The following is a 55,864-nucleotide window of genomic DNA, read 5'->3' as shown; positions in this document are numbered from 1 at the left end:
TGCCCGGACGCCCTTCGGAATGGAACAGCAGCGCCTCGCGCTCGGAAAATTGGTCGGTGGTTTCGGACACTGGCGCTCTCCCGTTTCCATGGGCTTTACGCAGGGGAAGGCGGATCGGGCAAGGGTGAAGGTCCGGCCGACGGCGGTTTGATATGCTTGCGTGCGGGCACCCCGCGACAGTATCGCCCGGCGATGGCAACCAAGGCTCAGGGGTCCGATTCCCCCGCCCCCACCCCGATGATGCAGCAATATCTGGCGTTGAAGGCGGAGGCCGACGACTGCCTGCTGTTCTACCGCATGGGCGATTTCTTCGAGCTGTTCCATGACGATGCGAAGATCGCCGCGGCGTGCCTCGACATCGCGCTGACCGCGCGGGGGGAACATGAGGGGGCGAAGATCCCGATGTGCGGCGTGCCGGTGCATTCGGCCGAGGGCTATCTGGCACGGCTGATCAAGGCGGGGCACCGCGTCGCCATCGCCGAACAGGTCGAAAGCCCCGAGGAGGCGAAGCGCGCGCGGGGGTCGAAGGCGCTGGTGGCGCGCGCCATCGTCCGGGTCGTGACGGCGGGCACGCTGACCGAGGAGGCGTTGCTCGACGCGCGGGCGGCGAACTGGTGCGCGTGCATCGGCGAGGCGGCGGGCGGGGTCGCCATCGCCGCCGCCGACGTGTCCACGGGCAGGTTCGAAGTGATCGAGACCGATGCCGCCGGGCTGACCGCCGCGCTCGCCCGGTTGCAGGCGGTCGAGGTGGTCGCAGCGGAGACGTCGGCCTTCGCGGAGGTCGCAACCTTGCTGCGCGCCAAGGCAGATTTCGACAGCGCGGGCGGCGAGGCGCGGCTGAAGACGCTGCACGGGGTCGCCACGCTCGACGGCTTCGGGCAGTTTTCGCGTGCGGCGCTGGCGGCGGCGGGGGGCCTCATCGCCTATCTCGACCATACCGCGCGGGGGCAGTTGCCGTTCCTGCGCCCGCCGGTCTGCGCCGCCGATGGCCAGTGCATGGCGATCGACGCGGCGACGCGCGAAAGCCTGGAGCTGACCCGCACCGCCGCCGGTGCGCGCGCCGGCAGCCTGTTGGCCGAGGTCGACCGGACGGTGACGGGTGCCGGTGCGCGGTTGCTGGCGAGCGACATTGCCGCGCCGCTGATGGACCGTAGCGGTATCGAGGGTCGGCTGGCGGCGGTCGCCTGGGCGCATGACGATCCCGGGCTGCGCGACGAACTGCGCACCACGCTGCGCGCCCTGCCCGACATCGGCCGCGCGCTGGGGCGGATCGCGGCGGGGCGTGGCTCCCCGCGCGATCTGGGACAGTTGCGCGACGGCTTGAGCGCGGCTTGGACGCTGGGGCAACGGCTGGACAAATTACCCGCCGTGCCGCCGCTGATCGCCGAACTCGCGCCGCGGCTGCGCGGGCATGGCGAGCTGATCGACCTGTTGACGCGGGGCCTCGTCCCGATGCCGCCGATCGATGCGGCGGCGGGCGGGTTCGTGACGGAAGGGTTCGATGCGGCCCTCGACGCGCTGCGCGATACGGGGGCCGGCGGGCGGCGGGCGATCGCCGCGCTGGAGGCCCAGTATCGTGAGCGCACGGGCATTTCGGCGCTGAAGATCCGCCATAACGGCGTGCTGGGCTATCATGTCGAAGTCCCGGCCCGCGCGGCGGACAAGCTGATGGCGGCCGACAGCGGCTTTACCCACCGCCAGACGCTGGCCGGGGTGGTCCGCTTCAACGCGCCCGACCTGCACGAGGCGGCGCTGAAGGTTACGCAGGCAGGCGCCCACGCACTGGCAGCGGAGGCGGCGCATCTGGAGGCGTTTACCGAAGCCGCGCTGGCCAAGCGGGAGAGCGTCGCCGCCACGGCGGACGCGCTGGCGCGGATCGACGTGACGGCGGCGCTGGCCGAACGCGCGGCGGAGGGCGGCTGGGCACGGCCGGCGCTGGTCGATCACGCCTGTCTGGAGATCGTCGGCGGGCGACATCCAGTGGTCGAAAGCGCGGTGGCGAAGTCGGGCGGGCGGTTCGTCGCCAATGACTGTCGCCTGTCGGAAAGCTCGCGGCTGTGGCTGGTGACGGGTCCGAACATGGGCGGCAAGTCGACCTTCCTGCGGCAGAATGCGCTGATCGTCGTGCTGGCGCAGGCGGGCAGTTTCGTGCCGGCGACCTCCGCCACGCTGGGACTGGTCGACCGGCTGTTCAGCAGGGTCGGCGCGTCGGACAACCTCGCACGCGGGCGGTCGACCTTCATGGTCGAGATGGTCGAGACCGCCGCCATTCTGGCGCAGGCGACGGCGCGGTCGTTCGTGATCCTCGACGAAGTGGGCCGCGGCACGTCGACCTATGACGGGCTGGCGATCGCGTGGGCGGTGGTCGAGGCGATCCATGAGGATAATCGCTGCCGCTGCCTGTTCGCGACCCATTATCACGAGCTGACCCGGCTGGCGGAACGCTGCGACGCGCTGTCGCTGCACCATGTCCGCGCGCGCGAATGGAAGGGCGATCTGGTCCTGCTGCACGAACTGGCGGAGGGGCCAGCGGATCGCAGCTATGGTATTGCCGTCGCGCGACTGGCCGGCCTGCCGCCGGCGACGCTGCAACGCGCCAAGGCGGTGCTGGCGAAGCTGGAGGCGGGTAAGGCGAAGACCGGCGGCATCGCGGCGGGGCTGGACGACCTGCCGCTTTTCGCGGCGATGGCCCCGGTCGAGGAAGCGCCGGTCGACGGCTTGCGCGACGCCCTCGCCGCGCTGGACGTCGATGCGATGTCGCCGCGCGAGGCGATGGACGCGCTGTACCGGTTGAAGGGGCTGGCCTGAGCGGATCAGCGCGCCGCCAGCAGCGCCTCGATCCGGAGCAGCGCGTCGCGCATGTCGACCATGACCTGCCGGTCGCTGTCGACCGGTACGGCAGCGGGCACGGCAAGCGCGTCGCGTTGATCGAGGATGCGGTCGCGCAACGCGCGGGCGTCGAGCAGGCCGACGAGGTCCGCGTCCGATTTGCTGCCGGTCGAACTCGATTGGCCGGCGGTTTCGATACGCAGCTGGAGCAGTCCGAACGCCGACAGCAACGGCCCTTCGCGGATCGAGATGTCCTGAATCTTGTCGAGCGGGATGGTGAGTTCGCGGCGGAACAACAGCCCCTTGCCGATCACCACGTTGCGATCGGTCACCTCGCAGCGCAGCGCCGCATGATAGCGCTTCACCCAATACGGCCCGATCACCAGCCAGATCGGCAGGACGAGGATACCGACCACCGTCGCGGCGATGACGGCCGTGCAATAGCAGAACAGGTAGATGCGCAGCTTCTGGCTGAAGGTGCCGCGCAACAGCAATGTCGGCGGCGTCCGCTGGCTGATCGGTTCCTGCATCTGTTCCCCCGGCCCGTTGTCCCGAACCCGTCGTGCCATGTCCACGCCGCGATGGAAACCGCGCGCCGGATTTCGGACGCGTCGTCGTGACGACGGCTTTGCAAAGCGGTCCGCGCACGATAGCGACGATGCGAACGAACGGGAGAGGCGCGATGCACGGATTGACGCGGCGGAACTTGCTGGCAGCCGCCGGTGCGACGATCGGCGCGGCCGCCCTGCCCGCCCTTGCCGCGCCGCGCGGGGACGATGTGTTCCTGCTGAGCTACTTCACCGACAAGGACGAGGGGCGCGCGGGGCTGAAGCTGGCGCGGAGCGACGACGGGTTCGTCTTCACGCCATTGGGCGGCGGGCGCGGGTTCCTGACGCCCGAGGTCGGCCGGGACAAGCTGATGCGTGACCCGCATCTGTGCCGCGCGCCCGATGGCCTGTGGCATCTGGTGTGGACCAGCGACTGGTTCGGGCCGGTCATCGGCCATGCGACGTCACGCGACCTGATGAAGTGGTCGCCGCAGCAGACGATCCCGGTGATGACCGCGTTCAAGGGCGTCCGCAACAGCTGGGCGCCCGAGACCGTCTATGATCCACAGCGCCGTGATTTCATCATCTTCTGGTCGAGCAGCATCGACGGCAGGTACGGCGCGACGCCGGGCGAGCGGTTCGACGGACTGAAGCTGCGCCCCTATTACACCCGCACCCGTGATTTCCGTACCTTCACGCCGACGAAGTTGCTGTTCGATCCAGGGTTCGATTCGATCGACTTCACGCTGCTGAAGCTGCCGCAAGGCGGGTATCGCATGATCTACAAGGATGAGACGCACGACGTCGAACAGCGGCGCTGGGTGGTGAGCAGTTCGGCGGCGTCGCCGACCGGCCCGTTCGGCCCGGCGAGCAAGCCGTTCAGCCCGACTATGACCGAGGGGCCGAGCGCGGTGTGGATCGATGGCCGGGCGGTCGTCTATTACGACGTGTACGAACAGGGCCATTTCGGTGCGGCGTCGACGACCGACTTCGTGACGTGGCGGGACGAGACGGCGCGTGTGAAGTTCCCCAAGGAAGCCCGCCACGGCACGGTGCTGCGTGTGCCGCGCGCGTTTGTCGACGCGATCGCCTGACCCCCATGGACCTGTCCGCGATCGTTGCCGACATCGCCGCGGAGATGGCCGATGCGCCCGATCGGGGCACGCCGGCCGACTATATCCCGCCCTTGGCCGCCGTCGATCCGAACCGGTTCGGGATGGCGGTGATCGAGGCGGACGGGACCTGCCATCTGGCGGGGGATGCCGAGGAAAGCTTTTCGATCCAGTCGGTGTCGAAAGTGTTCGCGCTGACGCTGGCGCTGGGCGCGGTGGGCGATCAATTGTGGAAGCGGGTCGGGCGCGAGCCGTCGGGCAGCGCGTTCAATTCGATCGTGCAACTGGAGAGCGAACACGGCATCCCGCGCAATCCGTTCATCAATGCCGGTGCGATCGTGGTCGCCGACATCCTGCTCGGCCGCTACGAACCGCGCGAGGCACTGGGCGAGCTGTTGCGCTTCGTGCGCGCCGCGGCGGGCGAGGATGGCATCTTCATCGACGAGGCGGTAGCGAAGGCGGAGCAGGATACGGGGTTCCGCAACCTCGCGCTGGCCAGCTACATGCGTGCGTTCGGCAATCTCCACCATGATCCGCACGTCACGCTGGGCGTCTATTTCCATCAATGCGCGCTGGCGATGAGCTGTCGGCAGCTGGCGCTGGCCGGGCGGTATCTGGCGGCGGGCGGGGTCAATCCGACGACCGGGCGCAACGTCGTGTCGGCGCAACGGGCGCGCCGGATCAACGCGCTGATGCTGACCTGCGGCCATTATGACGGGTCGGGCGAGTTCGCCTTCCGGGTCGGCCTGCCGGGCAAGAGCGGGGTCGGCGGCGGAATCCTGGCGATCGCGCCGGGCATCGCGTCGATCGCGGTATGGTCGCCGGGATTGAACGAGCGGGGAAATTCGCAGCTGGGAACGGTCGCGCTGGAGCGGCTGGTGCAGCGGACCGGATGGTCGGTGTTCGAGCCGCGTTAGGGGCGGCCCCCTCTTTGCCACGAACGTCATCCCAGCGCAGGCTGGGATCTCCCTGTTATCGAGCGCGCGCCTCGCCGCGGGAGACCCCAGCCTGCGCTGGGGCGACGTTCATTGGGAAGTGATCGCTATTACCGCTGCGCCGGCGGCTGCGGCGTAAAGCTGGTCACGTTCGCCATCCCGTTCGCGCCGAAGGTGATGATGTGGCGCGACCCTTCCTGGCAGGTGGCGACCCAGCTGCCGGGCTTCTCCCCCTTTTCCGACTTGGTGACGCCCTGGCAGGGCAAGCCGGCATCGCGGATCGCGCGGATGAACACACCGTCGCGCTGGCCGGGCGACAGGGCGTCGACCTTGGTCGCGGTTTCCTGCGCTTCCTGCGCATTGGCGGCGGCGGCCTGATTGGCGGCGGCCTGCTGTTCCGCACTCGGCCCACAGGCCGCCAGCATCAGCGATCCGCCCAGCATCACCAGCAACGCACGCATGTTGTTCTCCCCATCGAAGCCGCAGGCGCGGCGAATGTCCGTATCGGACAAAGCGCGATCGCACCTGCGGGTTCCATCATCCTTATCGCTGATACGCCTTGGGCAGCCCCTGTTCGGCGGGGTTGAGGTAGCGGTCGCGGAGGCGGGTCTGACGGTTGGTCAGCGGCTGTTCGACGCCATCGATGAACAGCTGCGTCGGGGCCGAGCCGATCTCCAGCGGATCGCCGTCCCAGATCACCACGTCGCCGCGCCGGCCGGGGGCGAGCGAGCCGATTTCCCCCTCCATGCCGATCGTGCGCGCGGGCAGCGAGCTGATCGTGGCGAAGGCGGCGTTCCAGTCGAGGCCGGAGGCGCCCGGCACCTTCGACAAGGCGACGAGGTTGCCGGCATATTGCCGCACCAGCCGCGCTTGGCGTGCTTCATCGTCGCCGATCATCCCGATGCCGACGACGACCCCGGCGGCCTTCATCCGGCCGATATTCGACTGGGTGGCGGCCAGTTGTTCGAAGCTGGCGGGCAGGTCGGACAAGGCGCTGGCGAGGACGGGCACGTTCGCCGCCGCGATCTGCGCGGCGATGGTCCAGCCTTCGCTGGCGCCGACCAGCACCAGCTTCAGCCCCGTGAACTCGCGCTTCAGGGCAAGGACGCCGAGGATGTCGGAGGCGCGCTCGACATGGATCAGCAGCGGCACCTGTCCGGTCAGCACCTTCTGCAGCGCCTGTGCGTCGGTCCGAGTCAGCAGCGCTTCCTTGCCGCGATCGGCGAAGCTGGCCGGATTGCGGCCATAGGCCTGCGCCTCGAACAACGCGTTGCGGAACATGGCCATCGCCGCCGGGCGGCTGCCTCCCGCCGCGCGCGCACCGGCTTCGCCCCATTCCATGAACTGGAACGCCTGACCCTTAGTTACCGCGTCCATGTCGTTGCCGAGGTCGATCACCGCGCCCTGGCCGGCGAAGATCGATCCGCCATTGTCGGGTGCGACGATCGCGCGGGTGATGCCGTCGGTGCGGTTGATCGCGATCGGCGTGGCGCGCGGATTGACCGCCGGGGCGATGTCGAGACCGGCGTTGAACACGCTCTCGCGCGCCGAGGCATCATTGGTCGGCGACACGCCGTCGACCTCGACAATGCCCAGCCGGGTGAAGCCCGCGACGAGGCCCGGCGTGACATAGCGCCCGCCGGCGTCGATGGTGCGACCGCCCGCCGAAGCGCCACCACGCCCGGCGCTGACGACGCGTCCGCCGCGCACGACGACGGTGCCGCCCTCGATCGGGGCCGATCCGTCGCCCAGCACCAGCCGGGCATTGGTGATGGTCACGTCCTGCGCGGTGGCGGGCGTGACGGCGATGGCGCTGCCGAGCAGGGCGGCGAGGAACAGGCGCTTCACTTCACATCCCCTTCGCCGGGCTGGCCGAGTTCGAAATCGGACACCGGTCGCAGTTTCGGATTGTTCGCGTCGTAGAGCAGCGCGCCGTCGACCCACACCATCTGCGGGCGGGTATAGACGCTGAACGGATCGCCGTTCCACAGCACGACATCGGCCATCTTGCCGGCCTTCAGCGAGCCGGTAACCTTGTCGATGCCGAGCGCGCGCGCCGGATTGATCGCCAGCCACGTCCACGCATGTTCGGGCGTCACGGTGATGCCCGCGCGGCGCGCGGAGGCGATGACCTTCGCCACTTCCTGGTTCAGCCGCTGGATGCCGTTCTCGCTGTCCGAATGGATCATCGCGCAGGCGCCCTGCTGGTCGAGGATCGCAAGATTCTCGCCGATCGCATCGTAGCTTTCCATCTTGAAGCCGTACCAGTCGGCCCACACCGCCGAACAGACGCCGCGCGCCTTCAACAGGTCGGCGATCTTGTAGCTTTCGACGGCGTGGTGGAAGGCGGTGACCTTGTACCCCATCTCCTGCGCCATATCCATGACGATGGCCATTTCGTCGGCGCGGTAGCAATGGTTGTGGACGAGGATCTCGCCGTCCAGCACGCCGCGCAGCGTGTCCATCGCCAGGTCGCGGGCCGGTGCTTCGCCGCCTTCCGTTTCGTACTTGTCCCACTTGCGGTCATATTCGCGCGCCTTGAGCCAGGTCGCGCGGTCGACGGCGATGTTGCCCATGCGGGTCGAGGGCATCCGCCCCTTCGACCCATAGACACGCTTCGGGTTCTCACCGCACGCCATCTTCAGGCCGTACGGCGCTTGCGGGAACTTCATCGCCTGCATCGTGCGGCCATAGACGTTTTTGAGCGTGACCGAGCGGCCGCCCATCAGGTTCGCCGAGCCGGGCAGGATCTGGAGCGTGGTGACGCCGCCATTGGTCAGCGCGCGGGCGAAGCCGGGGTCCTGCGGCCAGACGCTGTGTTCGGCCCAGACCTCGGCGGTGACCGGGCCGGTCATCTCGTTGCCGTCGCTGTTCGCCTCCACGCCGGGGCTGGGATAGTCGCCCAGATGGCTGTGGACGTCGATGACGCCAGGCGTCACCCATTTCCCCTGTCCGTCGATCACCGTCACGCCGTCCGTCGCCGCGATCGACTGCCCCACGTCGACGATCTTGCCGTCCCGGAACAGCACCGATCCGCGATCGATCCGCCCGCCCTCACCGTCGAGGATGGTGACGTTGGTGACCAGCGTCGGCCGTCCCGGATAGGCGCGATAGGTCGAGGGGAACGGGTCGTGGTCATAGCCCTCGCCCGCGCCGGGCGCCTTGTCCTTACCCGCGTCGGCAGAGGCCGAGCGCACCGGCTTTCCATCGCCGGTACAGGCGACCAGCCCGGCGGCCAGCGCCGCAAGCGTCAATGTTCGGAACACGCGGAAACTCCCCTTTGATATGTCTGATTCAGGCGAAGACGGCTTCGAGGTCGTGGTTGCCCGACCCTTCCTTCGCCGTCCGCGCCTCGTGATAGATCGCGGCGGTGCCGGTCGCCCCCAGCACGCCCACTATTGTCGAAACCAGCGCCTGCAGAATCGACAGCCCCCACAGATTGCCGCTGTTCCCGAACAGCGCCAGCCCGACACCCTGGACGACGCCGCTCGCTATCATCCACAGGACGCCGACGATGATGAGCAGCAGCAACAGCCGCCACCGCATCCCGCGCAGCAATTGGGCACTACGCCCGAAGCATCCGAAGACCCTCTGCCCCTCTGCAGCCATTACCGGGATGACGATGAACCAGGTGAGCATCAGGAAGATGCCCGGCACGATCAGGAACAGGAATCCGACGATCAAACCGATCCCGAGCAGGATCACCACCGCCAGCGCAGGCAGCATCCGCCGCAATGCCATGCGCAGCGCTCCGCCCATGTCGACCGGTTGCCCGGCCAGCGTGTCGAGCGCGACGCGGGCCATGAACAGGGTGACGAACGGATAGACCAGCAGCCACAACAGCCCGAACGGCGCCATCGATGCCGCTACCGATTCCACCCGCGTGACATCGGTCCCGTTGCGGAGCAGCATGGGCAGCAACAACTGGATCGGCGCGTTCAGCAGCGCGCTGGCCGCCAGCAGCGCCAGCGGCGCTCCGCCGATCGCGGAAAAGGCGTTGGAGAGCACCCGCCCCATGCCGAAGGAATAGGGCGATCGCCGCCCTTCCAGCCACGCGCCGAAGATTGCGATCGCCAGCAGCAACAACGGCAACGTCAGAAACAGGATCGCGAACGCCGCCATATACCACCTTCCCCCTTGCGGCCGCCCCCGGCCTTCCTCCGGAAGCTAGGGTGGAAAAGCGTTGCATGTAAATCGGCGATTTGCTCCAAGCATGGCCACGTCACGCAAGGCGACAGGGGAACGGACAGGTGGCGGTGGCGCAAGGGGCGGGCAAGATCGGTCAGGCCGCGCTGTCGGTGCCGCCGGTCGATTCCGCCAAGGTCGACGCGGCGTGGAAGGCGATCCGCGCCGATCCGTCGATCCAGTTCGACCTGCCCGAAAAGATGCCGGAGCCGCGCGATCCGCCGCCCGAATGGCTGGAACCGGTGCTGCGCGGCATCGGCAATTTCGTGCAGTGGGTCGGTGGCGGCTGGCGCGTGATCCTGTGGGGGATCGGCATCGTCATCGTCGCGGCGCTGCTGTTCGCGCTGATCCCATCGCTGCGGCAGTGGATCGCGGAAAAGCTGGGCCGGAACCGCGCGGTGGAGGAAGCACCGTCATGGGTCCCGACCGAGCGGCGCGCCCGCGCGCTGCTGGAAGATGCCGACGCGCTCGCCATGCAGGGGCGGTATGACGAAGCGGTCCACCTGCTGCTGTTCCGCAGCATCGACGACATCATGGCGTGGCGCGGCGACGTGGTCCGCCCGGCCGATACCAGCCGCGACATCGCCCGCGCCGATGCCCTGCCCGAAAGCGCGCGCGGCGTGTTTTCGGGAATCGTCGCGGCGGTCGAGCGCAGCCTGTTCGGCGGGCGGGCGCTGGTGCAGGACGACTGGCAGCGGGCGCGGGCTGACTATGCCGGCTTTGCGCTGAAGGGTGCGCGGTGAAACAGTCCTCGCCCTTTGCCGTGCGGACGGTCGTCATCCTGGTCGTCGGCGGGGCACTGCTGCTGCTCGCGTCGATCCTGATGTCGGGGTTCGGCGACGAGATCGCGCGCGCGACGGGCGATGCACCGGCGGCGGATCGGAAGGACGGCGCGGGCTATCACGCGTTCCAGCGGCTGGTGACGGCGATGCAACCGCCCGAGTTCACCGATGTCGATCCACGCGAAAACGCCGCGATCCTGATCCTGACCCCGACCGAGGCGACCCGGCCGGAGGATATCAAGGCGATCGTCGACAAACGCGTCGCGATGGCATCGGCGCTGTCCGGCGGCGACGATTTCGTTGCGGAGGAAGGGCATCCGCTGCTGCGTTATCCGACGCTTATCATCCTGCCCAAATGGCAGGTCGAAAAGCTGCCGTTGCAGGGCGGCCGGGTGCAGCGCACCGGTGAGGCCGACAGCGGCAAGCTGGCCAAGCTGGTTCCGGCAGACGTCGACTGGCATCGCGAGGATCGGTCCGATGTCGGTGTCGTCACCGACGATTATCCGGCGCTGCGGTCCTTTGCCCTGCCGGACCGCGCGCTGAATGCGGTGGCGGGCGACAGCATCACCGTGATGATCGGCGCGCGCGATGGGGCGGCGGTGCTGGGACAGGTGGGCACCAGCGATACGTTCGTGCTGGTCGATCCCGATCTGGTCAACAACCGCGCATTGGCCGACGAACGCAATGCGAAGGCGGCGCTGGCGATGCTGCGCGCGATCGACCCCGAACATGACGGTCGCGCGCTGTTCGACCGGTCGCTGCATTATACGCGCGGCGAGCGCAACCTGGTGAAGCTGCTGTTCCTGCCGCCGTTCCTGGGCGTCACGCTGGCGTTGATCGCCGCCGCCGTGCTGGCCGGCATCGCCGCCGCCGGCCGCTTCGGCCCGCCGATGCGCGAGAAACGCGCGGTGGCGGCGGGCAAGCGTGCGCTGATCGACAATATCGTCGCGCTGACCCGGCTGGCCGGACGCACCCCGCTGGTGGGTCCACGCTATGCCGACATGATGCTGGAGCTGCTGTCGCGGCGATTGCTGGCGGGCGAAGCGCCCTCGGCCGACCGGCTCGACCGGGTGCATCCGGGCTATGCCGACATCGACCGTCGCCTGCGCGATGCCCGTACCGAGGGTGCGGCATTGGCGGCGGCAAAGGACCTTACCGCATGGAAGAAGGAAACAGGCGCATGACGCTCGACGAGGTACGGTCGCTGGGATCGGCGATCGACCGGGAGATCAGCAAGGCGGTGGTGGGACAGGCGGATGCCGTCCGCCTGCTGACCATCGCGCTGCTCTCGGCCGGTCACGTCCTGCTCGAAGGACCGCCGGGCACCGCGAAGACGCTGCTGGCGCAGAGTTTCGCGCGGACGCTCGGCCTCGATTTCGGGCGCATCCAGTTCACGCCGGACCTGATGCCAGGTGACATCATCGGGTCCAACCTGTTCAATTTCCAGACGTCGGAGTTCGCGCTGACGCGGGGGCCGGTGTTCTGCGAACTGCTGCTGGCCGACGAAATCAATCGCACCCCGCCCAAGACGCAGGCGGCGTTGCTGGAGGCGATGCAGGAACGCCGCATCACCATCGACGGTCGGACCGAGCATCTGTCCGACCGCTTCACCGTGGTCGCGACACAGAACCCGATCGAACAGCAGGGCGTGTATCCGCTACCCGAGGCGCAGCTCGACCGGTTCCTGTTCAAGATCGCGATCGGCTGGCCCGACCTCGACGCCGAACGCGCGATCGTCGCGCAATATGGCACGCGTACCGGCACCCCGGCCCCGCAGGATTCGGGCGTTGCGCAGGTCGCCGATGCGGACGCCATCGCCGCCGCGCTCGATGCGGTCGGGCAGGTGCGGCTGGTCGACGAAGTGATCGACTATATCGTCCGCCTGATCCGCGCGACGCGCGAGCATGGCGACCTGTCGTCGGGCGCTAGCCCGCGCGCGGCATCGGCACTGGCGGCAGCATCGCGGGCCGGCGCCGCGCTCGACGGGCGCGACTATGTGATCCCCGACGATGTGAAGGCGCTGGCCCCCGCCCTCCTTCGGCACCGGCTGATCCTGTCGCCCAGCGCAGAGATTGACGGGCGGCGGGTCGATGATGTCGTCGCCAGCCTGATCGCATCGGTCGAAGCGCCGCGATGATCGTCCCCAGCCCCCGTGCGATCCAGCTGACCGCGCTTGCCGCGCCGGTCGGGCTGGCGCTGGGCGTGCTGGCACCGGCGGCGTGGATCGCGGCGCCGGTGTGGATCATGGGCGTGCTGGTGCTGATCGTCGCCGATGCGCTCTTGGCGAAGAAGCCGGTGCTGGCAATGCCAGAGGGGTTGCCCGCAACGCTGAACATCGGGGAGACGTTTTCGATCGGCAGTCCGGACGTGGCCGCTGCGTTCGACGGCCCTGTCGGACGCACCGCACCCGGCCGCTTTCGCGCGGAGCGGCGCGGCAAGGCGCGGCTGCGGCGGCTCTGGGCACGACGGTCGGGGCCGATGGGGCTGGCATGGCGACAGGCGACCGCCCGCGCCGAGCGCGACATTCCCGTGCTGCCCGACATTCGCCCGGTCCGCGACCAGGGGATGCGGCAATATCTGAACAGCGTGGCCGTCGGGAACCGGCTGCGCCGCGATCATGGTGACGGCCAGGATTTTCAGGTGCTGACCGATTTCCAGCCGGGCATGGAACGCCGGGCGATCGACTGGAAGGCATCGGCTCGCCACGCATCGTTGCTGGCGCGTGAGTTTCATGTCGAACGCGACAATATGATCGTGTTCGCGGTCGATGCCGGCCGGGCGATGACCGATCCGGTCGGCGACATTCCGCGCATCGACCGCGCGGTGTCGTCCGCATTGCTGGCGGCGTTCGTCGCGCTGAAATCCGGCGACCGGGTGCGGCTCTATTCGTTCGGCGCGCGGCCGCAGGTCGACAGCGGCAGTATCGGCGGCGGCACGCGCGGCTTCGCCCGGCTGCACCATGCCGCCGCCGACATCGATTATGGCGCGGAGGAGAGCAATTACACGCTCGGCCTCGTCACCCTCGACCAGAAGCTCGACCGGCGCGCGCTGGTGGTGCTGTTTACCGAATTCACCGACACGACCAGTGCGGAACTGCTGCTGGCCGCCGCGCAGCGGATGCTGAAGCGCCACCGCGTGCTGTTCGTGCTGTTCCGCGATGTCGAGCTGGAGGGGTTGCGCGATACGGAGCCTGCCCATGCCGACGATCTGGTCCGCGCGAACGTCGCGCACCTGCTGCTGCGCGACCGGGCGATCGTGGTCGAACGGCTGCGACGGATGGGGATCGATGTGATCGAAACGACCGCCGACGCCATGCCGCTGGCGCTGGTCGAACGCTATCTCAACCACCGGGAGCGCGGCCGTTGACCGTCACCTTCGCCACCCATCATTTCCGGGCCGAGCGCGAAGCCGACTGGGCGCGGCTGGAGGCACTGCTCGACCGGCTGGAAAAAAAGTCGCCGCGCCGCCTGTCGGACGAGGACCTGATCGACCTGCCGCGGCTGTACCGGGCCACGCTGTCGGCGCTGTCGATTGCGCGGGCGACCTCACTCGACGCGTCGCTGGTCGGGTATCTGGAGGCGCTGTCGACCCGTGCCTATTTCGCGCTGTATTCGGCGCGCGAACCGTGGTGGCGGCAAGTGAAGACGTTCTTCACCACCGGTTGGCCGCGTACGGTGCGGGCGATCGCCCCCGAATTGCTGCTGTCGACCGCGCTGCTGATCCTGAGCGCGGTTGCCGCCTATCACCTCGTCCGCAGCGATCCGGCCTGGTATTCGGCGATGATCTCCCCCGAACTGGCCAGTGGTCGCGACATGAACGCCAGTGCGGCGACGCTGCGCGCCTCGCTATACTCCCCGCCGGACCAGGGCGGGCTGCACGTGTTCGCGACGTCGCTGTTCACCCATAATTCGCAGGTCGCGATCATGGCGTTCGCGCTGGGGTTCCTGTTCGGCATCCCGACGATCATCCTGTCGGTGCAGAATGGCGCGATGGCGGGCGCGATGTTCGCCGCGTTCGTTCCGCACGGCCTTGGCTGGGGCCTGTTCGCGTGGTTGATGATCCACGGCACGACCGAGATCGGCGCGATCGCCATCGCGGCGGCAGCGGGAATGCATATCGGCCGCGCCGTCGCCTTTCCCGGCGAACGCACCCGCATGGCCGCCGCAGCCGATGCCGGCCGGCGCGGCGCGGTGGTGATGATCGGCGTCATCCTGATGCTGCTGGTCGCCGGGCTGCTGGAAGGGTTTGCCCGCCAGCTGGTCAACGACGACCGTGCGCGGCTGGCGGTCGGGGCCATGATGCTGGCGTTGTGGACGCTCTATTTCACCTTCGGAGGGCGCCGTGGCGCGGCGTGAACGCAAGGCACGCAGGCCCCGGACACAGCGGACGCTGGACCGGCAGCTGGTCACACCCGAAGGGGTGCCGCTGAACCTCAGGCTGGGATCGGCAGGCGCGCGCGCGGGGGCGTTCCTGATCGATGCGATCATCATGCTGGGCGTGCTGATCGGCGCGTCGCTGCTGATCCTGGCGCTTGCCATCGGCGGGCCGCGCGGTGCCGCGTCGCTATACGCGGTCGTGTGGCTCCTCGGCTTCTTCCTGTTGCGCAACTTCTATTTCGTGCTGTTCGAGGCGGGCAAGCGCGCGGCGACGCCGGGCAAGCGGTTGATGAAGCTGCGGGTCGTGTCGCGCGACGGGGCGCGGCTGACCGGATCGGCGGTGCTGGCGCGCAACCTGCTGCGCGAGATCGAAGTGTTCCTGCCGATGTTCTTCCTCGCCTTTTCCTTTGCCGAGGGGATGGCGACCGCATGGACCGCGACGCTGGCGCTGGGGTGGGCGTCGATCCTGTTGTTCCTGCCACTGTTCAACCTCGACCGGCTGCGCGCCGGGGACCTGATTGCGGGCACCTGGGTCGTCGAACGCGAGGTGCGCAAACTCGGCGAGGACCTGCTGATCCAGACCGCCCATGCGCAGGATCAGGCGCGGATCGCGCCGTTCAGTGCCGCCGAACTGGATGCCTATGGTGCGTTCGAGTTGCAGCGGCTGGAAGAGGTGCTGCGCCGGAACGACCGTGCCGACCTGTACGCCGTAGCTACGGCGATCCGCCGGAAACTGGGTCGGCACGAGGAGGGATATGACCTCGCCTTCCTCGAGGCATATTACGCGGCGCTGCGGCATCACCTTGAACGAAAATTGCTGTTCGGACAGCGTAAGCGCGACAAATTCGATCAGTTTGGAGCTAGTTAGCGTACGGTTATACCCGGCGTTAACCGGTGTTGCCCCATGCAGCCGCCATGGCGACAGGCATCACCAGGCAGCGGATCGGATGGGTAACCGCGCTGCTGTATTTCCTGCTGTCGTCGGCCACGATCCTGTCGAATCACCAGGGCGGCCTGTCGAGCATCGCGCCCGCCACGCCGTTCGTCCTGGCGGTGCTGATCGCCCGGCCCCGCCGCGACTGGCGGTCGATCCTGATCGGTGCCGCGATCGGCAGCATGGCGGCGACGTCGCTGTTCGGCTTTGGTTGGGCGTCGGCCGTACCGATGGCGATCGCCAAGGTGGGCGAGGTCGGGATGGCGGCGTGGCTGTTCCGCAAGCTGCGGGTGCGGCGGGGCTATTTCGGGTCGCTCGACCGGATCGCGCGGTTCGTCGCTGCGGTCGGTATCGTCGCCCCTGCCCTGGGCGCGACGGCGGCCGCCAGTGTCGTCGCGGTCCGGTTCGGCCTGCCGTTCGAACGGCAATGGCGCATCTGGTTCGTCGGCCACAGCCTGAGCATGATTACCATGACGCCCGTGCTGTCGCTGATGCTGACCGGCGCGGTCGGGCGGATGTGGCGCAGCGCCAGCAGGCAACAACGGATCGAGGGTGCGGTGTTGCTGACCGCGACGGCGGCGGTAACGGCGGCGGTGTTCGCACAGAATGACCGGCCGCTGCTGTTCCTGCCCGTGCTGCCGGTGATGCTGACCACGTTCCGCCTGGGACTGCCGGGAGCGGCGGCGGCGGCGATCGTGCTGGCGCTGGTCGGCGGCTATGCCACCGCGCAGGGCATGGGACCGACGACCTTCATCGGCGGCGACCTGCAGTCGCGGATGGAATTCCTGCAATTCTACCTGGCGTGTACCGTCCTCACGACCTTTCCGGTGGCGGCCGACCTCAGCCGGCGCCAGGCGCTGTACCGGCGGTTGCGGGAAAGCGAGGCGCGCTATCGCCTGCTCGCCGATCATTCGACCGACATCGTGCTGGGCATCGATACCGGCGGACGGATCACCTATCTCTCCCCCTCGATCGAGCAGATCGTCGGGCGCAGCCCGGCGCAGTTGCAGGGCCGCCGCGCGCTGGAAATGGTGCATCCGGTGGACCGCGACCTGGTGCTGGTCGCGCACCGCGACGCCGTGACCGATGTGCAGGGTACGCAGATCGTCGAATATCGCGCGCGGGTGACCAGCGGTGCGCTGCGCTGGTTCGAATCGCATACCCGTGCGGTGCAGGACGATGTGGGCCGGGTGACCGGCACGGTATCGATGATCCGCGACGTGTCGCATCGAAAGACGCTGGAGGCCGAATTGTCACGCGCGGCGTCGACCGACCCGTTGACCGGCCTCGCCAATCGCCGGGTGTTCGACGCGGCGCTGGCGCAGCGGATCGACGTCGCGGCGCTGGGCGGCATCGCAGGTTGCGTGGCGGTGTTCGACATCGACCATTTCAAGGCGGTCAACGACCGGCACGGCCATGATGCGGGCGACCATGTGTTGCAGGCATTCGCCCGGATCGCGCGCGGCGTGATGCGCGACGGCGATGTCGTCGCCCGGCTGGGCGGCGAGGAGTTCGGCGTCCTGTTCCCCGGTACCGGCATAGAACAGGCACAGGCACTGTGCGAACGGCTGCGCACGACGCTCTCCGCGACCAAGCTGCGCCGCGGCAGCTCGATCGTGGAGCTGACCGTCAGCGCCGGCATCGCGACCATCGACGGCATGGCAAGCGCGGTGGCGGTGTTGCGCGCGGCCGATCAGGCGCTGTACGGTGCGAAGGCCGAGGGGCGCGACCGGTTGCAACTGGCCGCCTGAAGCTTTCCCATCGCGGCACGCCCGCCGCGCATTGCCGGTGTCGCCCCCCGGCCGATCGGTGCTACGATCACCGGCTATCGGTGGAATGGGAGAGGCTGCTTTGCGCGAGACATGGTATCGCGACCCGCGACTGGGGCTGGCGGCGGCAGCGCTGGCCGGCGTCGTGGTCGGCATCGCCGCAGAGGCGGCCGGACAGCCCGGCTGGCATACCCTGCTGCTGGCGCTGGCGGGGTTCGCGCTGGTCGCGTGGGGGTGGTTCGCGGTACAGGGGATCGCGTGGATCTGGCGCCAGCCCGACCGCGCCGACGTGCTGCGCGCATTGTCGATGCAGCGCAGCCAGCACGCGTTCAACCACGCCGCATGGGGCCGGTTCGACCGGGACGCCGCGATGCTCCGGATGCTGCTGGCCGAACGCGCGCTGATCCCGATCGAGGCGGAGCTGGTGCGCCACGCCATGGCGGTCGAACAGTTCGACGCGGTGGCCGAAACCCTGCCCGGCTTTTCACAGGCTGCCGCACATTGGTACGACATCGCGTCGCAGGGCCATGCCGGTCTGCCGCCCGCCACCCCGGTCCCGACGCCCGCCGCGCTGGAGGAAGCCGCGCAGCAGCTGCCCGCATCGCTAACGGGGGAAGAGGATCGCCGGGCGGCGTTGCATTACCTGGCGGTGCGCAAGCGGCTGGCCACCGATCGGGCCGCGGTCGAGCGCGAACGAACGGCGGCGCTGCGCAAGCTGGCCGCGCCACCGCCCGGCGTGCCGGTGGAGTGACGTGATCCTCCCCGGCACGGGGTGGATCAGATTGCCAGTATCCGCCGTGCCTGTTTCAGATGCGGGGCGTCGACCATTCGCCCATCGACCTGCAGCGCGCCGGCTTGCGGGTTCGCGGCAAAGGCGTCGACGATCGCCTGCGCCCGCGCCACCGCTTCCACCGAGGGGGTGAAGGCGGCGTTGATCGGCGCGACCTGCGCCGGGTGCAGCGCCATCATGCCGGTGAAGCCGTCGCGCGCGGCGCGGGCGGCATAGGCGGTAAGGCCCGCTTCATCGCGGATCGCCGGATACACGGTATCGATCGCGGCGACCCCGGCGGCGTGCGCGCCGAACAGGGTGAGCGACCGGGCCATTTCATAGGGCGCGGTGTAGCGGCCATCCGGCTCGCGCGAGGTTGCCGCACCGATCGCGGCGGGCAAATCCTCGGCACCCCATGTGATGCCGGCGAGGCGATGGGCGACCGTCCCATAGCTGCCGAGCTGGAAGATCGCCGCCGGGGTTTCGGTCGCGATCGGCAGCAGCGGCACGTCGGCCAGCCCCCGCCCGACCAGCAGCGGATCGAGCGCCGCGATCGTCGCCGCGCCCTCTGCCTTGGGCACCATGATTCCGTCGGGCCGGGTGCCGGCCAGCGCATCGAGATCGCCTAGCACCAGCGGGGTGTCGACCGGATTGATCCGCACGAATCGCGGCAGCGACGCCCCCTGCCCCAGCCATTCACGGACCGCCATGCGGGCGGTGTCCTTGGCCGAGGTGGCGACGGCATCCTCGAGATCGAGGATCAGCGCATCGGCGCCGCTCGTCGCCGCCTTGGCGAAGCGGTCCGCCCGGTCGCCGGGGACGAAGAGGAGCGAGCGCAGCTTCATGGCCGGCGCTGCAGCAGCGCGGTGCGCAGGCAGCGGCAAACGACCTCGCCCCGCTGGTTGTGGAGTTCGTGGGCGAAGGTGACGATGCCGGCGTCGGGGCGCGAGCGGCTGTCCTTCAGCGCGGTGACCTCGGTCGTGGCGCGCAGCGTGTCGCCGAGGAACACGGGCTTCGGCATCACCAGCTGGTCGTAGCCGAGGTTCGCGACCAGCGTGCCGAGCGTCGTCTCCCCGACCGACAGCCCGACCATCAGCGCGAAGGTGAAGGTGCCGTTGACGAGGATCTGTCCGAACTCCGACGCCTTGGCCGCCTCCGCATCGATGTGCAGTGGCTGCGGATTGTGGGTCATCGCCGAGAACAGCAGATTGTCGGTCTCGGTCACCGTTCGGCGGATGGGATGCTCGATCCGGTCGCCGATCTGCCAGTCGTCGTAATAGCGTCCGGTCATGCGGCGTCCTTTTCGATGCGGGCGAGGACGACGCCCTCGGCCACCTGTCCGCCGGGCGTGGCAGCGAGGTCGGCGACGATGCCGTCGAACGGGCTGAGGAGCGCCTGCTCCATCTTCATCGCCTCCAGCACGACCAGCCGCTGTCCGGCAGTCACGCGATCGCCCGCCGCGACTTCGACCGCGACGATGCGGCCGGGCATGGGCGACAGGATCGCGCCGTCGCCCGCCGAGGCGCCGCCGCCCTGCCCCGCGACCGGTGCGGCGAAGGGAAAGGCTTCGCCATCGGCGAACAGGACGCGCTCAATGCCGACCTGCGCGACAGTACCGCCGGGTGCGGGCGTGGCGAGGCGGGTAGCCCCACCGATCGCCACCGCCACCCGTTCGTCGGGTGCAGCATTCAGGCGGAAGCCGGAAAGTGCGCGCCAGGGGTCGGCCGGGTCGCTTTGGACCAGCGCAGCCGCGGCGGCCCCCGTGACCAACTCCGACGCCTGACCATCGGGCACCAGCCGATCGGCATGGCGCTCGATGAAGCCGGTGTCGATCGCCTCGGCCACGAAATCCGGATCGCCGGCGCAACGGGCGAGGAAGGCGGCGTTGGTGCGTACCGGCCAGACCTGTACCGACGCGGCGGCCTTGGCCAGCTTTGCGGCGGCGGCGGTGCGGGTGGGGGCGTGGACGATCAGCTTGGCGATCATCGGATCGTAATGCGGGGTGACCGCATCGCCTTGGCGAACCCCGGCATCGACGCGGATGTCGCCCGGCAGGTGGAGGTGGGTCAGCGGACCGGTCGAGGGCAGGAAGCCGGTCGCCGGGTTTTCGGCATAGAGACGCGCCTCCATCGCCCATCCGGTGATCGACAGGTCGTCCTGACGGCTCGGCAACGGTTCGCCCGATGCTACGCGAAGCTGCCATTCGACCAGATCGGTGCCGGTAATCGCCTCGGTCACCGGATGTTCGACCTGCAACCGGGTGTTCATTTCCATGAACCAGATGCGGTCGGCGCGCAGGCCTTCGGACGCATCGGCGATGAACTCGATCGTCCCCGCCCCGACATAATCGACCGCGCGGGCGGCGCGGACGGCGGCGTCGCAAACCGAGGCGCGGGTGGCGGCGTCCATGCCGGGGGCGGGGGCTTCCTCGATCACCTTCTGGTGGCGGCGTTGCAGCGAGCAGTCGCGTTCGAACAGGTGGACCGCGTTGCCGTGCGTGTCGCCGAAGACCTGCACCTCGATATGGCGGGGTGACAGGATATATTTCTCGATCAGCACGCGGTCGTCGCCGAACGATGCGGCGGCTTCGCGGCGGCAGCTGTCGAGCGCGTCGGCAAAGGCGGCTGGGTCATCAACGCGGCGCATCCCCTTGCCCCCGCCGCCGGCCACCGCCTTGATGAGGACCGGATAGCCGATCGCGTCGGCCTCGGCACGGAGGCGATCGGGGGACTGGTCCTCGCCAAGATAGCCGGGCGTGACGGGCACGCCGGCGGCGATCATCCGCGCCTTGGCCGCGTCCTTCAGGCCCATCGCGCGGATCGCGGCAGCGGGCGCGCCGACCCAGACCAGCCCGGCGGCGACCACCGCTTCGGCGAACTCGGCATTTTCGGACAGGAAGCCATAGCCGGGGTGGATCGCCGACGCCTTGGTCGCGCGGGCGGCGGCAAGAATCTTCGCCTGGTCGAGATAGCTTTCGCGCGCCGGGGCCGGGCCGATGCAGACGGCTTCGTCGGCTTCGGCGACGAAGGGCAGGCCGGCATCGACGTCGCTATGGACGGCGATGGTGCGTACGCCCAGCGCCCGCGCGGTGCGGATGATGCGGCGGGCGATCTCTCCGCGATTGGCGATCAGCAGCGATTCGATCATCGCGCCGCCCCAAAGTTCACTAAGTTCACACTCGTGCGCACTTCGTGGCGCGCGTGGTTCCGTGCTGCGGAGGCGTGGCCGACGTCAGGGTCTGGCATGGACCGGGCGCTGTAGGAAAGGGTCATGGATGCGCCTCCGGGAAGCCGTGACGGACGTGCAGCGCATGAAGCAAGGCTTTCAAATCGCTGGCGAAATATGTGCCGTCGCGGCGCCCATCGGCGAGAGCCGGATCGGCGCCGGGCGCGAGGACCAGCAGCGGCAGGTTCTGGTGCGCCTCCCCCACCACCGCGATCACATCGGCACGCGGGCGGGGATAGGGGATGCGGATGACCTCCAGCATCGTCGCCTTGTCCGGGAAACGTGCGAGCAGCCCGTCGAGCGTAATGCAGTCGCGGCAATAGAAGGTCCGGTCAGGCCAGGCCGGGTCGGCAAAGCTCGGGTCGAGCAGGTAGAGGCGGTCGCGCATGGGCTGTTCCGTGAGGGTCGGATCGCGGTCGGGATCGGTCGCGAGGGGGTGGGTCGTCGGAAGCGGACGGTCGGGATCGACCCGCCCGCCCAGCATCGCAGCGGCGGCGAGCGCCAGGTCACGGGCGCTGACCTCTGCCGGCGTCATCGGCGGCGGTTGCAGCGGGTCGGCGATCGCGGCACGGGCTGCGATGGGGTCGGCGGCGAAGGCGGCGGCAAGGCGCTGGGCGACGGCTTCGGGAAGAGGCGTCGTATGACCTCGCGCGTGGGCAGCGGCGGCCGGTGCGGCCCCCTCCCCCGTTGCCGGCGGACGCGCGGCGAGTTGCGCCTCGACCTCCGCCGTCACGCGGGCGACGGTCGCGATGAAGCTGGACAGCGCCATGCCCGGCGGCAGACTGGCGATGGCGCGGGTGACCATCGCCACGATCGCGTCATAGGCGACGGTGTCGATGCCGAGCGCGGTCGTCGGGGGAGCAGGCGTAGCCGGGGGCTGCGGCTTGCCGGGGGTCACGCCGACGTCCTGCGGGCCGGGCGGGCGGATGGGGGGGAGGCCGGAGATGGTGGTCACCTGCCCTGCCCCCGATCGCTGGCGTACCCCGGCGCAGGCCGGGCTCCAGTTACGGACCGGGTGCGGCCATGCGGCAGCGTCGCCCAACTGGGCCCCGGCCTTCGCCGGGGCACGTCCAGAGTTTGGGGCGAGGTGCTGCCTTGCACTACCGCGTACCCCCGCGCAGGCGGGGGTCCAGGGTTACTAACCACCACGGTCGGCGTTCGTGGCGCTGGATCCCCGCCTGCGCGGGGATACGGCAGAAAGGCGCGGAGGGCCGCCATCACATCCGGAAGATGCCGAACTGCGCCCGGTCGGCGATCGGCGCGTTGAGCGTCGCCGACAGCGCGAGGCCCAGCACGTCGCGGGTCTGTTCGGGCAGGATCACGCCGTCGTCCCACAGCCGCGCGGTGGCGTAGTACGGGCTGCCCTCCGCCTCGTACCGGTCGCGCACCGGCGCCTTGAACGCCTCGGCCTGTTCGGGCGTCCAGCTGTCGGCATCGCGGTGGACGGTCGCCAGCACGCTCGCCGCCTGTTCGCCGCCCATCACCGAGATGCGGCTGTTGGGCCAGGTGAACAGGAAGCGCGGGGAATAGGCGCGGCCGCACATGCCATAATTGCCGGCACCAAAGCTGCCCCCGATCAGCACGGTGAGCTTGGGCACCTGTGCCGTCGCGACCGCCGTCACCAGCTTCGCGCCGTGCTTGGCGATCCCCTCGGCTTCATATTTTCCGCCGACCATGAAGCCGGAGATGTTCTGGAGGAACAGCAGCGGCGTGCGGCGCTGGCAGGCGAGTTCGATGAAATGCGCGCCCTTCTGCGCGCTCTCCGAAAACAGCACGCCGTTGTTCGCGAGGATCGCGACCGGCATCCCCCAGATGCGCGCGAAACCACAGACGAGGGTCGTGCCGTAGAGCGGCTTGAATTCGTGCAGTTCCGACCCGTCTACCAGCCGGGCAATGACCTCGCGCACGTCATAGGGGGCACGGACGTCGGTGGGGATGATGCCGGCGAGGTCGGCCGGATCATGGAGGGGCGCGCGCGGGTCGGTGAGCGCCAGTTCGGCGCGGCGTGGCGGCGGCAGGGTCGCGACGATGTCGCGGACGATCAGCAGTGCCTGTTCGTCGTCCTCCGCGACATGATCGACCACACCCGACTTGCGGCCATGGGTGTCGGCCCCGCCCAGTTCCTCGGCAGTGATGACCTCGCCGGTCGCGGCCTTCACCAGCGGCGGGCCGGCGAGGAAGATCGTGCCCTGGTTGCGGACGATCACCGTCTCGTCGGACATGGCAGGGACATAGGCCCCGCCGGCGGTACAACTGCCCAGCACGCAGGCGATCTGCGGAATGCCCTTGGCCGACATCTGCGCCTGATTGAAGAAGATGCGGCCGAAATGGTCGCGGTCGGGGAAGACCTCCGCCTGATGCGGCAGGTTCGCGCCGCCGCTGTCGACCAGATAGATGCACGGCAGATGGTTTTCGGTCGCAATCTCCTGCGCGCGGAGATGCTTTTTCACCGTCATCGGGAAATAGGCGCCGCCCTTTACCGTGGGATCGTTGGCGACGATCATCACCTGCCGGCCATGGACCTGTCCCATGCCGGCGATGACGCCCGCCGCCGGGGCCTCGTCACCATACATGCCGTTTGCCGCCAACGCACCGATTTCGAGGAACGGCGATCCGGCGTCGAGGACGCGGTGGATACGGTCGCGGGGCAGCAGCTTGCCGCGCGCGACATGGCGTTCGCGGCTGCGCTCCGGGCCACCGAGCGCGGTGGTCGCGATACGATCGCGCAGGTCGTCGGCCAGCGCCGCATTGTGCGCGGCATTGGCGGCGAAGGCGTCCGCGTTCCGATCGATCAGCGTCGGCAGCACCGTCATTGCGCGCGCGTTCCCTCGCCCAGCAATTCGCGACCGATCAGCATCCGGCGAACTTCGTTGGTCCCCGCACCGATGTCGAGCAGCTTCGCATCGCGGAAATAGCGTTCGACCGGCCAGTCGCGGGTATAGCCCGCCCCGCCCAGCGCCTGGATCGCGTCGTTCGCCACCTTCACCGCGTTTTCCGACGCCAGCAGGATCGCGCCCGCCGCGTCATGGCGCGTGGTGCGGCCGGCGTCGCACGCCTTAGCCACCGCATAGACATAGGCGCGGGCGGAGTTGAGCGCGACCGACATGTCGGCGATCTTGCCCTGCATCAGCTGGAACGCGCCGATCGGTTTGCCGAACTGCTTGCGCTCGGCGACATAGGGCAGCACGGTGTCGAGGCAGGCCTGCATGATGCCGAGCTGAATGCCCGACAGCACGACGCGTTCGTAATCGAGGCCCGACATCAGCACGCCGACCCCGCCGTTCAGCGGCCCCATAACGTTTTCATCCGGCACGAAACAGTCGTTGAAGACCAGTTCGGCGGTCGGTGAACCGCGCATCCCCATCTTGTCGATCTTCTGCCCGATCGAGAAACCGGCGAAATCCTTCTCGATCAGGAAGGCGGAGATCCCCTTCGACCCGGCATCGGGCTGGGTCTTGGCATAGACGACCAAAGTCGCGGCATAGGGTGCGTTGGTGATCCAGAACTTCGTGCCGTTCAGCAGCCAGCCGCCATCCACCTTGTCGGCGCGCAGCTTCATCGACACGACGTCGGACCCGGCCCCGGCTTCGGACATGGCGAGCGATCCGACATGCTCGCCGCTGATGAGCCTGGGCAGATATTTCGCCTTCTGCTCGGCATTGCCCCAGCGCGCTATCTGATTGATGCACAGGTTGGAATGCGCGCCATAGGACAGGCCGACCGAGGCCGAGGCGCGGGCCACTTCCTCACACGCGACGACATGTTCGAGATAGCCTAAGCCAAGGCCGCCATCGTCTTCCTTGACGGTGATGCCGTGCAGGCCGAGCGCGCCCATGTCCGGCCATAGTTCGATCGGGAAGCGATCCTCCGCATCCACCGCCGCCGCGATCGGGGCAATGCGATCGGCGGCAAAGCGCTGCGTGGTCTCGCGAATGGCATCGGCCATCTCGCCGAGCGCGAAATCGAGCATGTCTCTCTCCAATGGTCCGGTCTCCGCCGGATCGTATCTGTCGTTACTATTAGGCCGGATCAGACGGTCAGCGCAAGGCGTTGCCCTCCCCGCTCTCGAGACAGCGCAGGATCGCCGCCCGGTCGAATATGGGTGCGGGCGGCGCGGTCGTCGGGGCGATGTCAACCGGGCGACCAATCGCCACTGCTCCGAAGCGGCGATCCGCCTGCCCCGCGCAACGCTTCGCGGCGGTCAGCAATTTGGGCGGTGTGGCCCAGCCTTCGTAGGACAGGCGGAACGTACCCCAATGGATCGCCATGCCACGCGATGCGCCGAGCCGACCGAACACGTCGAGCGCATCGACCGGCCCGATATGCGCGCCGCTGGCCATCTGCCCCGGCTGGAACCGGAACGCTCCGACGGGGATCAGCGCGAGGCGGATCGGGCCGAGCGCCTTCGCCTCCTCCACCCACTTGCCGTCGCCCATGCCGGTGTCGCCGGCGAAGAACAGGTTGCCGCCGGGCAGTTCGACCACGAATGCCGACCACAGGGCGCGGTTGCGATCGACGAACCAGCGGCTCGACCAGTGATGGTTGCGCACGACATGGACGGTAGCGCCGCCGACGCGCTCCGCCTGTCGCCAGTCGAGCGCGGTCGCCTGCATCCCCGCGCCGCGCAGGATCGCGTCGTTGCCGAGCGACGTGACAATCGCCGGGCGGTCGCGATCCCAGATGCGCTTCAACGTCGACAGGTCGAGATGATCGTAATGGTTATGGCTGATGAGGATCAGGTCGATCTTCGGCAGGTCGGCCAGCGCGATGCCTGGCGCCGCCACCCGCTTCGGACCGAAGCCGAACGGGCCGGCGCGCTTAGCCCAGACGGGATCGGTCAGGATATTGAGGCCGGGAGTTTGCACCAGCACGCTTGCATGGCCGACCCAGGTGACCCGCATTGGCGTGCTGGCCGGGTCGCGCGCCGGGCGTGTCGCGGCGGGCAGCAGTTCGGCGGGTCGGGCGGGCGTCACCGGCGCCTGCGCAGGCCATGCCGGGCGCCCATCGGTGCCCGTAATCTGCCGCCACAGATAGCCCCGGCGGCTACCGCCCGGCGGCGCGGTCGTGTCGTCGCCATCGGTATTGAAGAAGCGCGCGCCGTCGAAATGGTCCCCCGCGACCCCCTGATAATAGAGGCGATCCAGGAAGCGCGGCACGATTGTGACGGCGAGGCACAGCGCGGCCACGATCCATACGCCGGTCCAGACCAGCCCCCTGACGATACGCCCCATCATGCCCGAACGCGTCTCCCGAACAATCGATGCGCCCGGCATCTTGTGTTGCTCATTTACCACACCATATCGCCGACAACATCACAGGGGAGTATCCCATGAACCTAGAGAAATTCACCGACCGCGCGAAAGGATTCTTGCAGGCCGCGCAGACGGTGGCGATCCGCAACAATCACCAGCGGATCAGCCCCGAACATATCCTCAAAGCCCTGCTCGACGACGAACAAGGCATGGCGTCGGGCCTGATCGCCGCCGCCGGGGGCGACGCGCGCCGTGCCAATGCCGAAACCGATGCCGCGCTGGCCAAGGTGCCATCGGTGTCGGGATCGGGCGCGCAATCCTCGCCCGGCCTTGACAATGATACCGTGCGCCTGCTCGACCAGGCGGAGCAGATCGCGACCAAGGCGGGTGACAGCTTCGTCACCGTCGAACGGCTGCTGCTGGCGCTCACCCTCTCGAGCGGTGCAGCGGGCAAGGCGCTGACGACGGCGGGTGTCACCCCGCAGGGGCTGAACGCCGCGATCGATAAATTGCGCGGCGGGCGCACGGCGGACACCGCCGGGGCCGAGGATCGCTATGATGCGCTCAAGAAATTCGCCCGCGACCTGACGGCGGCGGCGCGCGACGGCAAGCTCGATCCCGTCATCGGCCGCGACGAGGAAATCCGCCGTACGATCCAGATCCTTGCGCGGCGGACCAAGAACAATCCGGTACTGATCGGCGAGCCGGGCGTCGGCAAGACCGCGATCGCCGAAGGTCTCGCGCTGCGCATCGCCAATGGCGACGTCCCCGACGGCCTGAAGGACCGCGCGCTGATGTCGCTCGACATGGGCTCGCTGATCGCCGGCGCCAAATATCGCGGCGAGTTCGAGGAGCGGCTGAAGGGCGTGCTGGACGAGGTGAAGGGCGCCGAGGGGCAGATCATCCTGTTCATCGACGAGATGCACACGCTGATCGGTGCGGGCAAGTCGGAAGGCGCGATGGATGCCGGCAACCTGCTGAAGCCGGCCCTTGCACGCGGCGAGCTGCACTGCATCGGCGCGACCACGCTCGACGAATATCGCAAGAATGTCGAAAAGGACCCCGCGCTCCAGCGGCGGTTCCAGCCGGTGTTCGTCGGCGAACCGACGGTCGAGGATACGATCTCGATCCTGCGCGGCCTGAAAGAGAAGTACGAGCTGCACCATGGCGTGCGGATCACCGATGGCGCACTGGTGTCGGCGGCGACGCTCAGCAACCGCTACATCACCGACCGCTTCCTGCCCGACAAGGCGATCGACCTGATGGACGAGGCCGCCAGCCGCATCCGCATGGAGGTGGAGAGCAAGCCCGAGGAGATAGAAAGCCTCGACCGCCGCATCCTGCGCATGAAGATCGAGCGCGAGGCGCTGCGGCGTGAGAGCGACGCGGCCAGCATCGACCGGCTCGACACGCTGGAAGAGGAACTGGCCAATCTCGAGGAGCAGCTGGCCGGCCTCACCGCGCGTTGGCAGGCGGAGCGCGACAAGATTTCGTCGGAGGCAAAGCTCAAGGAGCAGCTCGACACGGCGCGCGTCGCGCTGGAACAGGCGCAGCGGTCGGGCGATCTCGCCAAGATGTCGGAGCTGACCTATGGCACCATCCCTACGCTGGAAAAGCAGCTGGCCGAGGCGGCGGGCGCGTCGGCGGGCGCGATGCTGCGCGAGGAAGTGACCGCCGACGACATCGCCGGCGTCGTCAGCCGCTGGACCGGCATTCCGGTCGACCGGATGCTGGAGGGCGAGCGCGAGAAGCTGCTGGCCATGGAAGAGGCGCTGGGCAAGCGGGTGATCGGACAGGCCGATGCCGTGCGTGCCGTCGCTACCGCCGTCCGTCGTTCGCGCGCGGGCCTGCAGGACCCGAACCGGCCGCTGGGGTCGTTCCTGTTCCTGGGACCGACGGGCGTGGGCAAGACCGAGCTGACCAAGAGCCTCGCCGAGTTCCTGTTCGACGATCCCAACGCGATGGTGCGGATCGACATGAGCGAGTTCATGGAAAAGCACGCGGTCGCCCGGCTGATCGGCGCGCCTCCGGGCTATGTCGGGTATGAGGAAGGCGGCGTGCTGACCGAAGCCGTCCGCCGCCGGCCCTATCAGGTCGTCCTGTTCGACGAGGTGGAGAAGGCGCATGGCGATGTGTTCAACATCCTGCTGCAGGTGCTGGACGACGGCCGCCTGACCGATGGACAGGGGCGCACGGTCGATTTCTCGAACACGATCATCATTCTGACCTCGAACCTCGGCTCGCAGTACCTCACAAACCTTGCCGATGGACAGCCGGTCGAGGAGGTCGAGCCGCAGGTGATGGACGTGGTGCGCGCGCACTTCCGCCCCGAATTCCTCAACCGGCTGGACGAGATCATCCTGTTCCACCGGCTGGCGGCGGATCACATGGCGCCGATCGTCGACATCCAGGTCGGGCGCGTCGGCCGCCTGCTGGCGGACCGCAAGGTGAAGGTCGAGCTGACCGACGCCGCGCGGGCGTGGCTGGGGCGGGTCGGCTATGACCCGGTGTATGGCGCGCGGCCGTTGAAGCGCGCGGTGCAGCGCTATCTGCAGGACCCGCTGGCCGACCTGATCCTGCGCGGCGACGTCCGCGACGGATCGACCGTGCGGGTCGACGAAGGCGACGGGCGACTGGAGCTGACGGTCGCGTAAATGAAAAGGGCGCCTTCCCCGCCGGGGAAGGCGCCCTTCTCTTGCCGAAGCGATCCGATCAGAAGCGGAAGCGCGCACCGGCGGTGAAACGACGCCCGAACAGATCGAAGTCCGCCGACGTCTCGAGGCCGGTCGGCGTGCCATACGGCGTACCCGGCAGGTATTGCGGCTTGGTATCGAACAGGTTGTCGACGTTGAAGTAGAAGGTGAACGCCTTGCCCACGTCCTGGCTGATCTGGATGTTGTGCAGCCAGTAATCATCAATCTTGTTCAGTGCCAGCACCGCCGGATCGTTGCTGATGAACCCGTTGCGGATGAAATCGCCACCGCTCAGGAAGTTCGATTGCCAGCTGAGGCTGGTGCCTTCAATCGTATAAGTCGCGCGCGCATTCAGGTTGTGCGTCGAATAGGCGCTGCGCAGCGTCGATCCACGGCCGAAACCGCCGGCATCCTCTTCCTCGGCAGCCGCAGGATCGTCCTGCCGCTTGTTGTCGAGCAGGTAAGTGTAGTTCGCGGTCAACGCTAGGCGATCATCGGTCGCCAGACCCAGCGTGCGACCATAGCGCAGCGTCATGTCGATGCCGCGCACCTTGTAGGCGGCGATGTTGATCAGCTGGGCATTGACCGTCTGGAGAATGCCGGTGTTGGCATTGCGCAGGACGTTGTCGCAGAACACGGCGTTGCCGGTCAGCAGGCACTTTTCGACGGTATCGCTACGGTCGAGCGTATCGATCGCGCCGTCGATCCGGATGTCGAAATAGTCGGCCGTAAACTGGAATCCCGGCAGGAAATCGGGCGTGAAGACGAAGCCAGCGGTAATCGTCTTGGCCTTTTCCTCGTTCAGTGCCGAGTTGCCGCCAACGAAGCCGTTGATGTTCTGCGTATCGGCCAGCGTGTAGGCGAAGGTGCCGTTGGGGTTGGCCGCGAAGAACGCGGCAATGCCTGGGACCGCGCGGCAGGCCGCGTCAGTGGCGCCCGTCGACGTGCGGGTGATGCCGTCGCACGGATCGGTGACGCCGGCGAAGGTTTCCGCCGGCGCGCTGAACAATTCGCTGTTGTTCGGCGCGCGGTTGGCGACGGCGTAGCGGCCGCGGAAGCGCAGACCACGAACCGGCTCCCACTCGGCGCCCGCATTCCAGCTGAACACATTGCCGACGGTCGAATAGTCCGAGAAGCGAACCGCGCCGTTGACGCCCAGATACCGGAAGAACGAACGGTCCGACAGCAGGGGCACGTTGATTTCGCCGAATGCTTCCTTGACGTCCTGCGACCCGACCAGATCGGGGATCTGGTTGCCCGAATTGCCGCCGGTATTGGTCAGGATGTCGAGGTCGTCGACGACCGATTCATACCGGTATTCGACACCGGCCGAGATGCCTACGCCGCCCGCACCCAAGTCGAACAGCGACGAATTGGTCAGGACCGCAGTCACGACATGCTGTTCGTTGGTAATGTCTTCCGACTTCGGCACGACCGCCTGGACATAGGCTGCCGCACGCGGATCGGCGGTGCCAAGCCCGAACAGGTTGATCGGAACGCATCCTGCGGCGCGCGCCGCGACGTCGCGGCAGACGATGTCAGTGCCGACCACGTTGCCGTTGCCGACCCGAATGGAATCGAGCGACTGGCGATAGCGCGCGGTATCGATGTCCTGGCTGGAATTGAAATCGTTCAGGTGGCCATAGACATAGCTGACATCGTAGTTGAACTTGCCCCCCAGATCGCCACGGATGCCCGCGACCGCGCGCCATGTGTTGCGCTCTGCGCGGTTGCTGCGATCGAACACCTCGTTCTGACGGCGACGGAAGCCGATCGACGCAACGTCGTTGGTGGTGATGCCGTCCGAATTGGCGGCGGCGATGGCGGCGGCGACCGACGCGGGAATGAACGCGTTGGTGATCGGAATGCCTTCACCGAGATCGGCGTTCTGCAAGGCGAACGCTTCGAGCGACGCATTCGAACTGGTGCGGGCGTAGGTTACTTCCGCATAGGCCTCAATCCGGTCGCTGATCTCATAGTTGAAGATGCCGTTCGCGAGATAGCGCTCCAGCGGCACTGCGATCCGGCGCACGCCGTTGCGGTTGAAGCCGTAGATACCGGTCTGATATCCCGACAACAGCGCCAGCGAACCGTCAGGCCGATACGAGAAGTTCGATACATTGCCGGGCAGCACGGCACGCGCGCCACCGGTTGCGCTGAGCAGCTGGAACTGGCCTTGCGGTGCGAACGAGCTGTACGCGCCCGGCCCGCAGATCAGGTTGGCGCAATCCTGCGCCGAGATCGCGCGGTCGGCCGACTTCAGTCCCTGGTCGCGATCATACGTGAAGTTCACCATCGCATTGCCGCGATCGTCCGCACCCCATTTCGTGCCGCCGGTCACGCTGACCATGTAGCGGCCATTGTCACCGCGTTCGGTCACACCGGCCTGTGCGCGAACCTGCAACCCTTCGAAGCTGCTGCGCATGATGAAGTTGACGACACCCGCAACCGCGTCCGAACCATAGACCGCCGACGAACCGCCGGTGATGTTGTCGACGCGTTCGAGCAGGTCGACCGGAATATTGTTGATATCGACCGCGGTGTCGCCGCCGAACCCGCCGACGAAGCGGCGTCCGTTGACCAGCACTAGCGTGCGGTTCGACCCCAGGCCGCGCAGATTGACGGTCGACACACCCGTGCCCGACGTCAGGAAATTGGTATTTGTGCGGGTCGATCCGATGGCGACCTGCGGCAATTCGTTCAGGATGTCGGAGACGTTCGACGACGCTTCCTGCAACAGCTGCGCGCTTGTAATCGTGGTGAGCGGAACCGGGGATTCGACTTCAGGCCGGGCGATGCGCGATCCGGTAACCAGAATTTCCTGTCCGTTGTCACCATCAGCCGACGGGTCGCTGGCTGCGCCCCCCGGTGCGACCTGTGCCAGCGCGGGCGTTGCAAACCCGATCAGCAAGGTCGATGCCAGCAAGGCGGTACGGACGGATTTCTTCATGTTCACCCCTGTTCTTTCCCACGCGTCGTAAGCGCGCTTCAATGAAGCGAGACTAGGGGCGGGAAATCTTCACTGGCAATTACCATCCACAATCACGCATCCGAAAAGAACAGGGCGTTGCATTTTGGTAACAGGCACTATCGATGGGCAATAGTTTATTGAAAGTGTTACATAAACAGTTGATCCAAAGCGATATTATTTGATTATCATCATATTCATATTGCCAATCCGGTTCGATAATTATCGAATATCGATCTGAAACTGTTACGGCTACCAATCCGCATCAGTTCATCTTTGGCAACAATCCAGCAATAACAACGCTGAAGATTGCCTACTGCCACCGCCGCCCAATGAGAACAGCGATCCTCCCCTGCGGACCCATTCGCGACCGCTGAACCATAAAAAAAGGCCGCTTCCCGGATGGGAAGCGGCCCGTTTTCTTGAGTGAAGAAGCGACTAGAAGCCAAACTTCGCACCGGCGCGGAAGCTGCGGCCGAAGATGCCGTTGCCGCCCTGCACCGGGTTGTAGAGGTGCGCACCATAGGTCACCGGATCGATCGGAGGCAGGCGATCGAACACGTTCAGCGCGTTCACGTAGAAGGTGAACTTGTCGTTGACGTTGAAGCTGACGTTCAGGTCGGCGGTGATGTAGCTCTTCACGCGGCAATCGACATAGCCGGGGTTGAGCGAGCAGTCGCGGTAGCTGCCACCCTGATCCTCTGCCGACAGGTCATAGCCCGAGACGTAGTTCACCGTGCCGGTCAGGTCGACCTTGTCGAACGAGAAGGTGTTGGCCCAGTTGCCGCGCCACTTGAACGTGCCGTTGCCCGCCGTCAGGTTGAAGTTGCCGAGCGTGTCGACATAGGTTTCCTTGCCGCCACCGGGGAACGTCGTGCTGAGTTCGAGCAGCAGGCTGGCATTCGCCGCGGTGCGCCACTGGAACGCACCGAAGTCCACGCGGCCGGTCAGACCAAAATCGATGCCTTCGGCAAAGATCGTGTCGGAGTTGATCAGCTGCGATTCGACGAACGCGATACGCGGACGACCGTTGGGCAGGTTCACGTCGGGCGCATCCGCGATGACGTTGAACCCGGCCGGGATCGCCTGACCCGCATAATAGGCCGCGATCGCCGCCGCGTTCGACGGCGAGGTGATTGCGCCGGTCTTCTTGATGTTGAAATAGTCGGCGGTGAACGTGAAGTTCGGGATCGGCGTGAACTGGATACCGGCGGTGAAGCTGCGCGACTTTTCCGGCTGCAGGTTCGGCGAGGCGAGCGTGGTCGATCCGATCGAATAGGTCGTCAGATAGGCCGGGCAAGCGGTGGCCGCCGTCGCGTCGTTGGCGCAGGCCGCGCCATATTGCGCGCGGAAGTTCGCCGGGACCGCCGTGATCGACTGCGCCACATACCCGGTCGTCGGCAGCGCATTGGCTTCCGCGAAGCTCGGGATACGGAAACCACGCGACCAGGTGCCCCGGATGGTCAGCTGGCGGAACGGCTTGAACCGCGCACCGGCCTTCGGCGAGAAGTTGCTCTGGCCGCTCGAATAATGGTCGTAGCGACCCGAAAGGTTCACATCGAGCATGTCGAAGATCGGCGCCTGGATTTCGCCGAATGCCGAGGTGACGGTACGATTGCCCTCGGTGCCGAATGCGTTGATCGTGAAGTAACGCTGCGACGGACCGTTGGTGTCGGGGTTCGCGCTGGGCGAATCGACCGCTTCGTAGAAGACCGAGCCGCCGACGCCGAGCTGCAGCGGACCGCCGGGCAGTTCGAACAGCGACTTGGTGAAGGTCAGCTGCGCCTGATACAGGTCCGACGACGCGTCGGTGATGTTCACCGGCGTGACGTAATCCCGCACCGCCTGCGAATTCTGGCCCGGATTGACGAAGTTGTACGTGCCGTCGGCGATCACGTTCAGCAGGTTCTGGATATAGACATATCCATCTTGCTTACGACGCAGGTCGGTATGCATCGCGGTCGCGTTGAAGTTGTAGTCGATATCGTCGAAAATCGAACCCGACAGGCCGAAAGCAGCGCGATACACGCGGCTCCGCGTCTCGTTATACTGCTGCTCCTGATTGCGACCGACGATTTCGGCGATCTGTCCCTGTGCCGCGAACGGGTTGTTCGGGTTGAGCGTGCCGTTGGCCGCGGTGCAGTTCACGCGTGCAGCGCAGACATAGACCGGCAGCGACAGAACCGCCGAACCCGAAGCGAAGCGGGCCGCGCCCGAGGAGGTCGAGAACTGCGGGAACAGGATGCCGGTTGGGGCATTGCCGCGAATGGTGCCCGGAACGCCGTAATAGCTCGACGTCGTCTGTTGGAAATTGACCGACAGATACGCTTCCGACGAATCACCGACCTTGGCGGTGAAGCGCGCCGAACCGCCGAAGCGTTCGATGTCGGGCGTCACGTTGCCGTAGTTATAGGTCAGGTCTTCCTGGCAAACATTACTGGTCGGCAGCGTGGGATTGATCAGATCGCCGTTCGAATTGACGCGCGTCAGGTCGGCGGCGGTCGGCGTGACCGAACGGCCGGCATAGCAGCCCGCGGTCGGGTTCAGGATCTGATACCGGCCGGACCGACCGGGGCGGACGTAGAAGGTGCTTCCGGGGGGCGCAACGGCGAAGCCGTTGAACTGGCCGTTGGCGTCCTGACCGTTCAGGATGCCGTTCGGGCCGCCGATGCTGCGCTGGTCGTCCGTGGCGAAGATGCCACGAAGGTCCTTGTTCTGGACGCCTTCGCTGCGGAAGTAGAAGCCGCTGATATAGGCGTTGTAGCCCTGCGTATCGAGGTCGCCGGTGCCGGCGGTCAGCGTCAGGCGCTGGTTCGCGGCAACGCCGTCTTCGGAAATGCCCGCTTCGACGCGGCCCATCACGCCCTTGACGCTGCGCTTCGTAATGATGTTGACCACGCCCGCGATCGCATCGGCGCCGTAGGACGACGATGCGCCGTCGCGCAGCACTTCGACGCGGTCGACGATGTCGTCGGGGATGGTGTTCAGGTCGACGAAGTTGCGCGAACCGTCATCGGCCAGCGGGTAATAGGCGGCGCGCAGGCCGTCGAACAGCACCAGCGTCGAGCTGGTCGACAGGCCGCGCAGCGACACGGCGGAAGCACCGCCGGCGAACGCGCCGTTCGCGGTGAACGAGTTGGTCAGCGCCGGGCCGTTGTTCGACGACAGCAGCTGAATGGCGTCCTGCACGGTGTTGATGCCGCGTGCGTCGAGGTTTTCCGCGGTCAGCGTGGTGACCGGCGAAATGCCACTGTCCGCGCCACGCAGGATCGAACCGGTGACGACGATGTCCTGCGACGTGTCGTCTGCGGGAGCGGTCGGTGCGGGGACGGTCGCGCCGGCGGGCGGGACTTCCTGGGCAAATACCGGCGCAGCGAAGAAACCGGCACCTGCAGCGGCAAGCGCGGTGAGTGCGGTACCGCGGCGCAGCGACGTACGCAACATAGTGGCAATCATGTGGTCGAAGCCCTTTTTCTCACGCCTTTTCAGGCATTTGGCTATCCCCTTCCCTCCAGCGGAGGTCCGGTTTGCCCGCAAGGTATCGATCCAACAATCACCGCATGTAAATACGCCCGACAGTGATTTCCGCGATTTCGTATCGGGTGTAACGAGAAAGCAACACTCCGTTACGATATGGGTATATTTAATTACAAAAAGCTCGCCCGTACCCCGTCAATCACGAACTGCGCCGCGAGCGCGGCGAGCAATACGCCCAGCAGGCGGGTGATGACCGCCTCGATCCGGGCACCGAGCAGCTTCATCAGCGGGCCGGCGGCCAGCAGGGCGGCCAGCGTCAGGGCGAGGATGCTGCCGAGCGCGCCCAGCACCACCGCGCGCGCGCTCCAGTCGCCGACCTGGCTCATCAGCAGCATCACCGACGCGATCGACCCCGGCCCGGCGATCATCGGCATCGCCATGGGAAAGGTGGAGACGTCCTCGACCTCGGGCGTCTCGATGATCTTCTGCGCACGATCCTCACGACGCTGGGTCCGCTTTTCGAACACCATTTCCAGCGCGATCAGGAACAGCATGATGCCGCCCGCGATGCGGAAGCTGTCGAGGCTGATGCCCAGCGCCTTCAGCAGCGCCTGTCCGAACAGCGCGAATACCAGCAGGATCGCGGTGGCGATGCCGACCGCGCGGATCGCCATCGCACGGCGCTGCGCATCCGACGCCCCGGTCGTCAGCCCGGCATAGATCGGCGCGCATCCCGGCGGATCGATCACCACGAAGAAGGTGATCAGCGACGAGACGAACAGCTCGATCACAGCGCGGTATCGTCGAACGCGAGGCCCGCACGGCGATGCGCGGCGACCAGCGTGTTGCGCAACAGGCAGGCGATGGTCATCGGCCCCACGCCGCCGGGCACGGGGGTGATCGCGCCGGCGACTTCCACCGCCGAAGCGAAGTCGACATCGCCAACGAGGCCCGTATCGGTGCGGTTGATGCCGACATCGATCACGGTCGCACCGGGCTTGATCCAGTCGCCGGGGACGAAGTTCGCGCGGCCGACCGCCGCCACGACGATATCGGCGCGGCGGACATGATCGGCCAGGTCGCGGGTGCGCGAATGGGCGACGGTGACGGTGCAGCTCTCGGCGGTCAGCAGCGCCGCCATCGGCTTGCCGACGATATTGGAACGGCCGACGACCACCGCGTCCAGCCCCGACAGATCGCCCAGCACGTCGCGCAGCAGCAGCAGGCAGCCATAGGGGGTGCAGGGCACCATGCCCGGCAGGCCGGTCGCCAGCCGCCCGGCATTGACCGGGTGGAACCCGTCGACATCCTTGTCGGGATCGATCGTCAACAGCACCGCATCGGTATCGAGATGCCGCGGCAGCGGCAGCTGGACGAGGATGCCGTCGACCGCCGGGTCGGCGTTCAGCCGTTCGACCAGCGCGATCAGTTCGTCCTGCGACACATCGGCCGACAGGCGGTGTTCGAAGCTGGCCATGCCGGCTTCGCGCGTCGCCTTCCCCTTGGACCGGACATAGACGGCCGAGGCCGCGTCCTCGCCGACCAGCACCACGGCAAGCCCCGCCGGGCGGCCCGCCTGGTCCGCGAACGCGGCGGCATGGGTGGCGACACGCGCACGCACGGTGGCGGCAAAGGCTTTTCCGTCGATGATCCGGGCAGTCATGGCGCTTGCATAGAGCGTGGTGCGCGGGTTCGCCACCCCTTGGATGGGACGAGGCCGTCGCCACCAGCGTGGATTCCCATGCGGCTGTCAGGCAACCGCAGCGACCAGTTCGCTTGCCCTGCCCTGCAGCTGCCGGCTGAGCGTCGACAGCCCGTCGACCATCCGCGTAAGCATTCCTGCGCGGTCGCCGATCCCGTCCGCCGCCATCGCGATCGCCCCGGCGCGGGCGTCGATGTCCGCGCCGGCACCGCGCGTTTCCTCGACCCGCACGGCGATGGCCTGCGTCGTTTCCCGTTCGGCGGCGACCGCCGTGCCGATCGTCGTGGTGATCTGCCCGATGGCGGCGATCGCATTCTGCACCGCGCGCTGGCCCTGGTCGACATCGCCCAGCAGCGCATGGACCGCATCGACCCGGCGGGCAATGTCGCCCGCTGCGACCTCCGTCTGCCGCGCCAGCGACTTCACCTCGCCCGCGACCACCGCAAAGCCCGTGCCGGCCGACCCGGCGCGTGCCGCCTCGATCCCCGCGTTCAGCGCCAGCAGGTTGGTCTGCTTGGCCAAACCCCGGATCAGCGCCAGCATCGCTTCGATCGTGGTGGCGACGTCGGACAGCGAGCGGACCTGCGCGCCGGTACGATCGACCGCCGCGCTCGCCTGTTCGCGCAACCGGTGCGCCTCGCCCGCGTCGCGGGTAATGCGTTCGATCGACAGCGCCAGCGCGCGGCCGCGCTGTTCGAGATCGACCATCCCCACCGCCGTCTGATGCGCGGCAGCGGCGACCGAGGCGGCGCTGCCGTGCGTGGCGGTGGCGCGCTGGTCCAGTTCGGCGGCGACCCGCCCGATCGCGGTGCAGGCGGTGCCGATGTCGATCGCCAGCGCCTTGATCCCCGCTTCGAAGGCACTGGCGGCGGTATGGACCCGTTGCGACCGGGCCTGTGCCAACGCCGATGCATCGCCGTGCCATCGGGTCGCCATGCGCAGCAGCTGAATGGGGTCGAGCAATGCGAAGAACGTCCCGTGCTGCACCAGCACCACGCCGTTGTCGCCATGCATCGCGAGCAGGTCGGGGAGCGGCGTTTCATGGTCGGCGATGGTGGCGGGGCGGATCAGCTGTGTCGTGCCGCTGCCGAAGCTGGGGTTGCGGAGCAGCGCATGGCCGAACGGATTGAACAGCAGTTCGCGCACATCGACCTCGCGCAACACTCCCACGGGTTGCCGCCGCTGATCGAGGACTGCCAGCAGGCGCAGGTCGTGATGCCGCCGAAACCGGTCGACGACCTGCGTCAGGGTCGCATCCTGCGCGATCGTCAGGTGATCGGCCATCACGGCGGGATCGAGGCGGATATGCTGAACCATCGGCCGCGAGCGTTAGGGCCGGAGGGTAAAGCAGCCGCTAACCGGGCGTTACACTCCGGTTACAGCGTTCATTTTCTTTCCGAAACAATCGCTGTCCGTGCGGGTGCTGCTGGCGGTGCCGCGACCGGCGCCCAGGCCAGCGACAGCGCCCCCGCCGCCGGTCCGGCGACCGCACGTCCGCCGCGTGCGCCGATCCCCTCGACCAGCGCGGTGCGCTGCGCCGCCGTCCCGCCGCCGACCACGATTTCACGGTCCAGCCGCGCCGACAGCCATGCCGCATCCTCCAGCGCACGGGCATCGGCGATGCCCCCTGTATAGGCGACCTGCGGCGGCGCGTCGCCCGCGACCGGGGGCACCACATCGACCTGCCATCCCGGTGCTGCGGCCCGCGCCCGCGCCTCGATCGCATGATAGCCGCGCGGCGGAAGGCCGGGCAGTTCGGCGGCGACCGCGCGGACGCCCCGGCTGGCATCGTCGACCTGCATCGTGTCGACCGCCGCACCGGTCACCAGCGCGACCTGTGCCATGATCCGTTCGCGCACCGGGCCGAACGTGGCGCCGGGGCGTTCGTTGACCTTGGCAATCTGCGCTGCCTCGGTCGCCTGCTGGTCCACCGAACTGCGGATCTGGTCGACATGCAGATCCAGTCGCCGATCGAGCCGCTGGCCCAGTTGCGCGGCAAGGGCGCCGTCGGCCTGGCGGTCGAACTTCGGCGTCAGCACCACCGCGCGCACCCGCATGGCGTTGCGGTCGTACGTAATCTCCAGCTGGCTGAGGCGGGCTTCATCGGGAAAGCGCGACAGGATCGCACTGCGCACCTGCCGCTGCGCCACCGATTCGAACGCGATCTGGCGCAGCGCGGCGACCAGCGGGACCGACAACGCCAGCATCGCCCCGACGAACAGCACCACCTGAAACGTCGTGTTGCGCGGCGTCAGGTGCCGGCCGAACCCATAAATGCGCGCCATTGCGGCGGCGGTCAGCGCGATGGTGATCAGGTTGGTGAAGAACAGCAGCAACGCCCCGCCCGCGACAGTGGCATTGTGGGTGGCGATGCCGAAGCCGACGACGCACAAGGGCGGCATCAGCGCGATGGCGATGGCGACGCCGACCACCGTCGACCCTCGCCCGCGGATCAGCGCATAGCCCCCCGCGATCGCCGACAGGAACGCGACCAGCAGGTCGAACAGGGTCGGACGGGTGCGCCCGGCAATCTCGGTCGTGATCGTCTGGATCGGCGACAGCGCGACCAGCGCAGCGGACAGCCCCACCGCCAGCCCCGCCCCGATCGCCAGCGCGATCAGCGACTTGCGGATGTCGGGCACGTCGAGCACCGCGATGCCGAAGCCCAGGCCGATGATCGGCATCATCAGCGGCGAGATCAGCATCGCCCCGATCAGCACCGCGACAGACGGCATCAACAGCCCCAGCAGCGACAGCGCCATCGACAGCACGATCATCAGGCCATAGCGCGGCGACCAGCCCGATTCCTCCGCGACCTGCCGCAGTACCGCGTCGTGGTCGACCGATCCGATGACGTTGATCCGCCACCAGCGACGAAACCGCCCGCGCCGGTTGCGCGGGGTCACGTCCTGCACCGCCACGTTCATCGTTTGCGGCCCTGATGCCGGATGTTGGCCGGGCGGCCGCGGCGTTTCAGCACGCGCGGCGGCGGCCCCCTGCGCCGGTCGCCACTGCTCCCCGCCGACCCCTTGCCATCGGGCAGTTCGAAGCGCAGCGCCCCCGACACCGGGTTCGCCTCCGCGAGGCGCAGTTGCAGCCGCTGTCCGGCGACGAACGTCTCGCCGCTCTGGTCACCGATCAGCGACTGCGAGCTTTCGTCGAAGCGGAAATATTCGGTGCCCAGGTCGCGCGCGGGGACGAGGCCGTCGCCGCCCACCCCCTCGACCGTGGCGAAGAAACCGAAGCTGGCGACGCCGGTGATCCGCGCCTCCATCACCGTGCCGACATGTTCGGCGAGATAGGCGGCGACATAGCGGTCGACGGTCTCCCGCTCCGCCTCCATCGCGCGGCGTTCGAGGCCGCTGATCGCCTCGCCCACCCGTTCCATGTTCGCCGCATCGTCGGCGGGCAGCGCGCCTTCGCCCAGGCCGTAGCTGCCGACCAGCGAGCGGTGGACGATCAGGTCGGCATAGCGGCGGATCGGCGAGGTGAAATGGGCATAGCTGCCCAGACCCAGCCCGAAATGGCCATGATTCTGCGGGCCGTAAAAGGCCTGCGTCTGGGTCCGGAGAATCTGCTCCATCACCTGCGGACGGAAATCGGCCTCGCCGATCCTCTCGAGGATGTGGTTGAAGGTCGCCGGGCGGACGACCTGCCCCAGCGCGAACGGCACGTCGAAGGTTTCGAGATAGTCTTTCAGCGCCACCAGCTTCTCGCGCGTCGGCGGTTCGTGGACGCGGTACATGACCGGCGCCTTCTTCGCCTCCAGCGCCTTGGCCGCCGCGACGTTGGCGGCGATCATGTAGTCCTCGATCAGCCGCATCGAATCCAGCCGCTCGCGCGGGGCGACCGACAGGATGCGGCCCTTGTCGTCCAGCACGATCCGCCGTTCGGGCAGGTCGAGGTCGAGCGGCTCGCGCTTCGCCCGCGCCTTCGCCAGCGCCGCCCAGCATTGCCACAGGGGCTTCAGCGCATGGTCGACCAGTTCGGCCGGAACCGGCGCGCCCTCCACGCCATCGATCGCCGCCTGCGCATGTTCATAGGCGATGTTCGCCGCGACACGGATTACCGCGCGGGTGAAGCGCCACGCCTTGAGCGTGCCGTCCTTCGCGATGGTCAGGTGACAGACCAGCGCGGCGCGGTCCTGCCCGGCCTTCAACGAACACACGTCCGCCGACAGGATCTCGGGCAGCATCGGCACCACCCGGTCGGGGAAATAGACGCTGTTGCCGCGCGACCGCGCCGACTTGTCGAGGTCGGAGCCGGGACGGACATAGAAGGACACGTCGGCAATGGCGACGATCGCCTGCCACCCGCCGTCATTGTCGGCGCTATCGTCAGCCTTGGCCCATACCGCATCGTCATGGTCGCGCGCGTCGATCGGGTCGATCGCGACGATCGGCAGGTGGCGCAGGTCCTCGCGATCCTTGACCGGGTAGGCGGCGACCTTGCGCGCCTCGGCCAGCACCTCTTCCGAAAACACGTCGGGAATGCCGTGCTTGTGGATCGCGATCAGCGAGAAGCTGCGCGCCTCGAACGGGTCGCCCAGCCGTTCGACCACCCGCGCGGTAATGCGCGGCGGGCGACCGGCCATCGCCGCCAGCACGAGGTCGCCCGGTGCTGCCCCGCCGGCGTCGGACACCGGCACCTCGCGGCGCTCCTTCTTGTCGACGCCTTGCAGCCAAAGCTTGTCGCCCTCGGCCCGCAGCACACCCAGCACCGCTTCGGCCGCGCGGTCGAGCTTCTTCATTGGGTACGCGGCCCAGCCGGCGCCCGCCTCTTCGGTGCGCGCGAGGATACGATCGCCGATGCCCAGCGCACTGCGCCGTCCGCGTTCGCGCACCCGCACGCGGGGCGGCGGCGTCTCCGCTTCCCAGCGTTCGGGCACCGCCCAGACATTGCCGCCGTCATCGACATCGGCGACGCGCAGCACCGTCACCTTGGGCAATCCGCCCATCTTGTGAAAGGCGCGGCCCGGCGCGCTGTCGATCAGCCCTTCGTCGGCCATGTCCTTCAGCAGCGCCTTCAACGAAATCTTCTGCTGCGCCGACAGCCCGAAGGCGCGGGCGATCTCGCGCTTGCCCGCCGGGGTGTCCGACGTCTGGATAAAGTCGAGAATCTGCTCACGCGTGGGCAGGCCGGGCGGCGTTTTGGTGCGTACCATCGGCCATGACATAGAGTGCCCTGCCCGTCAGACCAATGGCGTATCGTCAGGGAGCCGAACCCGTTTCCGCCCGTTAGGAGCGGCAATCCCTTTCGAACGGAGACGATCATGGGCATTTTCGAACGCATCAAGACGCAGATTTTCGGTAAGGACGGCGGCCCGTTCGGCGACAATTACTTCGGACAGAAGAAGGACGCCCCCGCCCCGCAGCCGACGCCTGCGCCTGCCCCGACGCAGCATGCCCCGGCCCCGGCCGCCCCGGCGCCCGCCCCGGCGGCACCGGCCGCCCCTGCCGCGCCGCAGCCGGTCGACCCCATGACCGCGATCGAGCGCATCGCCCAGCAGAAGGGCAATCCGCCGCTCAACTGGCGCACCTCGATCGTCGACCTGATGAAGCTGCTCGATCTGGATTCCAGCCTCGACAACCGCAAGGAGCTGGCGACCGAACTGGGCTATACCGGTGCGAAGGACGGCAGCGCCGAGATGAACATCTGGCTGCACCGCGCCGTGTTGCAGGAACTGGGCAAGGCCGGCGGGCAGGTGCCGGGGTCGTTGAAGGACTGAGGCGGGTCGGAATACTTCCCACTCGAACCGTACCCCGGCGGAGGCCGGGGTACGGCTTCGCCATGATGCGGTATCGCCTGGCTTGCGGGTATCACCGCGCAGGCGGAGGGCCAGCGCTGCAAGCGGTGGCGTTCGTGGCTCTGGATCCCCACCTTCGCGGGAATACGGGTCATCCGGTGTTCGCCGCTCAGTGATGGAGTGCGCGCCCGCCGTTCGTCACCCCGGATCAATTCCGGGGTGACGATCAAGCCTCAATACGCCCGCCCGATCAGCACCCGCTCGACCGCCGGCTCCCCGGTGAACACGCATGGGCCGTCGTCGCACCCGGTCTGGCCCAGCGGCGCGTTGCGGATGGTCAGTTTCAGCCCCTTCAGCCGCTGCACCACCGCCTCCAGCGCGTCGCCGGTCGGCTTCGACCAGCGGACATCGACCCAGCCGGGATTCTTCACGCCCGATGCAAAATGCGCCTCGACGCCGGCCCAGTCGTCGACCGGCACGATGGCCGCACGCAGCTTTTCGGTCGACTGCGCCAGCAACGTCGCCTGGATGTCGGCCAGCGTCGCGCCCACCTGTCCTACGAAATCGTCCTTCGCCACGATCGCGCTGTCGAGCTTGCCATCGGCGCGGTAGAGCCGGTCGCGGCGGACGATCGAGACATTGCCCCCGGCCATGTCGCGCCCGCCGACCTCGATGATGACGGGCGCACCCTTCTTGACCCAGCCCCACCGCTTGGTGGCGGCCTTGGCAGGCTTCAGGTCGAGCAGTGCGCGGACCGGTTCGCCGAGCGCCGACTGCTTCGCCAGTGCCGCCTGCAATTCGCGGCAATAGGCGATCAGCGGCTCGTCCTCGGGCGCGTCGCGCAGCATCGGCACGATCACGACCTGCCACGGCGCGATCGCCGGCGGCACGCGCAGGCCGTCATCGTCGCCATGGACCATGATGACTCCGCCGATCATCCGCGTCGACACGCCCCAGCTTGTCGTGTTGGCGTGTTCGAACTGCCCCTCGGCATTCTGGAACCGGATGTTCTGCGCATGGGCAAAGTTGGTGCCGAGGAAGTGCGAGGTGCCCGCCTGCAGCGCCTTGCCATCCTGCATCATCGCTTCGATGCTGTAGGTTGCGACCGCGCCGGGGAAGCGCTCGTTCTCCGGCTTCTCGCCTGCGATCACGTGCAGGCCGAGACATGTCTCGGCGAACTCGCGATAGACTTCGAGCATCTTGAGCGTCTCGTCCCGCGCTTCTTCCGCCGTGGCGTGGGCGGTATGCCCTTCCTGCCACAGGAACTCGGCGGTGCGCAGGAACATGCGGGTGCGCATTTCCCAGCGCACCACATTCGCCCACTGGTTAATCAGCACCGGCAGGTCGCGCCACGACTGCACCCAGCGGGAAAAGGCGGTGCCGATCACCGTCTCGCTGGTCGGCCGCACGACCAAAGGCTCTTCCAGCTTCGCTTCGGGATCGGGGGTCAGCCCACCCTTGCCGTCTGCCACCAGCCGGTGGTGGGTGACGACCGCCATTTCCTTGGCAAAGCCGTCGACATGCTCGGCTTCCTTCTCGAAATAGCTGAGCGGGATGAAGAGCGGGAAATAGCAATTCTCATGCCCTGTCGCCTTGATCCGGTCGTCGAGCAGGCGCTGGATACGCTCCCAGATGCCATAGCCCCAAGGGCGGATGACCATGCACCCGCGTACCCCGGACTCCTCGGCCAGATCGGCCTCGGTAATGACGGCTTGATACCAGGCGGCGAAATCCTGTTCGCGCGTGACGTTGAGAGCGTGCTTCATGGCTGCGCGATAGCCGGAAACCCGCGCCCGCCGCAATGATCCAGCGACGTCGCCGATCGCCGCGACGCAAGCGCTATTGCGCGGTCGTCCCCGCGATCGCCACCTCGGCCATCCGCCCGCGTCGGCGCTCCAGTGCCTGACGGTCCGAAATCGACTTGCCGAACGCCGTCCGTTCGGGCGTGCGGGCGTCGACCGCCTGCTGCGCAAAGCCGGCGGCTACCGCACCGCCCAGCGCGACCAGGCCAAATGCGCCTGCCACGACATATCCCGTACGCTTGTCCATGCGGCCGTCTCCTTCAAACCATCCCTTCCCGACGGAGGGAACCACGCTTTGCGCGGAAAGGTCCCGTCGATACGCTTCCGCAATCCTGTCCGATGTCGATCGACCGGTTGTGCGTCGCAGCACCGCGCTCTACAGCGTCGCCATGCCCGGCGACCGTATCCTCACAGGGTTGGCGCTCCGCCTGCTCGCGATCTTCTTCCTGTCCACCATGTCGGCGCTGGTGAAGCTGGCGGAGACGCGGGGGGCGTCGCTGCCTGAAACGATGTTCTATCGCCAGCTCTGCGCGTTGCCGATCGTGCTGGGCTTCGTCGCGGCCGGGCCGGGGCTGCGATCGCTGCGCACCACGCGGTTCCGGGGGCATCTGACCCGGTCGATGATCGGACTGGTCGGCATGGTCTTTACCTTCGGTGCGGTGCTGCTGCTGCCGCTGGCGGAGGCGACGACGTTCCAGTTCACCGTGCCGATCTTTGCGACGCTGCTGGGGGCATTGGTCCTGCGCGAACGCACGGGGTGGCAGCGGTGGAGCGCGGTGCTGGTCGGGTTCGTCGGCGTGCTGATCGTCGCACAGCCGGGCAGTTCGCACGTTCCGCTTTTCGGCGCGTTCGTCGGATTGATGGCGGCGCTGTTCGTCGCGCTGGTCGCGATTGCGCTGCGCCAGCTGCGCGAGGAACCGGCGGGGACGACCGTATTCTGGTTCTCCACGCTGACGCTGCCGTTCATCGCCACCGCCTATGCCTTCGACGTGCGCGCGCATGACTGGCTGACCTGGGTCAACCTGATCGCGATCGGCATGGTCGGCGGCATGGGCCAGATCGCGCTGACCGCCGCATCGCGCGCGGCACCGGTCGCGGTGGTGGTGCCGATGGACTATTCGGGGCTGCTGTGGGCGACGATCTATGGCTGGTTGCTGTTCGGCGTGCTGCCGACGCCGATGACCTGGGCCGGCGCGCCGATCATCATCGCCAGCGGGTTATTCATCGTGTGGCGCGAACATCGCCTTGGCCGGCAGAAGGTCCGCGCGATGGTCGAGGAGGACTGAGCGGGTCAGCCCTCCGCAATCTCCTCGCGAACCTGGGCATGGGCGAGCAAAGCGAACAACGCGCTGCCGCCCGCGATATTGCCCAGCAACACGGGGAAGAAGAACGACACCGCCTGCCCCGCGCCCATGTCGCCGTGCAGCAGCAACACCCACATCTCCGCCGACCCGGCCACGACGTGCGCGAACCCGCCAAGATCGATCAGCCCGGTCAGCAGCACGATCAGCGTGACCTTCTGCCCCTCGACGCTCGGCAGGGTCCACACCACGCTGGCGAGCAGCAAGCCCGACGGGATGCCGGCCAGAAAGCCGTCCATGCCGGTATGATGCAGCACGACGCCGCTGATCTCCACCAGTTCGGCGGCCTGCTCCGCGCCCAGTCCGCCCAGCATCGCGAACCCGGCAAAGGCGAACGTGCCGATCAGGTTCGCGACCAGAACGACGCCCCATAGCCGCAGGGTCCGGGTCAGGTTGCGCCCCGACGGATCGGTCGCCAGCGGCAGGACCGCCGAAAGCGTGCTTTCGGTAAACAACTGCATCCGGCCGAGGATCACCACGACAAAGCCCAGCGCATAGCCCAGCGCCTGCAGCAACGGCGTCCATGCCCCTTCGGGTACGGCTGTTTCCATCACGGCCTTGCCCAGCAGCGACAGACCGATCGCAATTCCGGCCGTCACCCCCGACCACATCAGCGATGCGGCGGGACGTTCCAGTTCTTCGATCCCCTGTCGCCGGACGACTTCATGCACGATCAGCGCGGAAGCGGCGCGACGATCGTCGACCACCTCTTCCTGTTCGGGGTCGAGCGCGACCTTGCGCTCCTCTTCGGTCGCGGCGTCGGGCGGAGGGGATGTTTCGGCCATGTACCGATGGCAACCGGTCGCATCCGACAAGGTTCCGCCCGAGCCGGCATCGTCATGGCGCGCCGTTTCGACAACCAAGCGTCCCCTTCCGCCCCTCACGCGAGCATTAACGCCGTTTTGACCCGTTTCGGCGCATCGTCGGCACATGGTTCGAACCGATCCCTGCCCGCCCCCCGCCAACCGGCTGTGCGAACTCGACGCCCTGCGCGGGCTGGCGGCGCTTGCGGTCGTGTTCTACCATTACAGCTACTTCATCCAGTTCATGGTGCCGGGCGCCACGCTGCCCGCGTTGCAGGTGCGCTGGGGCGATGACGGGGTGAAGCTGTTCTTCGCCATCTCCGCCTTTGCGATGCTGGCGACGCTGGATCGGACGCCGACGCTGCTTGCCTTTGCGCGGGCGCGGGCGCGGCGGTTGCTGCCCGAATATTGGCTGGCGATGGCGCTGACCGGCATCGTCGCCTGGCTATTCGGGCCGGCGCGGCTGGCCGTCAGCCCGATGGAATGGCTGGCGAACCTGCCACTGATGCAGAAGCTGACCGGTGTGCCGATGGTCGATGGCGTCTATTGGACGCTGAACGTGGAGGTCATCTTCTATACCCTGATCGCGCTGGCATGGCGGATCGGTGCGTTGCGGTCGATCGATCGGCTCGTCCTCGCCTGGCTGGCCGTCCGGCTGGTCTGCTGGCTGTTGCCGACGCCGGCATGGGTGCAGTTCGTGCTGCTTACCGATCATGCCGCCTGGTTCTCGGTCGGGCTGATCGCCTATCCCGTCTGGCGCGGCACCGCGCGCTGGCAGGATCAGCGGTTGCTGGCGGCTGCGATCCTGGGTGTGCAGGCGTTCACCGCCGGGTTGCACGCCACGCTGCTGGTGGTCGGGATGATGGCGCTGTTCTTCGGCATCGCGATGGGCCGGGTCCGCGGTCTCCGCCATCCGTTGCTGCTGTGGCTGGGCGGGATTTCCTACCCGCTCTACCTCGTCCATGCCGGGATCGGCTATGCGATCATCGCACGGCTACAGGCGGCGGGCATCAATGCCGACATCGCACAGTTGGCCGCGCTGGCAGCGATGATGCTGCTAGCGATGGCCGTCGGACAGGCGGGCGATGCGTGGCGCGACCGGCGAAGCGCCACACCACACCTGCGCCGGGCACCGACGTGACACCGCGCCCCGCCCGGCGACCGGGCGGGGCGGCGGGCCTCATTCGGCGGCTTCGGCCACCGGCGCCACGCTGTCCTTCCACGCCAGCACCGGCTTGCGCGCGGCAAGTGTCTCATCGAGGCGACGACGCGGCGCGAAGTGCGGTGCGGACTTCAGCGCCTGATCGCCGGCCTTGGCACGTTCGCCGACCGACTTCAGCGCGCCGATAAACTGGTCGAGCGCGGCCTTACTCTCGGTCTCGGTCGGTTCGACCAGCATCGCGCCGTGGACGACCAGCGGGAAATACACCGTCATCGGGTGATAGCCCTCGTCGATAAGCCCCTTGGCCACGTCCAGCGTCGAGAAGCCTTCGGCCAGGTTCGAATCGCTGAACAATGCCTCGTGCATACACGGCCCGCTGTCACCGAACGGCGCGTCGAGCGTGTCGTCGAGGCTGCGCAGGACATAGTTGGCGTTGAGGACGGCATCCTCCGCCACCTGCTTCAGGCCGTCTGCACCGTGGCTGAGGATATAGCTCAGCGCGCGGGTGAACATGCCCATCTGGCCATGGAAGGCGACCATCCGCCCGAAGCTGTCGGCGTGATGCTCGCCCGCGGTTTCCTCCTCGACCAGTACGAAGCGGCCGTCCTGCTTCTCGACGAAGGGCAGCGGGGCGAAGGGGGTCAGCGCCTTCGAGAACACTACCGGACCCGACCCCGGACCGCCGCCGCCATGCGGGGTGGAGAAGGTCTTGTGCAGGTTGATGTGCATCGCATCGACGCCGAGGTCGCCCGGCCGTACCCGACCGACGATCGCGTTGAAGTTCGCGCCATCGCAATAGACATAGCCGCCCGCCGCGTGCACCGCGTCGGAAATTTCCTTCAGGTCGCGCTCGAACAGGCCGCAGGTGTTCGGGTTGGTAATCATCACGCCCGCGACGTCAGGACCCAGCCGGTCCTTCAGCGCCTGCGTATCGATACGGCCTTCGGCGGTGGCGGGAATCGCCTTCACGGTGAAGCCGGCGAACGCCGCCGTCGCCGGGTTGGTGCCGTGCGCCGATTCCGGGACCAGGATCACCTTGCGATGGCCCTCGCCACGCTTTTCCAGCGCCGCCTTGATCGCAAGGATGCCGCACAGCTCGCCATGCGCGCCGGCCTTGGGCGACATCGCAACCGAATCCATGTTGGTCAGCGTGACCAGCCAGTGCGCCAGCTGATGGATCAGCTCCAGCGCGCCCTGCACCGTGTCGATCGGCCCCAGCGGGTGGAGATCGGCAAAGCCCGGCAGGCGTGCCATCCGCTCATTGAGGCGCGGATTGTGCTTCATCGTGCAGCTGCCTAGCGGGAACAGCCCGAGGTCGATCGCATAGTTCTGCCGCGACAGGCGGGTATAGTGGCGCACCGCCTCCGGTTCCGACAGGCCGGGCAGGCCGATCGCGCCCTTGCGGGCATGGTTGCCCAGACGCGAGGTGGTTTTCGGCGCGTCGTCGATATCGACGCCGGTGGTCTCGCCCGACCCGATCTCGAAAATCAGCGCCTCTTCGAGCATCAGCGCGCGATTGCCGGTGAAGGTCGCCTGTGCCGCCGGCGAAGCATCGCCCATTTCGGGACGCCAGCCGCTCTGGTTCACGCTCATGCTAGTACCTCCGTGAGCGCCGTCGCCAGCGCCTCGATATCTTCCTCGGTGACGGTTTCGGTGACCGCCACGACCAGCCCGTTGCCGAGCGCATTATCATCCGGATAGAGCCGCCCCAGCGACACGCCCGCCAGCACGCCGCGCTCCGCCAGTTCGCGCACCACCGGCCGCGCCTCGGTCGGCAGCTTCAGCGTGAATTCGTTGAAGAACGTCTCGTTGACCAGCGCGACGCCGGGCACCTGGGCCAGACGATCGGCGGCGGCACACGCCTTGGCATGGTTGACCTCGGCCAGCTTGCGCAGCCCCTTCTCGCCGAGCAGCGTCAGGTGGATCGAGAAGGCGAGCGCGCACAGCCCCGAATTGGTGCAGATGTTCGACGTCGCCTTTTCGCGGCGGATATGCTGTTCGCGGGTCGAGAGGGTGAGGACGAAGCCGCGCTTGCCCTCGGCATCGACCGTCTCGCCGCACAGCCGCCCCGGCATCTGCCGCACCAGCTTTTCCGAGCAGGCGAACAGCCCGACATAGGGACCGCCGAACTGCAGCCCGACGCCGAGCGACTGGCCTTCGCCGACCACGATGTCCGCGCCGAGATTGCCCGGCGCCTCGATCGCGCCCAGCGCCACCGGTTCGGTCACCACCGCGATCAGCAGCGCCTTTGCGGCATGGGCCGCATCGGCGATACGCCGCAGGTCGGGGATGCGGCCGAGAATGTCCGGGTACTGCACGACCACGCACGACGTGTCGGCATCGATCCCGGCGATCACCGCATCATCGTCGGTCGCGGCGTCCAGCACCGGCAGCGCCGTGGTCAGCACGTCGCCGGTGTACTTCGCCATGGTCTTCGCGACCGAGACATAATGCGGATGCACGCCGCCCGAAAACACCGCCTTCGCCTTGCGCGTCACGCGCCGCGCCATGGTCACTGCTTCCCAGCAGGCGGTCGAGCCGTCGTACATCGATGCGTTCGCCACGTCGCAGCCCAGCAGCCGGGCGACCTGGCTCTGGAACTCGAACAGCATCTGCAGCGTGCCCTGCGCGATTTCGGGCTGATAGGGCGTGTAGGCCGTCAGATACTCGCCGCGCTGGATCAGGTGATCGACGCTTGCCGGCACATGGTGGCGATACGCACCACAGCCGAGGAAGAACGGCACCGACCCCGCCGCGACATTCTTCGCCGCCAATGCCGACAGGTGCCGCTCCACCGCCAGCTCGCTGGCATGGTTCGGCAGGCCGGGCACCGGCCCGTCGAGCCGAGCGGATTCGGGAACGTCGACGAACAGGTCGTCGATGCTGTCGGCACCGATCACGGACAGCATGTCCGCGCGGTCGGTCGGGGTCAGGGGAAGATAGCGCATGATGGTCCTTGTTGGTCCGCTTCGGGGCGGCCTCATTCGTCATTCCAGCGACAAGCCGGAATCCACGGATACGGGCGTCATCGATTCAGAACGCGCCGGCCCGTGACCATGGATCCCGGCCTACGCCGGGATGACGCAGGCCGCGGGACAGACGGGTTCGCTTACAGCCGCGCGATATACGCGGCGTACTTCTCTTCATCCATCAGCTCGCCCAGCTCGCTGTCGTCGCGCAGCGTCAGCTTGAAGAACCAGCCATCGCCTTCGGGGTCTTCGTTGACCAGCGCAGGGTTGTCGGCCAGCGCCGCGTTCCCCTCGATCACCGTACCCGATGCCGGGGTGTAGACGTCGGAGGCGGCCTTGACCGATTCGACCACAGCGGCGTCGTCGCCCTTGGTCAGTTCGCGGCCATCGGCGGGGACGTCGACGAACACGATGTCGCCCAGCTGCCCGGCGGCATATTCGGTGATGCCGACCGTCGCGACTTCACCGTCGACTTCGATCCACTCGTGTTCCTGCGTGAAAAAACGGCTCATCGGGGCAACTCCCTCTTAACGGACGTAACGATGGGGGACGAACGGCATGGGCACGACCCGCGCCGTGTGCAGCTTGCCGCGCTGGCGCAGGGTCAGCGACCCGCCTTCCGCCAGCGCCGGCGGGCAATAGGCCATGGCGATCGGCGCCTGGACGCTTGGCGCGAACCCGCCCGAGGTGACGTGGCCGACGACATTGCCATCGGCATCGACCACTTCGGCACCTTCGCGCACCGGCTGGCGGCCTTCGACGATCATGCCGATCCGCTTGAGGGCGGGACCGGCGGCGCGTTCGGCGAGGATACGCTCGGCACCGGGGAAGCCACCTTCCTCGCGACGACGCTTCGACAGCGCGAAGCCGAGATCGGCGGCGACCGGCGTGGTGTCGGGGCTGAGGTCATGGCCATAGAGCGGCAACCCGGCTTCGAGGCGCAGCGAGTCGCGCGCGCCGAGGCCGATCGGCTTCACTTCCGGTTCGGCACAGATCGCGTCGGCGAAACCGGTGGCGGCGTCCTCGGGCAGCGAAATCTCATAGCCGTCCTCGCCGGTATAGCCCGAACGGCTGACCCACAGGGCATGGCCGTTCCAGTCGAAGCTGCCGGCGGTCATGAAGGTCAGCGCGGCGACGCCCGGCAGGATGCGGTTGAGCGCATCGACCGCCTTCGGCCCCTGCACCGCCAGCAGCGCGCGGTCGTCGAGGTGGTTGAGCGTTATCTCGTCGGCCAGATGCTCGCGCAGATGGCCGATATCGTCATATTTGGTCGCGCCGTTGACGACCATGTAGAAGGCGTCTTCGCCCGGTTCGCCATCCATCGGAAACGGGACGCCCGGCTCCGCCGCATTCAGCCGCGTGACCATCAGGTCGTCGAGAATGCCGCCCTGTTCGTCCAGCAGCAGCGAATAGCGGATCTTCGTCGGCTTCAGGATGCGCAGATCGCCCGGCAGCAGTGCCTCCAGCGCGGCGGTTGCGTCCGGCCCATGGATCAGCAGCTGGCCCATATGGCTGACGTCGAACAGCCCGGCGTTCTCGCGCGTCCACAGATGCTCGGCCATGATGCCTTCATACTGGACCGGCATCGTATAGCCCGCGAACGGGACCATGCGGCCGCCCCGTGCGCGGTGCCAGCCATCGAGCGGCAGCAGCTGCGGCGGCAGTTCCTCGACCGGATCGGTGCCGTCGGCGCGCAGTTCGTGGGCGGGTTCGGGGGCAATATCGCTCATGGGCCACGTCCTTCGTGTTAGGGGCAGTCGACGGACGCCCGGACGCACTGCGCCTGGCCACCATCGCCCCCTCTGTCACGGTACCTGAGAGCTTTCGCGAGGGCGGTTGCGCCCTTGCTTACCCCTTCGGTGGTCCGACCGTTTCGGCCGCGACGCTTTCCAGAGTATCTTTATGCCCTGCGCGGTCCCTGTTGCCTGAGAGATTCCGGGGCGGTTGCTCCTTCGGCGGCGGACATGTTCCGCACTCTCCCGCGCATGGCGTCGGCTGCAAGCCTGTGATGGCCGAAGCTCTGGCTCGGGCGTCGGGATTAGTCAATCGGGAAAGCGGGGTATGCGCGGACGGTAGAACCCCTCGTCATTCCCGCGAAGGCGGGAATCCATACACGCAACGGCAGTGACTCTTGTTCAAACGGCAGCGACTATGGATTCCCGCCTTCGCGGGCCTGACCAATGGGCCTACGTTCCCTGCCAACCTCAACGCGTGACGTTGTACCGCAGCTGCGCATCGGTCAGCTGGAAGCCCACCAGCGCCTCGAACGTCGCGGCCAGCACCGCCTGACGCACCGCCGGGTCCGACAGCGGGTCGATCGCCGCGTCCTGGTCCCCAGGCTTGCGGCGGCGGTTGATCTGGTCGCGGGTCTCCTGCGGCAGCGTCGCGGCGGCGCGGTCGACGACAGCGGTCCCCTGCCCCTGCGCCGATGCGCGCGCTTCGCCCGCCGCGAAGTTCAGCGTGATCTGCCCCACGCGCTTCGATACGACCTGCGTGCCCCCGCGCACGACCGACACGAAATAGGGCAGCGTCACCGTGCGCGCGGCATCCGTGCGGTTGCGGCGGGCCTGCACGTCGAAGCTGACGGTGCTGTTAATCGTATCCGTTCCCTCGACACAGTTCGCGCGGACGTTGGTCAGCGTGGCCACCACGTCGATCGCCTTCGCATCGGTGCTGCCGGCCGGGTCGAACAGCGTGATATCGCCGGTGCCGGCCGGCACGCCCGCCACCGGACAGGCCGAGCGCACCGCCGAGATGCCGACGCCCTGCGTCACGTCCAGCTCGCCGGTGCGCTTGCACCCTGACAGCGCGACAAGGGCGATAGTGGCGACGGCGACGGTTTTGCGGAGGGTCACGGAAATCTGTACCTTATGCACGGGTGCGGCGATGCCGCGCCTCCTGAATAGCGATGCTTCATAGGAACCGGCCTGCGCGCGCGCAAGCAATCGCGTGTTTGCGGTCGCGTGGACCGGCTTCACTTGGCGTGTCCTCCAACAAGCTGTAAGCGCTGGGGCCATGACCGACACCCAGCGCCCCGCCATCGAATTGCTCATCGCCGCCCCGCGCGGCTTTTGCGCCGGGGTCGATCGCGCGATCCAGATCGTCGAGTTGGCGATCCAGAAGCACGGCGCGCCGGTCTATGTCCGCCACGAAATCGTCCATAACAAGTTCGTGGTCGATTCGCTTCGGGCGAAGGGCGCGATCTTCGTCGAGGAGCTGGACCAGGTGCCCGACGGCGTGCCGGTCGTGTTCTCGGCGCATGGCGTGCCCAAGTCGGTGCCGGCGGCGGCGACCGAGCGGGGCCTCGAATATCTCGACGCAACCTGCCCGCTGGTGTCGAAGGTCCACCGCCAGGCCGAACGGCTGGTCGCATCGGGCCGCCATATCCTGTTCGTCGGCCATGCCGGCCATCCCGAAGTCATCGGCACCTTCGGGCAGGTGCCCGAGGGGCAGATGACCCTGATCGAAACGGTCGAGGATGTCGCGAAGCTTGCTCCCGTCGATCCCGACAACCTCGCCTTCCTGACGCAGACCACGCTGTCGGTCGACGACACCCGCGCCATCGTCGAGGCGACGATCGCCCGCTTCCCGACCATCGTCGCGCCCAAGGCCGACGACATCTGCTATGCCACCTCCAACCGGCAGAATGCGGTGAAGGCGATCGCGCAGAGCTGCGACATGATGCTGGTGATCGGTGCGCCCAATTCGTCCAATTCGGTACGGCTGGTCGAGGTGGCGGAACGCGAAGGCACCTCGGCCAGGCTGATCCAGCGCGCCGCCGAACTCGACTTCACATGGCTGGAGGGGGTCGGCACGCTCGGCATCACCGCCGGTGCGTCGGCGCCCGAAGTGCTGGTGCGCGAACTGGTCGACCGCATCGCCACCCGCTTCGACGTGACCGAACGCGAGGTCGAGATGACGCGCGAGACGATCGCGTTCAAGCTGCCGCGCGGCCTCGAAGCCGCCTGATGGCCGTCTATACGCAGGTGTCGGCAGAGGCGCTCGCGCGCTTCCTGTCTGCTTACGACCATGGCGAGCTGGTATCGGCCAAGGGGATCGCCGAGGGGGTCGAGAACAGCAACTATCTGGTCGACACGACCACCGGGCGCTTCATCCTGACGCTGTATGAAAAGCGGGTCGACCTCGCCGACCTACCGTTCTTCTTCGCGATGACCGATGCGTTGGCCGATGCCGGCAACCCGGTGCCGCGCGCGCTGCCCGACCGGGCGGGACAGGTGATCCAGACGCTGGAGGGTCGCCCCGCCTGCCTGATCGAATTCCTGTCAGGCGTGTCGGTCAGCCATCCGACCGCCGCACAGGCCCATGCGGCGGGCGCGGCGCTGGGCGCACTACATCGCAGCCTGGCCGATTTCGCACCGACCCGTGCCAATTCGATGGGTGTGGCGGTGTGGCCAAAGCTGTTCTCTGACTGCGCCGATCAGCTCGATTCGATCCGGCCGGGCCT

At 67.6% G+C, this 55,864-nt stretch carries 44 protein-coding genes and 1 riboswitch; of the genes, 17 read left to right on the top strand and 27 right to left on the bottom strand.

Annotation, left to right across the window (positions count from 1 at the left end; all coding sequences use genetic code 11):
* Nucleotides 1-237 precede the first annotated feature (237 nt).
* The gene (gene mutS, locus QZ755_RS15370; RefSeq protein WP_294324577.1) at nt 238-2,808 is read left to right on the top strand and encodes a DNA mismatch repair protein MutS; all 2,571 of its coding nucleotides are present in this window, start codon (nt 238-240) and stop codon (nt 2,806-2,808) included.
* A 5-nt stretch (nt 2,809-2,813) separates the two neighbouring features.
* Here mutS and QZ755_RS15365 read toward each other — a convergent pair whose 3' ends face one another.
* The gene (locus QZ755_RS15365; RefSeq protein ID WP_294324572.1) at nt 2,814-3,398 is read right to left on the bottom strand and encodes a PH domain-containing protein; all 585 of its coding nucleotides are present in this window, start codon (nt 3,396-3,398) and stop codon (nt 2,814-2,816) included.
* Nucleotides 3,399-3,511: 113 nt separating this feature from the next.
* On the opposite strand from QZ755_RS15365, the gene QZ755_RS15360 reads away from it, so the two are divergent.
* A complete protein-coding gene (locus QZ755_RS15360) occupies nt 3,512-4,471 on the top strand; it encodes a glycoside hydrolase family 43 protein (RefSeq protein ID WP_294324570.1) in 960 nt (319 codons plus the stop codon).
* A gap of 5 nt (nt 4,472-4,476) precedes the next feature.
* Nucleotides 4,477-5,406, top strand: coding sequence for a glutaminase (locus QZ755_RS15355; protein WP_294324569.1), 930 nt, complete (start codon nt 4,477-4,479; stop codon nt 5,404-5,406).
* 128 nt (nt 5,407-5,534) lie between these two features.
* Here QZ755_RS15355 and QZ755_RS15350 read toward each other — a convergent pair whose 3' ends face one another.
* The 4 genes from QZ755_RS15350 to QZ755_RS15335 all read right to left on the bottom strand — a co-directional run bounded on the left by QZ755_RS15350 (nt 5,535) and on the right by QZ755_RS15335 (nt 9,546).
* Nucleotides 5,535-5,885 (bottom strand): hypothetical protein, encoded by a 351-nt coding sequence (locus QZ755_RS15350; RefSeq protein ID WP_294324568.1) that lies wholly within the window; start codon nt 5,883-5,885, stop codon nt 5,535-5,537.
* Between the two features lie 82 nt (nt 5,886-5,967).
* Nucleotides 5,968-7,272, bottom strand: a complete 1,305-nt coding sequence (locus tag QZ755_RS15345; RefSeq protein ID WP_294324567.1) for an amidohydrolase family protein — start codon at nt 7,270-7,272, stop codon at nt 5,968-5,970.
* On the bottom strand, nt 7,269-8,690 hold the full coding sequence (locus QZ755_RS15340; RefSeq protein WP_294324566.1) for an amidohydrolase: 1,422 nt from the start codon (nt 8,688-8,690) through the stop codon (nt 7,269-7,271). The genes QZ755_RS15345 and QZ755_RS15340 overlap by 4 nt, the downstream gene beginning before the upstream one ends.
* 28 nt (nt 8,691-8,718) lie before the next feature.
* A complete protein-coding gene (locus QZ755_RS15335; RefSeq protein WP_294324564.1) occupies nt 8,719-9,546 on the bottom strand; it encodes a hypothetical protein in 828 nt (275 codons plus the stop codon).
* Between the two features lie 128 nt (nt 9,547-9,674).
* Between QZ755_RS15335 and QZ755_RS15330 the strand changes: the two genes are divergently transcribed.
* The 8 genes from QZ755_RS15330 (at nt 9,675) to QZ755_RS15295 (ending at nt 18,221) form a co-directional block, all read left to right on the top strand.
* Nucleotides 9,675-10,352 (top strand): DUF4129 domain-containing protein, encoded by a 678-nt coding sequence (locus QZ755_RS15330; RefSeq protein ID WP_294324562.1) that lies wholly within the window; start codon nt 9,675-9,677, stop codon nt 10,350-10,352.
* Nucleotides 10,349-11,575 carry a hypothetical protein gene (locus tag QZ755_RS15325; protein ID WP_294324560.1) on the top strand — a complete coding sequence of 409 codons (1,227 nt, stop codon included), beginning with the start codon at nt 10,349-10,351 and terminating at the stop codon, nt 11,573-11,575. The genes QZ755_RS15330 and QZ755_RS15325 overlap by 4 nt, the downstream gene beginning before the upstream one ends.
* Nucleotides 11,572-12,528 (top strand): MoxR family ATPase, encoded by a 957-nt coding sequence (locus QZ755_RS15320; RefSeq protein WP_294324558.1) that lies wholly within the window; start codon nt 11,572-11,574, stop codon nt 12,526-12,528. The genes QZ755_RS15325 and QZ755_RS15320 overlap by 4 nt, the downstream gene beginning before the upstream one ends.
* Nucleotides 12,525-13,757, top strand: a complete 1,233-nt coding sequence (locus tag QZ755_RS15315; RefSeq protein WP_294324556.1) for a DUF58 domain-containing protein — start codon at nt 12,525-12,527, stop codon at nt 13,755-13,757. The genes QZ755_RS15320 and QZ755_RS15315 overlap by 4 nt, the downstream gene beginning before the upstream one ends.
* Nucleotides 13,754-14,746, top strand: coding sequence for a stage II sporulation protein M (locus QZ755_RS15310; protein ID WP_294324554.1), 993 nt, complete (start codon nt 13,754-13,756; stop codon nt 14,744-14,746). The genes QZ755_RS15315 and QZ755_RS15310 overlap by 4 nt, the downstream gene beginning before the upstream one ends.
* The gene (locus tag QZ755_RS15305; RefSeq protein WP_294324552.1) at nt 14,733-15,635 is read left to right on the top strand and encodes an RDD family protein; all 903 of its coding nucleotides are present in this window, start codon (nt 14,733-14,735) and stop codon (nt 15,633-15,635) included. Before QZ755_RS15310 ends, QZ755_RS15305 begins: the two co-directional genes overlap by 14 nt.
* A gap of 47 nt (nt 15,636-15,682) precedes the next feature.
* The gene (locus QZ755_RS15300; RefSeq protein ID WP_294324551.1) at nt 15,683-17,452 is read left to right on the top strand and encodes a diguanylate cyclase; all 1,770 of its coding nucleotides are present in this window, start codon (nt 15,683-15,685) and stop codon (nt 17,450-17,452) included.
* 85 nt (nt 17,453-17,537) lie between these two features.
* Complete coding sequence (locus QZ755_RS15295) at nt 17,538-18,221, top strand: hypothetical protein (RefSeq protein ID WP_294324549.1); 684 nt, start codon at nt 17,538-17,540, stop codon at nt 18,219-18,221.
* Nucleotides 18,222-18,247: 26 nt separating this feature from the next.
* Here QZ755_RS15295 and QZ755_RS15290 read toward each other — a convergent pair whose 3' ends face one another.
* The 7 genes from QZ755_RS15290 to QZ755_RS15260 all read right to left on the bottom strand — a co-directional run bounded on the left by QZ755_RS15290 (nt 18,248) and on the right by QZ755_RS15260 (nt 26,695).
* Nucleotides 18,248-19,084, bottom strand: a complete 837-nt coding sequence (locus QZ755_RS15290) for a CoA ester lyase (protein ID WP_294324547.1) — start codon at nt 19,082-19,084, stop codon at nt 18,248-18,250.
* The gene (locus tag QZ755_RS15285; protein ID WP_294324545.1) at nt 19,081-19,530 is read right to left on the bottom strand and encodes a MaoC family dehydratase; all 450 of its coding nucleotides are present in this window, start codon (nt 19,528-19,530) and stop codon (nt 19,081-19,083) included. The genes QZ755_RS15290 and QZ755_RS15285 overlap by 4 nt, the downstream gene beginning before the upstream one ends.
* The gene (locus tag QZ755_RS15280; RefSeq protein ID WP_294324544.1) at nt 19,527-21,386 is read right to left on the bottom strand and encodes a biotin carboxylase N-terminal domain-containing protein; all 1,860 of its coding nucleotides are present in this window, start codon (nt 21,384-21,386) and stop codon (nt 19,527-19,529) included. The genes QZ755_RS15285 and QZ755_RS15280 overlap by 4 nt, the downstream gene beginning before the upstream one ends.
* A gap of 121 nt (nt 21,387-21,507) precedes the next feature.
* A complete protein-coding gene (locus QZ755_RS15275) occupies nt 21,508-22,419 on the bottom strand; it encodes a DUF3088 domain-containing protein (RefSeq protein ID WP_294324542.1) in 912 nt (303 codons plus the stop codon).
* A 262-nt stretch (nt 22,420-22,681) separates the two neighbouring features.
* On the bottom strand, nt 22,682-24,277 hold the full coding sequence (locus tag QZ755_RS15270) for a carboxyl transferase domain-containing protein (RefSeq protein ID WP_294324540.1): 1,596 nt from the start codon (nt 24,275-24,277) through the stop codon (nt 22,682-22,684).
* Nucleotides 24,274-25,434, bottom strand: coding sequence for an acyl-CoA dehydrogenase family protein (locus QZ755_RS15265; protein ID WP_294324539.1), 1,161 nt, complete (start codon nt 25,432-25,434; stop codon nt 24,274-24,276). Before QZ755_RS15265 ends, QZ755_RS15270 begins: the two co-directional genes overlap by 4 nt.
* A 67-nt stretch (nt 25,435-25,501) precedes the next feature.
* A complete protein-coding gene (locus tag QZ755_RS15260; protein ID WP_294324576.1) occupies nt 25,502-26,695 on the bottom strand; it encodes an MBL fold metallo-hydrolase in 1,194 nt (397 codons plus the stop codon).
* Between the two features lie 98 nt (nt 26,696-26,793).
* On the opposite strand from QZ755_RS15260, the gene clpB reads away from it, so the two are divergent.
* The gene (gene clpB / locus QZ755_RS15255; RefSeq protein WP_294324537.1) at nt 26,794-29,370 is read left to right on the top strand and encodes an ATP-dependent chaperone ClpB; all 2,577 of its coding nucleotides are present in this window, start codon (nt 26,794-26,796) and stop codon (nt 29,368-29,370) included.
* Between the two features lie 58 nt (nt 29,371-29,428).
* Here clpB and QZ755_RS15250 read toward each other — a convergent pair whose 3' ends face one another.
* From QZ755_RS15250 to QZ755_RS15220, 7 genes are all read right to left on the bottom strand, one after another.
* Nucleotides 29,429-32,359, bottom strand: coding sequence for a TonB-dependent receptor (locus QZ755_RS15250; protein ID WP_294324536.1), 2,931 nt, complete (start codon nt 32,357-32,359; stop codon nt 29,429-29,431).
* Between the two features lie 456 nt (nt 32,360-32,815).
* Nucleotides 32,816-35,821 carry a TonB-dependent receptor gene (locus QZ755_RS15245; RefSeq protein ID WP_294324534.1) on the bottom strand — a complete coding sequence of 1,002 codons (3,006 nt, stop codon included), beginning with the start codon at nt 35,819-35,821 and terminating at the stop codon, nt 32,816-32,818.
* 203 nt (nt 35,822-36,024) lie between these two features.
* Nucleotides 36,025-36,645: a MarC family protein gene (locus QZ755_RS15240; protein WP_294324532.1), complete on the bottom strand. Its 621-nt coding sequence runs from the start codon at nt 36,643-36,645 to the stop codon at nt 36,025-36,027.
* Nucleotides 36,642-37,517: a bifunctional methylenetetrahydrofolate dehydrogenase/methenyltetrahydrofolate cyclohydrolase FolD gene (gene folD / locus QZ755_RS15235; protein WP_294324530.1), complete on the bottom strand. Its 876-nt coding sequence runs from the start codon at nt 37,515-37,517 to the stop codon at nt 36,642-36,644. Before folD ends, QZ755_RS15240 begins: the two co-directional genes overlap by 4 nt.
* 87 nt (nt 37,518-37,604) lie before the next feature.
* Nucleotides 37,605-38,873 carry a methyl-accepting chemotaxis protein gene (locus QZ755_RS15230; protein WP_294324528.1) on the bottom strand — a complete coding sequence of 423 codons (1,269 nt, stop codon included), beginning with the start codon at nt 38,871-38,873 and terminating at the stop codon, nt 37,605-37,607.
* 68 nt (nt 38,874-38,941) lie between these two features.
* A complete protein-coding gene (locus tag QZ755_RS15225; protein WP_294324527.1) occupies nt 38,942-40,483 on the bottom strand; it encodes a DUF389 domain-containing protein in 1,542 nt (513 codons plus the stop codon).
* Nucleotides 40,480-42,720 carry a VacB/RNase II family 3'-5' exoribonuclease gene (locus tag QZ755_RS15220; protein WP_294324525.1) on the bottom strand — a complete coding sequence of 747 codons (2,241 nt, stop codon included), beginning with the start codon at nt 42,718-42,720 and terminating at the stop codon, nt 40,480-40,482. The genes QZ755_RS15225 and QZ755_RS15220 overlap by 4 nt, the downstream gene beginning before the upstream one ends.
* 108 nt (nt 42,721-42,828) lie before the next feature.
* Here QZ755_RS15220 and QZ755_RS15215 point away from each other — a divergent pair, with 108 nt between their 5' ends.
* A complete protein-coding gene (locus tag QZ755_RS15215) occupies nt 42,829-43,284 on the top strand; it encodes a DUF3597 domain-containing protein (RefSeq protein WP_294324523.1) in 456 nt (151 codons plus the stop codon).
* A 251-nt stretch (nt 43,285-43,535) separates the two neighbouring features.
* On the opposite strand, the gene QZ755_RS15210 is transcribed toward QZ755_RS15215, so the two are convergent.
* Complete coding sequence (locus tag QZ755_RS15210) at nt 43,536-45,068, bottom strand: aminoacyl--tRNA ligase-related protein (RefSeq protein WP_294324522.1); 1,533 nt, start codon at nt 45,066-45,068, stop codon at nt 43,536-43,538.
* Nucleotides 45,069-45,141: 73 nt separating this feature from the next.
* Nucleotides 45,142-45,351: a hypothetical protein gene (locus tag QZ755_RS15205; RefSeq protein WP_294324520.1), complete on the bottom strand. Its 210-nt coding sequence runs from the start codon at nt 45,349-45,351 to the stop codon at nt 45,142-45,144.
* Between the two features lie 142 nt (nt 45,352-45,493).
* Here QZ755_RS15205 and QZ755_RS15200 point away from each other — a divergent pair, with 142 nt between their 5' ends.
* Nucleotides 45,494-46,390 (top strand): DMT family transporter, encoded by an 897-nt coding sequence (locus tag QZ755_RS15200; RefSeq protein ID WP_294324574.1) that lies wholly within the window; start codon nt 45,494-45,496, stop codon nt 46,388-46,390.
* A gap of 5 nt (nt 46,391-46,395) precedes the next feature.
* Here QZ755_RS15200 and QZ755_RS15195 read toward each other — a convergent pair whose 3' ends face one another.
* Nucleotides 46,396-47,250: a formate/nitrite transporter family protein gene (locus QZ755_RS15195; RefSeq protein WP_294324518.1), complete on the bottom strand. Its 855-nt coding sequence runs from the start codon at nt 47,248-47,250 to the stop codon at nt 46,396-46,398.
* Nucleotides 47,251-47,395: 145 nt separating this feature from the next.
* On the opposite strand from QZ755_RS15195, the gene QZ755_RS15190 reads away from it, so the two are divergent.
* Entirely contained in the window at nt 47,396-48,409 is a 1,014-nt protein-coding gene (locus QZ755_RS15190) for an acyltransferase (RefSeq protein WP_294324515.1), read from the top strand.
* A 39-nt stretch (nt 48,410-48,448) separates the two neighbouring features.
* Here the strand turns inward: QZ755_RS15190 and gcvPB are convergent, their stop codons facing one another.
* From gcvPB to QZ755_RS15165, 5 genes are all read right to left on the bottom strand, one after another.
* Nucleotides 48,449-50,023: an aminomethyl-transferring glycine dehydrogenase subunit GcvPB gene (gene gcvPB / locus QZ755_RS15185; protein ID WP_294324514.1), complete on the bottom strand. Its 1,575-nt coding sequence runs from the start codon at nt 50,021-50,023 to the stop codon at nt 48,449-48,451.
* Nucleotides 50,020-51,378: an aminomethyl-transferring glycine dehydrogenase subunit GcvPA gene (gcvPA, locus tag QZ755_RS15180; RefSeq protein WP_294324513.1), complete on the bottom strand. Its 1,359-nt coding sequence runs from the start codon at nt 51,376-51,378 to the stop codon at nt 50,020-50,022. The genes gcvPB and gcvPA overlap by 4 nt, the downstream gene beginning before the upstream one ends.
* Before the next feature lie 161 nt (nt 51,379-51,539).
* Nucleotides 51,540-51,911, bottom strand: coding sequence for a glycine cleavage system protein GcvH (gene gcvH / locus QZ755_RS15175; RefSeq protein WP_288411075.1), 372 nt, complete (start codon nt 51,909-51,911; stop codon nt 51,540-51,542).
* 15 nt (nt 51,912-51,926) lie between these two features.
* Entirely contained in the window at nt 51,927-53,129 is a 1,203-nt protein-coding gene (gene gcvT, locus QZ755_RS15170) for a glycine cleavage system aminomethyltransferase GcvT (protein ID WP_294324509.1), read from the bottom strand.
* Between the two features lie 172 nt (nt 53,130-53,301).
* Nucleotides 53,302-53,391: riboswitch (glycine riboswitch) on the bottom strand.
* Between the two features lie 212 nt (nt 53,392-53,603).
* A complete protein-coding gene (locus QZ755_RS15165) occupies nt 53,604-54,254 on the bottom strand; it encodes a hypothetical protein (protein WP_294324508.1) in 651 nt (216 codons plus the stop codon).
* Nucleotides 54,255-54,414: 160 nt separating this feature from the next.
* On the opposite strand from QZ755_RS15165, the gene ispH reads away from it, so the two are divergent.
* Together ispH and QZ755_RS15155 are read left to right on the top strand one after the other, a co-directional pair.
* Nucleotides 54,415-55,368, top strand: a complete 954-nt coding sequence (gene ispH, locus QZ755_RS15160) for a 4-hydroxy-3-methylbut-2-enyl diphosphate reductase (protein ID WP_294324506.1) — start codon at nt 54,415-54,417, stop codon at nt 55,366-55,368.
* On the top strand, nt 55,368-55,864 hold a 497-nt coding region (locus QZ755_RS15155; protein ID WP_294324504.1), incomplete at its 3' end, for a phosphotransferase. The genes ispH and QZ755_RS15155, both read left to right, overlap by 1 nt.

Source organism: uncultured Sphingomonas sp., assembly GCF_913776855.1.
In the GTDB taxonomy this organism is placed as follows: Bacteria; Pseudomonadota; Alphaproteobacteria; order Sphingomonadales; family Sphingomonadaceae; genus Sphingomonas.
This window is presented reverse-complemented; position numbering and strand designations above follow the sequence as displayed.

Excerpts from the sequence above, each read along its gene's own strand:
- gcvH (WP_288411075.1), bottom strand. The coding sequence starts at position 51,911 with ATGAGCCGTTTTTTCACGCAGGAACACGAGTGGATCGAAGTCGACGGT.
- QZ755_RS15320 (WP_294324558.1), top strand. The coding sequence starts at position 11,572 with ATGACGCTCGACGAGGTACGGTCGCTGGGATCGGCGATCGACCGGGAG.
- QZ755_RS15205 (WP_294324520.1), bottom strand. The coding sequence starts at position 45,351 with ATGGACAAGCGTACGGGATATGTCGTGGCAGGCGCATTTGGCCTGGTC.
- QZ755_RS15360 (WP_294324570.1), top strand. The coding sequence starts at position 3,512 with ATGCACGGATTGACGCGGCGGAACTTGCTGGCAGCCGCCGGTGCGACG.
- gcvPB (WP_294324514.1), bottom strand. The coding sequence starts at position 50,023 with ATGAGCGTGAACCAGAGCGGCTGGCGTCCCGAAATGGGCGATGCTTCG.
- QZ755_RS15225 (WP_294324527.1), bottom strand. The coding sequence starts at position 40,483 with ATGAACGTGGCGGTGCAGGACGTGACCCCGCGCAACCGGCGCGGGCGG.
- QZ755_RS15315 (WP_294324556.1), top strand. The coding sequence starts at position 12,525 with ATGATCGTCCCCAGCCCCCGTGCGATCCAGCTGACCGCGCTTGCCGCG.
- QZ755_RS15280 (WP_294324544.1), bottom strand. The coding sequence starts at position 21,386 with ATGATCGAATCGCTGCTGATCGCCAATCGCGGAGAGATCGCCCGCCGC.
- QZ755_RS15190 (WP_294324515.1), top strand. The coding sequence starts at position 47,396 with ATGGTTCGAACCGATCCCTGCCCGCCCCCCGCCAACCGGCTGTGCGAA.
- QZ755_RS15270 (WP_294324540.1), bottom strand. The coding sequence starts at position 24,277 with ATGACGGTGCTGCCGACGCTGATCGATCGGAACGCGGACGCCTTCGCC.
- QZ755_RS15195 (WP_294324518.1), bottom strand. The coding sequence starts at position 47,250 with ATGGCCGAAACATCCCCTCCGCCCGACGCCGCGACCGAAGAGGAGCGC.
- QZ755_RS15350 (WP_294324568.1), bottom strand. The coding sequence starts at position 5,885 with ATGCGTGCGTTGCTGGTGATGCTGGGCGGATCGCTGATGCTGGCGGCC.
- QZ755_RS15200 (WP_294324574.1), top strand. The coding sequence starts at position 45,494 with ATGCCCGGCGACCGTATCCTCACAGGGTTGGCGCTCCGCCTGCTCGCG.
- mutS (WP_294324577.1), top strand. The coding sequence starts at position 238 with ATGATGCAGCAATATCTGGCGTTGAAGGCGGAGGCCGACGACTGCCTG.
- folD (WP_294324530.1), bottom strand. The coding sequence starts at position 37,517 with ATGACTGCCCGGATCATCGACGGAAAAGCCTTTGCCGCCACCGTGCGT.
- QZ755_RS15365 (WP_294324572.1), bottom strand. The coding sequence starts at position 3,398 with ATGGCACGACGGGTTCGGGACAACGGGCCGGGGGAACAGATGCAGGAA.
- QZ755_RS15220 (WP_294324525.1), bottom strand. The coding sequence starts at position 42,720 with ATGGTACGCACCAAAACGCCGCCCGGCCTGCCCACGCGTGAGCAGATT.
- QZ755_RS15210 (WP_294324522.1), bottom strand. The coding sequence starts at position 45,068 with ATGAAGCACGCTCTCAACGTCACGCGCGAACAGGATTTCGCCGCCTGG.
- gcvT (WP_294324509.1), bottom strand. The coding sequence starts at position 53,129 with ATGAGCGATATTGCCCCCGAACCCGCCCACGAACTGCGCGCCGACGGC.
- ispH (WP_294324506.1), top strand. The coding sequence starts at position 54,415 with ATGACCGACACCCAGCGCCCCGCCATCGAATTGCTCATCGCCGCCCCG.
- QZ755_RS15250 (WP_294324536.1), bottom strand. The coding sequence starts at position 32,359 with ATGAAGAAATCCGTCCGTACCGCCTTGCTGGCATCGACCTTGCTGATC.
- QZ755_RS15300 (WP_294324551.1), top strand. The coding sequence starts at position 15,683 with ATGGCGACAGGCATCACCAGGCAGCGGATCGGATGGGTAACCGCGCTG.
- QZ755_RS15295 (WP_294324549.1), top strand. The coding sequence starts at position 17,538 with ATGGGAGAGGCTGCTTTGCGCGAGACATGGTATCGCGACCCGCGACTG.
- clpB (WP_294324537.1), top strand. The coding sequence starts at position 26,794 with ATGAACCTAGAGAAATTCACCGACCGCGCGAAAGGATTCTTGCAGGCC.
- QZ755_RS15230 (WP_294324528.1), bottom strand. The coding sequence starts at position 38,873 with ATGGTTCAGCATATCCGCCTCGATCCCGCCGTGATGGCCGATCACCTG.
- gcvPA (WP_294324513.1), bottom strand. The coding sequence starts at position 51,378 with ATGCGCTATCTTCCCCTGACCCCGACCGACCGCGCGGACATGCTGTCC.
- QZ755_RS15335 (WP_294324564.1), bottom strand. The coding sequence starts at position 9,546 with ATGGCGGCGTTCGCGATCCTGTTTCTGACGTTGCCGTTGTTGCTGCTG.
- QZ755_RS15290 (WP_294324547.1), bottom strand. The coding sequence starts at position 19,084 with ATGAAGCTGCGCTCGCTCCTCTTCGTCCCCGGCGACCGGGCGGACCGC.
- QZ755_RS15215 (WP_294324523.1), top strand. The coding sequence starts at position 42,829 with ATGGGCATTTTCGAACGCATCAAGACGCAGATTTTCGGTAAGGACGGC.
- QZ755_RS15285 (WP_294324545.1), bottom strand. The coding sequence starts at position 19,530 with ATGACCGGACGCTATTACGACGACTGGCAGATCGGCGACCGGATCGAG.
- QZ755_RS15355 (WP_294324569.1), top strand. The coding sequence starts at position 4,477 with ATGGACCTGTCCGCGATCGTTGCCGACATCGCCGCGGAGATGGCCGAT.
- QZ755_RS15265 (WP_294324539.1), bottom strand. The coding sequence starts at position 25,434 with ATGCTCGATTTCGCGCTCGGCGAGATGGCCGATGCCATTCGCGAGACC.
- QZ755_RS15245 (WP_294324534.1), bottom strand. The coding sequence starts at position 35,821 with ATGTTGCGTACGTCGCTGCGCCGCGGTACCGCACTCACCGCGCTTGCC.
- QZ755_RS15260 (WP_294324576.1), bottom strand. The coding sequence starts at position 26,695 with ATGGGGCGTATCGTCAGGGGGCTGGTCTGGACCGGCGTATGGATCGTG.